Source organism: Howardella ureilytica (genome assembly GCF_054657495.1).
The window spans coordinates 1-57,671 of record NZ_BAAHYP010000007.1 but is presented as its reverse complement, the minus strand read 5'-3'; the positions used below and the strand labels follow the sequence as shown (position 1 = coordinate 57,671).

The following is a 57,671-nucleotide window of genomic DNA, read 5'->3' as shown; positions in this document are numbered from 1 at the left end:
TTGAAGAAATAATGATGTTGCATGGCAAGCTGTATAAAATCCCAATAAAAGAATGTCGAAAAAGAAGTGAGGAATTGCTTGAAGAATTTGATTTATTCAAACATAGGAAAAAAATTGTAAGACAGCTTTCAGGCGGAATGAAGAGAAAATTAATGCTATGTCGTGCAATAATGACAAAACCGAAACTTCTCTTGCTTGATGAACCGACAGTTGGCATGGATCCCATTGCAAGACAGCAATTATGGGATCATCTTCGAAGGCTCAACAAGAACGGTACCGCTATTCTTCTTACTACACATTATATAGAAGAGGCTCATGCAATATGCGGAAGAGTTGCAATGATGAAAGAAGGAAAAATAATCACATGTGATTCACCATTAAATTTAATAAATAAAGTTGGAAGATATACTGTTGAAGATAGAACCTTGGATAAAATCGAATTAAAGCATTTTCATAATAGAGAAGAAGCAGTTACATATGTAAAAAAAATATCAGGGGATTATTTTTTAAGAGAAACAAATTTAGAAGATGTATATATAGAAGTTATGAAAAGAAATGAAGGTGTCTAATGGGGATAATAACTGCCGTTTGGGAAAAAATGACGGAAATGCGACATGAGTGGATAAAAGTTACACTCTCTGCAATCATAAGCCCTTTGTTGTATATGATTGCTTTTGGTTGGGGACTGGGTATGAATATAAAAATAGACGGTATTTCATATATGCAGTTTATTGTTCCGGGTATTATATCCCTTACTACAATGAATGTAGGATTTAGCTCCACATCCACTTATTTGAATATGCAAAAAATGTTTGAACACTCATTAGATCAGGTATTGGTCTCTCCAACTCCCATATGGCAATATGTCTTAGGACAAACCATAGGCGGTGGATTGAGAGGAGTTTATTCTGCTGCAATTATTATTGTAATAAGCATTATATTTAAAGTTGGACTTGTTATAAATCCTCTCATCTTTATTATCATGATGTTAAATTCTATGATATTTGCAGCTTTTGGAATAATAGCAGCAATGCTATCTAAGACACATCAAGATGTTGCACGATTTTCAACATTTGTAATATTGCCTATGACATTTTTATGTAATACATTTTTTTCCCTTGATAAGCTTCCTATAGGGGTTGAATATATTATTCGCTTTTTGCCAATAACTCATGCAAGTCAGTCGTTGCGTGCTATAGCATATGGAAGCTTTAACATAGGCATAAATATTATAGTAATGCTCATATATCTTTTTATTATGTATCTTATTGCTTGTAGATGTGTATATAAGGTTAGAAACATATAGCAATTAATAATGTTTTGAATGAGGATATACAACATTAATAACAATTGTAAATAAAATATCCATTTGTTTTACATGATGGTGAAAAGCAATAATGCATATTACAGTTAATAAGTCGTAAGATTTATAATTAGCGCAAATAGAAAACAAATACACTTGTTTCATCTGTTTGTGCTGAAAAACTAAATATGGGTTATACATTTTCTTTGAAAATGTATAACATAAAGCAAAAACACAAGGTCACAAGGGTATTTTCAGCACGTATCCTTGTGATTTTTGTGTTTGAGGTTTGAGAGGTTTGTAATTTTCATGCTAAATGTCACAAGGCGTTTAGCAGGTTTTTTATTTGGGAGTAAAAATGGCAATTCTAAAAAAGCAGCCAATACCGAATGTAGCAATAATTGATTGCGAATATTTACAAAATAACAAATTATCATTACCGGCAAAGGCGGTTCTAACCATGGCTTTAGGGTTGGAAAGGCCGAATTTGAATAACGGTTATTTTTCAACGGCTACAAGTTGGAATTCACATACAAATAATACTAATGCCGGACAGACCGCAGAAGACGGAGTGTGGTTTGGCGGCGGTAATCCGGATGACAACAAATGTAAAAATTAATCTAACTAAAAATAATTAAATATTTCTTGAAAAATTCTCTGCAAGAGAAGCAGATATCTCCTAAAACAACTTAGAAATATTCTATTTCTTGACTTTTACAGTCTCATTTTATACCATAAAAATAATTATGCTATTTTAGGGATTTTATGCCCTGTTATATAGTAAATATCGCACCTCAGAGTGAAAGGAAGTATTGTTATGACATATGAAAAAGTCTCTTCCGATATGAATTTTCTGGAGAGAGAAAACGTTATAGAACAATTTTGGAAAGACAACAATATTGTTGAGAAATCCTTAAAGCAGAGAGAAGGATGTCCCGTATATACATTTTATGACGGCCCTCCGACTGCTAACGGAAAGCCGCACGTAGGGCATGTTTTGACACGTGTTATCAAGGATATGATTCCGAGATACAGAACCATGAAGGGGTATTATGTTCCGAGAAAGGCCGGATGGGATACACACGGTCTTCCGGTAGAACTTGAAATAGAGAAAAAGATAGGAATAAACGGTAAGGAGCAGATTGAGAATTACGGCATCGAACCGTTTGTTAAGCAGTGTAAGGAAAGTGTATGGCAGTATAAGTCCATGTGGGAAGAATTCTCATCTAAAGTAGGATTCTGGGTAGACATGAAACATCCGTACATTACTTATGAAAATAATTTTATCGAATCCGAGTGGTGGGCTTTAAAAGAGATTTTCAACAGAGGTCTTTTGTACAAGGGATTTAAGATTGTACCGTATTGCCCTCGTTGCGGAACGCCTCTTTCATCACATGAGGTCGCTCAGGGATATAAGACGGTAAAAGAAAAATCCGCAATAGTTAAGTTTAAGAAAAAAGATGAAGATGTTTTCTTCCTTGTATGGACAACAACGCCTTGGACATTACCTTCCAATACGGCTCTCTGTGTTAATCCGGACGAAACATACGTAAAGGTAAAGGCTGCGGACGGATATACATATATTTTAGCCGAAGCTTTGGCTCCTAAGGTGCTTTCCGGATTATTTAAAAAAGCCAATCCGGATTCGGAAGAAAACGGTGCGGATTACGAAGTTCTTGAAAAATATAAGGGTTCCGACCTTGAAAATCAGGAATATGACGCTTTATACGCCTGCTCCAAAAAAGAAGCGGAAAATCAGAAGAAAAAGAGCCATTTTGTTGTATCTGACAACTATGTAACGATGTCTGACGGTACAGGTATCGTTCATATTGCTCCCGCATTCGGTGAGGATGATTCAAGACTCGGAAGAAAGTATGATCTTCCTTATCTTCAGTTTGTTGACGGTGCAGGTAACATGACAGAGGAAACGGATTTTGCCGGAATATTTATTAAGAAGGCAGACCCTCTTATATTGGATGAACTGAAATCAAGAAATCAACTTTTTTCGGCGCCTAAGTTGGAGCATGAATATCCTTTCTGCTGGAGGTGTGATACTCCTCTTATTTATTATGCAAGAGAATCATGGTTTATTAAGATGTCCAAGGTAAAGGATAATCTTATTAAGAATAATGAGACCATTAACTGGATTCCGGAAACAATAGGAAAGGGAAGATTCGGCGCATGGCTTGAAAATGTTCAGGATTGGGCAATATCAAGAGACAGATATTGGGGTACTCCGCTTAATGTATGGAAATGTGATGATTGCGGCGAATTGGAGGCAATCGGAAGCATAGAAGAACTCAAAGAAAAGGGCGATAATGTACCTGATGACATAGAACTTCACAAACCTTACATAGATAAGATAACGGTTAAATGTCCTCACTGCGGAAAGACAATGCACAGGACTCCGGAGGTTATTGACTGTTGGTTTGACTCAGGTTCAATGCCTTTTGCACAGCATCATTATCCATTTGAAAACAAAGAGGTATTTAACGAGCAGTTCCCGGCACAGTTTATCTCTGAAGCCGTTGACCAGACAAGAGGATGGTTCTATTCTCTTCTTGCGATTTCAACTTTACTGTTTGACAAAGCACCTTATGAAAACGTTATTGTTCTCGGACATGTTCTCGATAAAGACGGCAATAAGATGAGTAAGTCAAAGGGAAATGCGGTTGATCCTATGGAAGCTCTTAATAAGCACGGAGCTGACGCTATCAGATGGTATTTCTATGAAAATTCACAGCCATGGCTTCCTAACAGATTCTATGATGATGCGGTTACGGAAGGTCAGCGTAAGTTCATAGGAACTCTTTGGAATACATATGCGTTCTTCGTTTTATATGCAAATATCGACGAATTTGACGCTTCAAAATATTCTCTTGATAAAGACTCTCTGACTATTATGGATAAGTGGATTCTGTCCAGACTTGAAACTCTTATAAAAGAAGTCGACGATCATTTGGAAAATTACAGAATTACGGAAGCCGCAAGAGCCATGGAAGACTTTACGGATGAACTTTCCAATTGGTATGTAAGACGATGCAGAGAGAGATTCTGGGCGAAAGGTATGGAGCAGGATAAGATTAATGCATATATGACTCTTTATACCGTACTTACAAGATTTATCAAATTAGCGGCTCCTATGGTTCCGTTTGTAACTGAGACAATTTATCAGAATCTTGTAAGAAGCATTGACAAAGATGCTCCCGAAAGTATTCATTTTTGCGATTATCCCGTATCAAGAGAAGAATTTATCGATAGGGATATTGAGGAAAATATGAATATTGTACTCAATACCGTTGTCATCGGAAGAGCCTGCAGAAATGCATCGGGAATTAAGACGAGACAGCCTCTCGGAAAGATGTACGTTTCAAGCGATAAGAAGCTTGATGAATTCTATGCCGAAATCATAAAAGATGAATTAAATGTTAAAGAAGTTGTATGGCAGACGGACGTATCCGAATATACAATGTACAGCTTTAAGCCTCAGCTTAAAACTCTCGGACCTAAGTTCGGAAAATTAATAGGCGGAATTAAGAAAGCTCTTGAAACGGTTGACAGTGCAAAGGCAACCGAAGAGCTTAAAACACATAATTCCGTTACGGTAAATGTAAATGGCGAAGACATTACCATTGATGCCGAAGATTTGCTTATAACCATGATACATAAAGAAGGTTTTGCTGCCGAATCCGGAAACGGTATAACCGTCGTATTCGATACGCAATTAACGGAAGATCTTCTTGAAGAGGGATATATAAGAGAAATCGTAAGCAAGATTCAAACCATGAGAAAGGATGCCGGCTTTGAAGTAATGGACAGAATCAACGTTTATGCATACGGAGATTCTGATTTCGAAGTCCTTGCAAAATATGCGAAAAAAGTTGCCGACACCGTTCTCGCTGATGAAATAATTATTAATGACGGCGGAACAAGAGAAGATATCTTTACAAAGGATTGGAAAATTGACGATGAAGATATAACTCTCGGAGTAAAAAAGGTATGAATGACGACTATAGATATCTTATGCAATTAGGGCAGAGTTTCCCTGATATTTTAAGTGCAGCGGAAGAGGTTATTAACCTTGAAGCGATACTTAACCTTCCAAAGGGTACGGAACACTATCTATCGGATATACACGGTGAACATGAAGCGTTTTTTCATGTTGTAAAAAATGCTTCCGGTACCATACGCAGAAAGATAGACGACGCTTTGTCGGATACGGTATCGATTAAAGATAAGCGCGAATTGGCTACAATTATTTATTATCCAAAGGAAAAGCTCGCAAGATTAAAGTCTGCGGGCTTACTGGATGAAGATATGTTGAGAGTCACGCTTAACAGACTGATAAAAGTATGTAAGCTTATTTGCTCAAAATATACAAGATCCAAGGTGAGAAAGTCTTTGCCGAAATCATATGCTTATATTATAGAAGAGCTTATGACGGAAGGACCGGAAATGAAGAATAAGAGCGAATACTTTGATGCGATTATAACTTCCATCATAGAGCTTGGAAGCGCTGAAGATTTTATTATACAGATATCCGATCTTATACGCAGAATGGCCATAGACAGACTGCACATTATAGGTGATATATTTGACAGAGGTCCCGGACCGCATTTTATTATGGATTTCCTTTGTGACTATCATTCATTTGATGTTCAGTGGGGAAATCATGATGTTGTTTGGATGGGTGCGGCATTGGGGCATATTCAGTGCATTACCAATATAATCCGTAATTCATTGAGATATGACGGTTTGGATATATTGGAAGACGGTTACGGAATTAACATGGAGCCTCTCGAAAAATTTGCGGAGAATGTATATGCCGACGATCCGTGTATATGTTATAAGGTGAAGGATAAGGACATTACACAGGACAGACATATGCAGCTTACTCTTAAGATGCATAAAGCAATCAGCATTATACAATGGAAAACGGAAGGCGAATTAATAAGCAGAAGACCTGAATACAATATGGACGACAGACGTCTCCTGCATTTAATCGATTACGAAAAAGGCACCATAAAATTAGACGGGAAAGAATATGAATTAAAGGATAAACTGTATCCGACAATAGATCCCAATGATCCGTACAAGCTGACAGCCGAAGAAGAGGAGCTTGTAAAATATCTGTCTTTATCATTTTCACAGTGCGAAAAGTTAAATAAACACGCCGAACTTCTTGTTCAAAAGGGAAGTTTATATCTTATATATAACAATATGATCATGTTTCACGGCTGTATTCCGATGACTGAAGACGGAAAATTCAGAGATGTAAATGTCTACGGCAGGAAATGCAGCGGCAGGGAACTTATGGATGAATTGGATTCATATGTAAGGAAGGCATTTTTGTCCGACAATGAGGAAGAGAGAGAAAAGGGAGCAGACATTTTATGGTATTTATGGAACGCTCCGGATTCTCCGATATTCGGTAAAAGCCGAATGGCGACCCTGGAGAGATATCTTATCGCCGAAAAGGAGACATGGACTGAAGTTAAGGACCCTTATTATTCGCTGATAAAAAATGACAGTGTTTTGGACGGTGAGAATATATCCGTTTCGGAAAAGGCCGTTAATGCTGTTTTTGAGGAGTTCGGGCTTGACGGAGAGACTGCCAAAATAATAAACGGACATGTTCCCGTAAAGCATAAAAACGGTGAAAGTCCGATTAAAGCAAAGGGAAAAGTGGTTGTAATAGACGGAGGCTTTGCACAAACATATCATAAAGATACCGGTATTGCGGGGTATACATATATTTATAATTCACACGGCATGATATTGGTTGCTCATAAACCGTTTACAACCACGGAAGAAGCCATTGAAAACTGCTATGACATAGCATCGGAACTCGTCGCGGATGAAAATGCAAAAAGAAGGATATATATTGCCGACACGGATACCGGAGCAAAATTAAAAAGCAGAATCGAAGATTTAAAGAAACTTATTGAGTGTTATAAAAACGGTACTATTAAAGAAACTCGAAAGGATTAATTATGAAAACCGAAGAAATAAAGAGTTTAATAAGAGATATTTATGATTTTCCAAAAGAAGGAATTATTTTCAGGGATATAACAACACTGTTGAAAGACGCAGACGGACTTAAAATGGCTGTGGATGCAATTACGGATGCGGTTAAGGATCTTGATTTTGATTATGTTGTTGCTCCGGAGGCGAGAGGTTTTATATTCGGCGTACCTGTCAGCTATAATCTTGGCAAGGGATTCATTCCTATTAGAAAAAAAGGCAAGCTTCCATGTGAAACCATCGCTAAGGAATACGGACTGGAATACGGCAATTCAATAATTGAAATCCACAAAGATGCCGTTAAGCCGGGGGATAAAGTAATTATTGTCGATGATCTTATGGCAACGGGAGGAACAACCAAAGCCATGGCCGATTTATTGGAAGAAATCGGAGCGGATGTCGTAAAGATAGTATGTTTACTTGAACTTGAAGACTTAAACGGCAAAGAGGCAGTAAAAGATTATAACTACGAAGGAATCGTTAAGTATTAATTAACCTGTATAATTCTATAAGCAAAGACAAGGTGAGAAATTGACTATATGGATAATTTTAGCGGCTCTTGCGGTACTTATTATATTTGCAGCCGTTAATTCCGGAAAAAACAGACATACGGATGAATTAGACAATTTAAAAAATAATTGGGGTAAACTCGGAGATAAACAATATCCGTCGGATGATTTTGAAAATATATCTCATTATTATAAATTGTGTGAGAATGACGGTTACAGCGTGGATGACATAACCTGGAACGATTTGGAAATGGATGAAATTTTCCGGGCGCTGGACAACTGCTCATCTTCAATAGGAAGGGAATATCTGTATAAGTCTTTAAGAAAACCTAATTTGGACATAAATAAAATAAAGGACATCGATGCGGCTGCTGCATATATGTCATCACACGGTGATGAGCGTGTAAGCCTGCAGATGTCTCTTTCAAAGTTGGGCTTTGTGCATAAGGTTTCGTTTTCGGATTATGTAAATGTAATAAATGAATTAAATCCGCTCAAAAACAGCATTTCGTATTTGTTTAATGCTCTCAATGCTGCATCCGTTCTTATTATGATATTTATAAACGCTCAGTTCGGAGTGTTGGCATTAATAGCATCTCTGCTTGCAAGTACGGCTTATTATTTTAAAAAGAAGCCGGAAGCGGGAAGTTATTTTACGGCTTTGAGCCAGATATCGAGAATGGTAAGAACCGGAAAAGATATTGATAAGAAAAAGAAATCCTATTCGAATATGCCTAAAGTACTGACCGACGTTTTAAATAATATAAAGAAAGATACGGACATTATTTATCCTTCAATAAGAAACGACTGGCTTTTACCGGACACGGGTGCTAATTCATCAATCGTCGAAGTTATAATGAATTATATCAGAATGTTTACACATGTTGATTTAATACATTACAACAGAGCGATAAGGCAAATAAAAGGTAAGAGTAAAAACGTAATTTCTCTTATGGATAATCTGGGATATATTGAACTTGCCATATGTACCGCATCATTCAGAGAAGCGATTAAAAAGTACTCATATCCGGACTTACATGAAGATGAGAAGCTCGGCATAAATGTTGAAGGAATATACCATCCTCTCATTAAGGATGCGGTTCCTAACGATATAAAAAATGCCAAAAATGTACTTATAACAGGTTCGAATGCATCCGGAAAATCAACATTTCTTAAATCGATAGCATTGAATATGATACTCAGCCAATCTATTGCAACCTCTGTTTCGGATAAGTATTCCGCACCCGTGTATAAACTTTATTCATCCATGTCTTTAAGAGATGACTATAAGACAAAGGGAAGTTACTACATGGTGGAAATAAGGGCTTTAAAGAGGATTATTGATGCGGCTGAAAACAGTGATGTTCCGGTGCTTGTAATTGTAGATGAGGTTTTAAGAGGTACAAATACAATCGAAAGAATAGCGGCCGGATCTTCGATTTTACAATATCTTCAAAGCGAAAATACAAATACATTTGCCGCTACTCATGATATTGAGATAACGGAGATTTTAAATGATTCATATTCTGATTATCATTTCAGAGAATCTTTTAATGAAGAAGGCGACATTGTGTTTACGTATAAATTGCAGGAGGGAGCGGCTACCACAAGAAATGCCATTGCGCTCCTTGAGACTCTCGGATTTGATGATAAGATTACGGATAAAGCCAATAAAAGAGCAAAAGAATTTATGGATACAGGAATATGGAGATAAAGGAGGATATAATGGGGAAAGAATTAAAGTGGCAAAGTGTTAACGAACTCAGAGAGAAATTTTTGTCTTTTTTTGAATCGAAAGGTCATTTAAGACTAAAGAGTTTTTCTCTTGTACCGCACAATGACAACAGTTTATTGCTGATAAATTCAGGTATGGCGCCGCTTAAACCGTATTTTACGGGTCAGGAGGTTCCGCCGAGAAAAAGAGTAACAACATGTCAGAAGTGCATCAGAACAGGCGACATTGAAAATGTGGGTAAAACCGCAAGACACGGTACTTTCTTTGAGATGCTCGGTAACTTCTCGTTCGGAGATTACTTCAAAACGGAAGCAATTCACTGGTCATGGGAGTTCCTTACGGAGGTTGTCGGTCTTGATCCGGAGAGACTGTATCCGTCTGTATATTTGGAAGACGATGAGGCGTTTGATATATGGAACAAAGAAATCGGTATTCCCGCAGACAGAATATACAGGTTCGGCAAAGAAGATAATTTCTGGGAGCACGGAAAAGGACCTTGCGGTCCGTGTTCGGAAATATATTACGACAGAGGAGAAAAGTACGGTACCGGCCCGGAAGATGTAATGGGCGGAGAAGGAGACCGTTACATGGAAATCTGGAACAACGTATTTACTCAGTTTGAAAGTGACGGTGCGGGAAATTATACTGAACTTTCACAGAAAAACATTGATACCGGTATGGGTCTTGAAAGACTTGCGGTAGTTGTTCAGGATGTGGATTCCATATTTGATGTCGATACATTGGAACATCTCAGAAACGAAATATGTAAACTTGCAGGTATTGCGTACAAGGAAAATGCCGTTTCCGACATATCCATCAGAGTTATAACAGACCATATACGTTCTGTTACAATGATGGTCAGCGACGGAATTCTTCCTTCAAATGAAGGAAGAGGATATGTATTAAGAAGATTGCTCAGAAGAGCGGCGCGTCACGGAAGACTCCTTAAAATAGACGGTCTGTTCCTTTCGGATTTGGCTCAGGTTGTAATTGACGATTCTCATGATGCATATCCGCAGCTGGAGGAAAAGAAGGACTTCATACTTTCCGTAATTGAGAGAGAGGAAGTAAACTTCAATGATACGATTGACAGAGGTCTGGCAATCTTAGATGAAATGATTGAAGATATCAAATCAGAAGGCGGAAAAGAGCTTTCAGGCGAAAATGCATTTAAGCTGTACGATACATACGGATTCCCTATTGATCTTACATTTGAAATTCTTGAAGAAAACGGAATAACCGTAGATATGGACGGCTTCAAAGCGGAAATGGAGAACCAGAGACAGACGGCCAGAAATGCAAGAAGCGAAAGCAACTACATGGGAGCGGAAGAAACCATATTCGACAACATGGATCCTGCCATTTGTTCTGAATTTGACGGATACGGCACTTTGGAAGAAAAAGGCAAGGTGCTCTGTATAACGAAAAGAGAGTTAACCGATAAAGACAATTATAAAGACACCGAAGTGGTTCAGGCTCTTACCGAAGGAGAACACGGCACTGTCATAGTAGACAAGACTCCTTTTTACGGAACCATGGGCGGACAGGAAGGCGATATCGGTATCATAAGTACTCCTGAAGGCGAATTCAAAGTTACGTCAACAATTCACATTAAGGGCGGACGAATAGGACATATAGGCTTTATTACATCCGGAATGATTAAAGAAGGCGATACCGTAGATCTTAAGGTTGACGCCGATAACAGAGCGAACACATGCAAGAATCACTCCGCCACACATCTCCTTCAGGCAGCGCTTAAAAAAGTTCTCGGAAGTCATGTTGAACAGAAGGGCTCCTTTGTCGACGGAGACAGACTCAGGTTTGACTTCTCACACTTCAAGGCTCTTACAGAGGATGAAATAAAGGAAACGGAGCGTATTGTAAACAAAGCCATTTCAGACAATATTCCTGTAGAAACAAAGATAATGTCTCTTGAAGATGCAAAGAAAACTGGAGCCATGGCGCTTTTCGGTGAGAAATACGGCGACGAAGTAAGAGTTGTGGCAATGGGAGACGCTTCCATTGAACTTTGCGGCGGTACTCACGTTAAGAATACCGGCAATATCTCTAACTTTAAAATTATTTCGGAGACCGGTATTGCGGCAGGCGTAAGAAGAATAGAGGCAATTACGGGAGAAGCGTTAAAGAATTATTATGATGCATTGGAAGCTGAAATAAAGGCTGCCGCTGCAATTGTCAAATCAGAACCTTCACTGCTTGTCAATAAGTTGAATACTCTTATGGAAGATATGAAGAAGCTTCGCTCGGAAAATGAAAGTATTAAGGCAAAACTTGCGGCCAATGCCGTTAATTCAGCCGAAAGAGAAGAAGAAGTTATAGGTGATTTCAAATTTGTAATTCAAAAACTTGACGGAATCGCACCGGGAGAACTAAGAGACTTAGGCGATAAACTTAAAAATGAAACGGGTTCCGGCGTGGTGCTTCTTGTCAGCACCGTTGACGGAAACGTAAATCTTCTTGTAATGGCAAGCGATGACGCCGTAAAAGCAGGCGCTCATGCCGGCAACATTGTAAAATCAATTGCGGGAGCTGTCGGCGGAAAGGGCGGCGGTCGCCCTAACATGGCTCAGGCAGGCGGTAAAGATCCGAGCGGGACAGATTCCTGTATTGAACTTGCAAAGACAATTGTCAGAGAACAGTTAGGTTAAATATTTATATATTCGGTTTTATTTACTTATAATTTTATGCAATGTTCCATGGATATTTGCGGTAAATAATTCTTGACTAAACATATGAATATGCTATAATGGACAAATGCATATTGCTAGTACACTAAGATTTTCTTAGAAAGAAGGGTGGGTTGAGAATGTCAAACGTAATCGTTAAGGAAGGCGAGTCTCTTGATAGCGCTCTTCGTAGATTCAAGAGAAATTGCGCTAAGGCAGGTATCCAGCAGGAGATCCGTAAGCGTGAGCATTATGAAAAGCCTAGCGTTCGTCGTAAAATGAAATCTGAAGCGGCTAGAAAACGTAAGTACAACTAATACCTATAAACTGTCATCTGCTGTGCAGATGGCAGTTTTTTATATTTTTATGTATAATACTCACAATGTGTATGTTTAATTTACATATCTGACATTTAAAATGAAGAAGAAATTATAACATTAAATAATAATTTAAAATTAAACAAAATAAGGAGAGCAAAAATTTAATTTATGGGAATGATAGAAGCAAGCCTGGATATTCCCGTCGAAACGGCGGAAATCGTATTCGGACCCCTTGACAGATATATCAAAAAAATAGAAAAGACACTTCAGGTTACCGTATTGCAAAGGGACTCATCGGTTAAGATAATGGGTAATAACGATACCGTATCAAGAGCGGTACATGTAATAAAAGCTTTGAGCTCTCTTGCTTTCAATAAAGGCGAACTTACGGAGCAGGACGTTGATTACTGCTTAAGTCTATCGGAAGACAACAATGAAGAGCAGATAGTTGAAATCGATAAGGACACGGTAGCGAGAACTTTCCTGGGAAAGCCTATAAAACCAAAAACACTCGGTCAAAAACAGTACATAGACATGATTCGTGAGAAGATGATTGTGTTTGGAATCGGTCCCGCGGGAACGGGAAAAACATACCTTGCAATGGCCATGGCAGTCAATGCGTTTAAAAAGAACGAGGTTGAAAGAATAATTCTTACGCGACCTGCAATTGAAGCGGGAGAAAAGCTCGGCTTTCTGCCGGGAGATTTACAATCAAAGGTAGATCCCTATTTAAGACCGCTTTATGATGCCCTGTTTGAAATCATGGGAGCCGAAAGCTTCAACATAAACCTTGAAAGGGGGCTTATCGAGGTAGCTCCTTTGGCATACATGAGAGGAAGGACTCTTGACAATGCGTTTATAATTTTGGATGAAGCACAGAATACAACTCCGTCACAGATGAAAATGTTTTTAACAAGAATAGGCTTCGGCTCCAAAGTTATTGTTACGGGAGACGGATCTCAAAAGGATTTGCCTCCGAACATAAAATCCGGTCTCGATGAGGCGGTTAAAATTCTTAAGGACATTCCTGAAATAGGTTTTAACAGATTTTCCACAAGAGATGTTGTAAGGCATCCTCTTGTACAGAGAATCGTAAAAGCATATGAAGAGCATGAAAGAAGGGAAGCAAGAAAAGAGGAGAAAAAATGAGCGTTATAATATCATATGAAACCGACGAAAAACTTGACATTGATTATGAAGAGATAATCACAAATGTTGTAAACGGTGCCATAGAGTTTATTAATCTTCCGTATAAAGCGGAAGTAAGCGTTGAGCTATCCGACAATGAAGCTGTAAGAGGCGTAAACAACGAATTCAGAGGGATAGACAGCGAAACAGATGTTTTATCATTTCCCGCTCTGGAGTACCATAAACCGGGAGATTTTGAGAGCTTAAAAGACGAACTGGAAAAAGGATATGCATTATATTTCAATCAGGACACGGATGAGCTCGTTCTCGGAGATATGATGATTTCGGTTGAAAAGGTCAAAGAGCAGGCGGAAGAATACGGCCATTCTGAAACAAGGGAATTAGCGTTTTTGGTTGCACACAGTATGTTCCATTTGTTCGGATATGACCATATGTCACTGCCGGAAGCCGAAGAGATGGAAGAATTACAAAAGAATTTACTTGAGAAACTTGGATATACGCGGGACAAATGATGACGGTTGATGTTGCAATAATAGGCGGCGGCGCGGCAGGCCTTGCGGCGAGCATAGAGTCCGGGAAAAGAGGCCTTAACACATTGGTTATTGAGCGCAACAATGAACCGGGCAAAAAAATATTGCAGACGGGTAACGGAAGATGCAATATTTCACATGTCGATATAAAAAGCAGTGATTACAGCAGGTATAATAACGCACGCCACAGAGAAAAATTTGTTGAAAAATTATTTAAAAATGTAAATCAGAAGGAAATTGTCGATTTTTTTGAAAATATCGGCATATATATGATTCCCGAAACAGGTAAAACTGGACAGGATGTATATCTGTATCCGGAATCGTTTACGGCGCTTTCCGTTCGCAACGCTTTGGTAAATGCAAGCTCGGAAGCCGGCTGCATACATACAACGGGCACATTTGTGAAGAATCTGTATAAAAAAAACGGATTGTTTTATATAGAGTGTGAACATAATAATGAAAAACAGGTTTACAAATCAAGAAACGTTATATTGTCTCCCGGCGGGAAAGCCGCTCCCAAGAGCGGAACAGACGGAAACTTTTATGATATTTGCAAAAAGTTTAATCACGGTATAAGTAAGTTATATCCGTCTCTTGTCGGATTGAATACCGATGATGAACATATGGAACTTCTTGGCGGATGCAGAAATTATTCGGAGATTTCCCTTTTGTGTAAAGGTAAAAAAGTTGCCGAAGAAATCGGGGAAGTTCAATTTACAAAAAACGGATTATCCGGAATACCGGTATTCCAGTTAAGTGCGTACGGAGCAGAACTTCTAAACAACAACAGACCGGGAGACGTCAAAATAATCACCGACTTTTTACCGCATCATACAAAGGATGAATTATATTCAATAGTCGAAAAATGGTATAAAATATTCGGAAGCAGGAAATTGAAAGATTTTTTCGGCGGTATATTACATTCCAAAATTGTATTATTTACGGCCAGAAAGTTATCCATGGCTGCGGATAAGTCGGTTTCCAAAGTTGACAAAAACAGATTGTTTAATTTTATCGATTGTGTGAAATCATATGAATTTAATATAACAGGAAGTGCCGGATTTGAAATTGCTCAGGTTACTTCCGGAGGAGTGGAACTGTCCGAAATTAATCCTGAAACATGTGAATCGAAAATTGTTGAAAATTTGTACTTTGCAGGTGAAATCATGGACGTTGACGGTCCGTGCGGAGGGTACAATCTGCACTTTGCATGGAGCAGCGGCATTGCCGCCGGAAGAAGTGTGCATTAAAACAGAAACGGCAAGAGGAAGTTATGATAGTTATAAATCAAATAAAGGCAGAAGTTGACAGAGAAAATTTTAATGATGCACGCAGAACGGATGCGATAATTAAAAAGGACATAGCAAAAAAACTGAAACTTAAATCCGTTTCCGATGTTCCCGGGTATAAAATAATAAAAAAATCTCTCGATGCAAGAAAAAAACCGAAACTTTTCTATATATACAGTGTACTGGTCGATATTAAAATGCCTTCAAAGGCCGACAGAAAATTCGTTTCTGAATATAACGAAGAAAAGTATGCATTTCCGTATTCCGCCGGAAACGGCAGCGCTTCGTATCGCCCCGTTATTGTAGGATTCGGACCAGGCGGAATGTTTTCGGCATTATTACTTGCAAGAGCCGGATTTAAACCTATCGTATTGGAGAGAGGAAGAGATGCGGATTCAAGAAGCAGAGATGTGGAGTGTTATTGGAACGGCGGTGAATTGAAATATAATTCCAATGTCCAGTTCGGAGAGGGAGGCGCAGGCACATTTTCCGACGGTAAACTTTATACCGGAATAGGAAAGGCCGGCGGGAGAGTTGACTTTGTATTGGAATCATTTGTGAAAGCAGGTGCCTGTGAAGATATTTTATATGAGTCCAAACCTCATATAGGCACGGATATATTGTGTGATGTGGTTAAGAATATAAGAAAAGAAATCATAAGCCTCGGAGGAGAGGTGAGATTTAATTCTTTATTTGATTCCGTAAAAACGGAAAACGGAGAAATTACAGGATGCTCATATACCGATACGACGAACGGTAAGAAAGTATATATCGAAACCGGGGCAATTATACTTGCCATAGGTCATTCCGCAAGAGATACATTCAGGCTTCTCAGAGAAAGCAATGTCAAAATGGAGGCAAAGGGATTTGCCGTAGGGATGCGCGTGATTCACAGGCAGAGTATTATTGACAGATTTACATACGGTGAAAGTAACATTGACGGACTTTTTCCGGCGTCGGATTATAAGCTGACCGCCCATACGGGAAACGGAAGAGGGGTGTATTCGTTTTGTATGTGCCCGGGAGGATATGTTGTTGATTCTTCATCCGAAAAGGGCAGAATATGCGTAAACGGAATGAGCTATTCCGACAGAAACTCCGGATATGCCAATTCCGCAATAATAGTTAATTGCAATCCGGACGATTTCGGAGATGATTTATTTTCGGGAATGTATTTTCAGGAAGAACTGGAACATAAAGCATTTGCCGCAGGACAAGGAAAAATTCCCGTTCAGAGTTACGGAGATTACAAAGCCGGAAAGATAGGCTGCGAAACAGATCACCGGGCGGCAATAAAGGGACAATATGCAAGCGCGGATTTAAGAAGTGTGTTTCCGGAATTTGTAAATGAATCAATAACGGAAGCATTCGATATCTTTAATAACAGGATAGAAGGTTTTAACAGTGAAGATACTGTATGCGCCGGAGTTGAGAGCAGGACATCAAGTCCGGTAAGAATACTCAGGGATGAGCGAGGTCATTCCAGCATTAAAGGACTTTTTCCGTGCGGAGAGGGCGCCGGCTATGCCGGAGGAATAACGAGTGCAGCCGTTGACGGAATAAAGTGTGCGGAAAATGTTGCCGTTTTCTTATCCGAAAAGTGTTAATTATCAAAAATTCATTAATGGATGTGGGAGTACAAGTATGTCGTATACAGCATTATATAGAAAGTGGAGACCGGAGACATTTTCGGAAGTTAAAGGACAGGATCCGATCGTTAAAACGTTAAAAAACCAGGTAGCCTCATCTCATACGGCTCACGCATACCTTTTCAACGGCACCAGGGGAACCGGTAAAACCAGCGTGGCAAAGATCATGGCCATGGCCGTTAACTGTGAGAATCCGACGGACGGAGAACCGTGCCTTAAATGCAGTACATGTCTTTCAATCGCAAAAGGCTCAAATCTTAATATAAGGGAAATTGATGCCGCATCCAATAACGGCGTCGATAATATCAGGGAAATAAAAGAAGATGTTATTTACAAACCCACAAGCGGAAGATATAAGGTATACATTATTGATGAGGCGCATATGCTCTCTTCGGCAGCTTTTAACGCTCTTTTAAAGACACTGGAGGAGCCGCCTGAATATGTAATATTTATTCTTGCCACTACGGAGATAAGTTCAATTCCCATAACAATCAGTTCCAGATGTCAGAGATATGATTTTAAGAGAATAAGCGTTGAAACCATATCCGATCAGCTGACGGAACTGGCTGAAAAAGAGAATATTCTTATTGAAGAAAAAGCAGTAAGATATATTGCAAGAAGCGCCGACGGAGCAATGCGAGACGCCTTGTCGCTGCTTGACAGATGTGTTTCGTTTTCGGTGGGAGAAGAGATAACCTACGAAAACGTTCTTGATATACTCGGGGCGGTTGATACGGATACATTTTCTGAGATGTATAACTGTTTAAAAGACGGAAACGTTTTAGCGTCATTGGAAGTTTTAAAAAATGCTCTGGACGACGGAGTAGTAATTAACAGATTTATAAACGACCTGATAGATTATTTAAGAAATGTTCTTCTTATAAACTGTTCGATGGATGAAAACGGAGATGTTCCGGAAGAACTGATGCCTGACATTTCCGACGCCAATCTGGACAGGCTAAGAGAAGATGCTTCCGCTTCCGAAGCGGATACGGTTATGTATTTCATAAAAGAACTGTCCGAATTATCCGAGAAAATAAAAAAATCAAATCACAAGAAAACATTGACGGAAGTTGCCGTAATTAAATTGTGTACAGATAAATATTTTCGGGGAGGAGATTCCGGAGGCAATAATGAGATTATAAAAATGCAGTCTGAGGCGATTACGACCCTTGAGCAGGAAATGCAGCGATTGAAAACACAGATGGAGAATCTGTCCAAAGTCGGAGCAGCTGATTATATGAGTATACGGAGCAACAGCGCAGAACACGGAAATGAAACAAAACGCGAGGAAATAAGCCCGACTGTAAAGAGAGACTTGGACAGTCTTTCAAAAGGAGAAATTACCATGGCACAGGCATGGGACTCCATAATGACCGTATACTTCGAAACATATAAGCAAAGTATACCCGCACATTACAGAAAATCAGGAAAGTTCGTATCATACTCGGACGATAGACATGAAATTACATATGTGATAAAATCCAAAGTATATTTTGACAAACTTAAAAGTTTAGATGAAAATACGGGTAAAACCTATTTAGAGCTTTTAAGAGAGACAATAAGCGAACTTACGGGTATGGAAAATATTACAATTGAGTTATCCGAGGAACGAAATTCCAATAAGTTTAATAATTATACAGACATAAGCGAATTGGTCAAAGCTGATATAGAAATTGATGACAGAGAGGAAAACGTATAAATGGCTAAAAGAGGTTTTGGTGGAATGGGCGGCGGAATGCCCGGAAATATGAGCAATCTTATGAAGCAGGCTCAAAAAATGCAAAAGCAGATGGAAGAGCAGCAGGAGCAGCTTCAGTCAATGGAGTTTGAGGCAAGCGCAGGCGGCGGAGCCGTAACGGTTGCCGTAAGCGGAAAGAAACTTGTAACAAAGGTTATTATCGACCCGGACTGTGTTGATCCGGATGATGTTGAAATGCTCCAGGATTTGATTCTTGCCGCTACAAACGAGGCTCTTAATAAGGCTGAAACAGAGGCTCAGAATAAAATGGCGGGAATTACCGGCGGTTTGGGAGGCTTCATGTAATATGGAGATTTACAGTCGATACATAAAGAGACTGACAAGCGAGCTTATGAGCTTGCCAGGTGTTGGAGCAAAAAATGCCCAGCGCCTGGCTTTTTATATACTTAATCAGCCTAAGGAAAATGTTCAGTCTCTTGTAAATGCAATTACAGAAGCAAGGGATAATATTCACTATTGCAAGGAATGTATGTGTCTGACAGACGAGGAGGTATGTCCCGTATGTGCGGATACGACAAGAGATCATAACACAATTATGGTGGTTGAACAGACGAGAGATATGGCGGCTTATGAAAAAACGGGAAAGTACAACGGGGTATATCACGTTTTACACGGGGCCATTGCTCCGCTTCAGGGCATTACGGAAGAAGATATAAAACTGAAAGAATTAATTACAAGAATAACGGAAGAACCGGTTAAGGAAATAATTATTGCCACAAATTCAAGTCTTGAGGGTGAAACCACCGCTATGTATATAAGCAAAATATTAAAAAATACAGGTATTAAAGTAACAAGGATAGCCAGCGGAGTTCCGGTGGGCGGAGATTTGGAATATACCGATGAAGTAACTTTGCTTAGAGCTTTGGAAGGCAGAACAGAGCTGTAATTTGTTTTATAAACATTTAATTATATTTAAATATCATATATTTTACATAGCATTTTTACTATGTTAAACTAAAAAGCGTTTAATTAACAAAAGTAAAAAAAGTATTATAAATGCTTTTACATAGATTCATTTTAGAGGGGCAATTTCAGTGGATAAATACGAGATAGGGTTGAGAATCCAAGAAATAAGAAGTGCATACGAAAAAAAAGATTTTAAAAAGGCCGCTGAGCTGGCAAAGGATATTGATTGGAGCAAAATCAAAGAGTGGATTCCGCTTGCCATGATGGTTGACGTGCAGGAACAGGTCGGAGATCTGGAAGAAGCAAGAGATATGGCCATACTTGCATATAACCGCAATTTGGGCGGAAGAAAATTACTTTACAGATTGACTGAGATTTTCATCAAGCTCGGTGACTTTGATCATGCCGATGAGTTGTTTAAGGAATACTCAAAGGTGGCAAGACATAATTCAAGTAAATATATTTTAGAGTATCACTTACTTAGAGCCAAAAAAGCTCCGAATGAAGAACAGATTAAGGTACTTGAGAAGTTCAGAGAAAAGGAAATCGACGAACATTATATGTATAAGCTTGCCGGTCTTTACGCAAAAAACGGAGATGAAGACAAGGCGATTAAAATTTGCGACGAAATAAGCCTTTGGTTTGTAGGAGGAGATTATGTTGAGGGAGCCGTTAAATTAAAAAAGAGATTAGGCGGTAAACTCAATGACTCACAGCAGAAAGTATACGATGCGGCAAAAGTAAGAGAAGAAGATCTTGAAAGAACAAGAGAAATGACCTTTGCCGAGCAATTAAAGCTTGCAAGAAGCGAGGCCGACTCTGCAGCAAATAACGAAAAAGAAGAGCATAAACTGGGAGACGGACTTCTCGACAGTGCAAAACCTAACGCAGACAAAGATGATGCGGAAAGGTTTGCAGAGGCCCTCAAAGCACAGGCGGAGCAGGAAGAAAGCTTTGATGCGGAAAAGGAATACGGTTCGGAAGCGGTGTTTGACCTTACTCCGAAAAAGAAATCCGGAAATATTTTTTCGGCATTATTTAAGGGAATGCGTAATCGTAACGACGGTAAGGTTACGGAAGATGATTTAAAAGATAAGGATCTTGTAGACAGCTCTTACTTTAAGGACGATGACAAGAAGATAGAAAAAATCGTTGAAGAGAAGGTTACAAAAAGTAATATTGACAACGTGGAGGAAGAGTCATCTGATGTTATCGTTGACGAATATATTCCGGAATTTGAGGCAGAGCAGACAAAGAAATTAATAAACAATGATCTGGAAGAAGAAAAAGAAGAGCCGGATGTATTCGGTGACGAAGAAGAATTGCCGGAAGCAGAAGAGTTTGTTTTCGAAGAAAACGACAATACGACGGATAAAGTATCCGACAAAGATGTTATTGTCGATGACATCCCTTCAGATGACGTACATTCCGAATCTTTGATTTCTGGAACCGATGATTCAAAACAGATTTCAAAAGATGTTTCAGAAGAGGCTTCCGAAGAGATTATCAGCGAACCTGAAAGCGATAATACAGATATACGGGACAGCTCGGATGTTGAAGAAAATGATGATAATACTGAAGTGAATTCCGAAATAAATACGGATGATTCGGATAATGACGATAAAAATAATACGAAATTTTCCGAATCTCTCAAAAGCATTATTGACGGTGCAAAAGAACGTCTTCATAGGGGATATTCTGAGATATTAAACACCGAAAGTCTTGTTTCCGTACCGGAGATTCATGAAAAACTCGGAATACATGAGAGCATAAGCGCCGATGTCAATAAAATCATGTCGGAAGAAGAAAACAGGCAAAAACTTAAGGCGGAGAATAATGCCGTATCCGATGAAGATGAACAGATTGAAGGTCAGATGAATCTTTCGGATTGGATTGAGGCGGAAAGAGAGAGAAAATACGCAGATCGTCATACTAAAGAATTCTCGATTTCAGAACTTGAAAGAGCATTGGACGAGATTGAAGACAAGAGCAAAGCATATGATAAGTTAATGGAAGAACAGAAACGTTTGGCGAAAGAAGCCGGCGAACCGTTTAACGAGTCGGTTGCAAAGAGAAATGTTGAGTATACTCTGTCTGTCAAATCTTCAAGGACGGATTTGGATATAAGAACAGGCAAGGCTCAGGCAAGAAATGAAGATGAAATTAATGATATATATTTTGCCAAGCAGGAACCTGAAGCTGAAATCGACGATTCGCTTTCCGCAAACAATATCATTGCCGATATAGTTAAAATGGGAATAGACGCTCCTGAGGATAAGCTTAAAGTATTTGCCATAGCATTTGCGGACATCAATCCGGAGAGTATTAATATACAGATTGATAAAGCTCCTAAGAAAGTTATTAATTCGGCAAACATACTTTATGATTATTTCATGGGTAAAGAAATCACGGATGATCCTGCGGAAGTTTCCGCTGCAAGTATTGCACCTGCGGAAGAATCCGATATTAACCGTATTATTGCCGGCGCGGAGCAAAATGTTAATAACATCGGAACGGTTGCAGAACCTGATGTAAGCAATACCGGTGCCGTTGAAGAACCGGACGTAAATAATACAGAAGCTGTTGAAGAATCTGCCGTTAATAAGGTTGAGACAGTTTCGGAGCCTGACGTTAATATTGAGAACGGCATTGAATCGAATGATAATATTGAATCGGATGCTGAATTGAATGTTTCGGAAATCAACGAAGATAAATTGTCTGATAAAACTTCGGATTCGGAAACGCCTGCCGCGGATAATAATGAAGAAGCAAAGGACAATTACGAATATACAAGTATCCCTGCGGAATTACTCAACGGCAGCACATTTAAAGCATTAGATGTCGATAAAATAATAAATTCCGTGTCGCCTAAATTAAAGGCGGAAGATACGACAGAGTTACCTGTTGAAGATACGGCCGCTGCTGTTTCTGATGCCGAGGCGCCAAAAGAAAACGAGCAGATTGACATTGAAGCGGAAGACAGCATGCCTGAAGTTCATAAACCGGATTTTATCAATGATAACGACAATGTTGTTAACACCGTTACCGAGGGAACAGACGGCACTGAAAATATTTCAGAAAATATTTCGGAAAATGAGCCTGAGAGTACAGAAGCTTCTCAAACAGATAAGACCGTAGGCGAAACCGCACATGAACCTGTGACGGAAAATACTCCTCCAAACGGAAGAATAGGCGAGACGGTTGTTATTCCGAGAGAAGCCATCGCCGAGGCCATGAAAAACAATTCTTCAAAAGATGTTCCTTATCAAAATGTTGTTGTTACGGATGCCACAAGAAAGAAAATAATGAATCTCTTTGAGGCATATACGGAACTTCCGGGCGTTTCAGAGGAATTGCACGAATTTATAAAGGATCTTCCGAATGAACTTTCAAAAAAGGATTCTTCATCGGGAAATATAATAATAACGGGCAACAACATGTCGGATAAAACAGCATTTGCAAAGCTTATTGCAAGAGCTATTGACATGATTGATCCGAATGCAAGAAGAAAAGTCGTTAAAACTACAGGAGACACTCTTAATAAATACGGTTTCGCAAGCAGCGCCGAAAAGTTGAGGGGAAAAATTCTTATTATAGAAGATGCGGCAAGTATCCTTCCAGCGGTTGCCGACGAGTTACTCCAGAGTCTGAAACAGGATACGGACAGATTGTTTGTTATTCTTGAAGATTCGGATGCCGAAATGGAAGTTCTCCTTAAATTTAATCCGGAGATGGAAAATACGTTCAACCACAGAATTATCCTCAGACAATATTCCGTAAACGAGCTTGTTGACATATTCAGGGAAATAGCAAAGAGAGACGGATATACCGTAAATGACGACGGTCTGTTGGTATTATATTTGTTATTGGACAAGCTCCGTTCAAAGAATAATAATGTATCATTGGATGATATTAATGAGTTGGTAGAGCGCTCCATAACCCACGCCAAAAAGAGAAGTTCAAAGGGCGGCGGATTCTTCGGAAGAAGAAAGAAAAATGTGGTTTCAAATGAACTCACGGATGAAGATATAAAGATTTGACAGTATTCCGGGTTATTTCAAAGGAATATTAATTATCTATATTAATTTATTTAATACAGTTATGAGAAAGCCGTAAGCAACATGTTGCTTACGGCTTTCGGTTTACTCTGAATATACTTTTATACATAATTCAGAAGTAATTTATTTGCAATTTGATTATTTAGAATATATGATAAAGTGATGTGAATATATTACGAAAATCAGGGATATGTGAACTGAATACAACTTTAAGTTTCGGAGGGAAATATGAGTAACATAGATGAATTATCAATTAATGCAATTCGTTTTTTATCGGCAGATGCAATTCAGAAGGCTAATTCCGGTCATCCGGGACTTCCGCTGGGATGTGCTGCCATTGGATATGAACTGTTTGCAAATGATATGAAACATAATCCAAAAAATCCTGAGTGGGCGGGAAGGGACAGATTCGTTCTCTCAGGCGGACACGGATCCATGCTTTTGTATTCGCTTCTTCACTTAACGGGTTACGGTCTTACAATAGAAGATATTAAGAATTTCAGACAAATGGGTTCAAAGACTCCGGGACATCCCGAGTACGGTTATACGGTAGGCGTGGAAGCCACTACAGGCCCTCTCGGACAGGGTATGGGAATGGCAGTCGGAATGGCAATGGCGGAAAAGCATATGGCGTCCGTATTTAACAGACCGGGATATCCTGTTGTGGACAATTATACATATGTGCTCGGAGGAGACGGCTGTATGATGGAAGGAGTTTCATCGGAGGCATTTTCGCTTGCGGGTACACTTGGACTTGATAAGCTTATTGTTCTTTACGATTCCAATAACATATGTATTGAAGGAAGCACGGACAATGTATTCTCCGAGAATGTCAACAAGAGAATGGAAGCTTTCGGATTCCAGACAATTACCGTAACAGACGGCAACAATATAGAAATGATCGGAAAAGCCATCGAAATGGCAAAGGCTGATAAAAAGAGACCTTCGTTTATCAATATTACAACAACAATAGGATACGGATGTCCAAATGTGGCAGGTACGGCTGATTGCCACGGTTCTCCGCTTGGAGCCGATAACATAGCTCAGATGAGAAAGGACTTAAATTGGCCTCTTGAAGAAGCATTTGCGGTTCCGGATGAGGTTTACGCAAATTATGAAGAAAAAATGCTCAAGGGTGCAGAGAGCGAAGCGGAGTGGAATGCTTTATTTGAAAGATATGCCGAAGAATATCCGGAATTAAAGAAAAAATGGGACGAATATCATAACGGATATGATCTTAAAGACCTGTTTTCAGGCGAAGATTTTAATGCAAATGCAGAAAAATCAGAGGCAACGAGAAGTTCATCAGGCGTAATTCTCAATAAAATCAAAGAACACATGCCTAATCTTATCGGAGGATCTGCAGATCTTGCTCCTTCAAACAAAACATATATGAAGGGTGCAGGCGACTTCGGTCATGACAATTACGGCGGATGCAATCTTCACTTCGGTGTAAGAGAACAGGCTATGGGCGCCATCGTTAACGGTATTGCGCTTTACGGAGGACTCAGAGTTTTTGCTTCTACATTTTTTGTGTTCAGCGACTACCTTAAGCCTATGGTAAGAGTTGCCGCTCTCATGAAGCTTCCGATCACATATATTTTTACACATGACAGCATTGGCGTTGGAGAGGACGGACCTACTCACGAGCCTATTGAACAGCTGGCCCAGTTCAGAGCAATGCCGGGTGTAAGTGTAATCAGACCTTGTGACAGAAGAGAAACCGCCGCTGCATGGAAGTATGCCGCAGAAAGCAGAAACGAGCCTGTTATACTCGTGCTTTCAAGACAGAATTTGGTACAACAGGATAATTCATCTGCGGATATAAGTAAGGGTGCATACATTTTACAGGATTCAAAGAACGAAATTCCTGAGCTTATCCTTATGTCAAGCGGTTCGGAAGTTGAAATAACAGTTGACGCTGCCGAAAAATTAAGAGCCGAAGGCGTTGACGTAAGAGTTGTAAGTGTTCCTTCAATGGATTTGTTTGATTGTCAGAGTGATGAATATAAAGAAAGCATACTTCCGGACGCATGCAGAAAAAGAGTTTCGGTTGAAGCACTTTCAAGTTTCGGATGGGCAAAGTATACGGGGCTTGACGGCGCAAACGTGGCAATTGACACATTCGGAGAATCAGCTCCAGCAGGCCTGCTTTTTGAGCATTTCGGATTTACATCCGAAAATATCGTAAACACATGTAAGGGCATTTTATAATAAAAATGTTTGATATTAATGAAGAATTAAAAAAGCTTCCCGAGAAACCCGGAATATATATTATGCACGGCGAAAATGACGAGATAATATATGTGGGAAAGGCCAAGATACTTAAGAGAAGGGTAAAGCAATATTTTCAAAACAGTAAAAAGCATTCTCAAAAAATCGAGTATATGGTTACGCATATAACAAGATTTGAATATATAGTAACCGATACTGAGTTAGAAGCGCTTGTTTTGGAATCTAATCTTATCAAAGAGCATAGGCCTAAGTATAATACCATGCTTACGGATGATAAGACATATCCTTTTATAAAGGTAACGGTTAAAGAAAAGTATCCGAGAGTGTTGTTCTCAAGAGATTCAAAGCATGATTCCAACAAATACTTCGGGCCTTTCACTTCGGCATATGCCGTAAAGGAGACGATAGATTTACTTTGCAGGCTGTATAAGATAAGAACGTGCAACAGAAGACTTCCTCAGGATATCGATAAAGAAAGACCGTGTTTGGACTATCACATAGGGAAGTGTTCCGCTCCGTGTGCAAGCGGTATGATAAGTGAAGAAGATTACAGAGCGCAAATAGACGAAGTAATAAAATTCCTTAAAGGTAATTATAAACCGGTGCTGGATTCCCTTACCGAAAAAATGAAATCGCAGGCCGAGGCAATGGAGTATGAAGAAGCTGCAAAGACGAGAGATCTGTTGGATCTCGTCAAACAGATTACTCAAAAACAAAAGATAACCGGTGACAATAACGAAGACAGAGATGTAATTGCATATGCACTTAAAAACGGCGAGTGCGTTGTATCTGTATTTTTCATAAGGTCCGGAAAGCTCCTCGGCAGAGATCATTTCAGAATGGATGTGGCGGACGGAGATGAAGGAAATGTAATATTGTCGCAGTTTTTGAAGCAGTATTACGGAGGAACTCCTTATATTCCGGACATAATATCACTTGAGTCCGACATTGATGACAAAGCGGTAATTGAGGAATGGCTGTCCGAAATAAGAAAGAAGAAAGTCGTAATAATTACGCCTAAAAAGGGATTTCATGAAAAGCTTGTTACCATGGCTAAGGAAAACGCTTTTTTAATTCTTGAAAAAGATGCCGAAAGGATAAAGAAAGAAGAAGCCAAAACAACGGGAGCAATGAAGGAAATAGCCGATATTCTCGGACTGAATAAAATATCAAGAGCGGAGGCTTATGATATTTCCAACACCAACGGTATAGAATCTGTCGGATCCATGGTTGTGTTTGAAGACGGAAGACCAAAGAAAAATGATTATCGACGCTTTAAAATCAAAACAGTAAAGGGACCGGATGATTATGCAAGTATGAGAGAAGTACTTACAAGAAGATTCAGCAGAGCCGTTACTGAACAAAAATCAGGGGATAATAAAACAAGTTTTTCAAAGCTTCCGGACATTATTTTAATGGACGGCGGAAGAGGGCAGGTAAATATCGCACTGAAAGTTCTTAAAGAATTAAATCTTAATATTCCCGTTGCGGGAATGGTAAAGGACGATACTCACAGTACGAGAGGTCTTTACTATAACAATGTTGAAATGCCCATAAGCACAAGGTCGGAAGGTTTCAAACTTATTACGAGAATACAGGATGAAGCACACAGATTTGCAATAGAATATCATAAGAAACTTCGCTCCAAAGCTCAGGTGAATTCTGTTTTGGATGAAATAAAGGGAGTAGGTCCCGCAAGGCGAAAGGCGCTTATGAAATATTTTATGGATATTGATAAGATAAGAAATGCAGATGAGGATGAACTTTTAAAAGTTGACGGAATTACCGTCGCGGTGGCAAAGGAAATATATAATTATTTTCATTAGGATATTGATTATGTGACATATATGTCAGTCCGGAAAGGGGAAATATGAGCGACCATAATAAAGATTCAATAACTCTCAATAAGAACAAAAGATGGTGGAGTAAATTCGGAAAATGGATAATCACCGCAATATGCGTGGGAGGCGGAGTCACAGCTATTGTTCTGGCTTCGGTTTTTGCGGGAGGTGGTTCCGGAAGTGCTTCCGATACCGCTGACGGAAATGTAAACGAAACAGAAGAAACAACAACCGCACCTGAAAAGAAAGAGGGGCAGATATATAAGCTGTCCGGAAATGTTACAAAAGAAGATTTCGTAACACAGGCATTTTACCATGATGCGGCATTTATCGGTGACGATTTGTTCGACTACTTATCCGGATACAGTTTCATCGACAAATCAAGAGTATTTGCGGCTGAAAACGCAAGAACAGAAAACGGAGCCGCAAGTATAGAAAAGGTAAAATCTTTAAATCCTAAAAAAGTATTTATAATGTACGGAAGAAACGATCTTAACTTCGGAAACGGCAGAAATGCAGAAAGCATATCGAATGCCGTAACAGAGCTGGTCGGAAAAGTAAAGGAAGCATTACCGGAATCCGAGATATATGTTGTTTCCGTCTTGCCTATTACATATGACCTTGAAAGATCAAACGGCACACATCATACACAGAAAAATGTTGATGAACTTAACAGTGCGCTTTCAACAAAGGTTACCGCGGCAGGTGCCAACTTTATAGATATTACTGCGCCGTTTAAAAACGACAAAGGTTATTTAAATGATGACTATACGGCTGACGGATACACAATCCGAAGAGCTTATTTTCCGTTTTTGTTAAACGGTATATCCAAAACCGTAACGGGACAGTAAAAATAAATATAAAAAGTAAACTCAAAACATACATTAAAACAAATATTAAACGCAAAAACGCTCAGACTTTTAAGTCTGAGCGTTTTTATACGGATATATTATTTAAGACCGCAGGCAAAAATATATTATACCAAGTCGGCAATTGTATAGATAAGATTTTTTGTATCCTGCCATCCGAGGCACGGATCCGTAATGGACTGTCCGTAAACGCCGTTACCGATTTTCTGACATCCGCCTACGATATAGCTTTCTATCATAAGTCCCTTTACAATGGATCTGATGTCTTTTGAAATCTGTCTGTTATGCAGAATTTCTTTTGCGATTCTGACCTGTTCCATATACTGCTTGTTAGAATTACTGTGGTTTGTGTCAATAATAACGGCATGATTTGCAAGATTGCGTTCATTGTACATATTGAACAGATTCATAATATCTTCATAGTGATAATTAGGAATGTTCTGACCGTGTTTATTGGTAGCGCCTCTTAAAATTGTATGGGAAAGAGGGTTACCGGTTGTTTTTATCTCACTGTTTCTGTATATAAATTCCTGTTCCGACTGAGATGCCGTAACGGAGTTGAGCATAACGCTTAAATCGCCGCTTGTCGGATTCTTCATGCCCACTGGGATGTCAAATGCACTGGCAACAAGTCTGTGCTGCTGATTTTCAACGGATCTTGCTCCTACGGCCACATATGAGACGATATCATCAAGGTATGCGGCATTTTCAGGATAAAGCATTTCGTCTGCAGTCATGAATCCAGTCTGTTTTGCAACATTAAGATGAAGATTTCTTATTGAAATGAGACCTGCCAAAAGGTCTGATGTTTTTTCAGGATCCGGCTGATGCAGCATTCCTTTGTACCCGATACCCGTTGTACGCGGTTTATTGGTATATATTCTAGGAATAATAATAAGCTTATCGGCAACCTTCTCCTGAACCTTTTTTAATCTTTGAACATAGTCAAGGACAGCCTCTTCATTGTCTGCGGAACACGGACCGACCACTAATAAAAACTTATCCGAATCTCCGGTGAAAACTTTGGCAACTTCCTTGTCAAATGCAGCTTTTTCTTCGGCAAAACCGTCCGGAACGGGATACATGGATTTAATTTCCGTCGGATCGGGGATTCGTTTAACTAAGTTGAAGCTCATATTTTATCCTCCTTATTAATATATTAAACAAACATATAAATCTTTATTTAATACAAAGATTTATATGTTGTTGTGTTATCTATAAACCATTTTATCAAATATGCTGTATATTCAAATAAATGATGTTTCATATATTAACACACCGAAAATATAAAATAAACCGAATTAATAATCAAAATATATAAAATAAAGTTATTAAAACATATAGGACGCACATATAACCTTCTTATTGTAATATTCGGTATTTAATATTATTAAATTTTAAATCTTTGTGTTATACTCTTTGAATTACTGTTCCGAATGCTATATTATTAAAAAAAATATTTATTATGATCTTTATCAGAACGGAGTAATAATAAAACCATGACCAATGTTGAATTTTTTATAGACAATGACAATAAGATATACAGTTTCAAAGTATCGGGTCATGTGGATTTTGCGCTAGACGGAGATGACGCACTTTGTGCGGCTGTTTCCACATTGGTTTCGCATACCATAGGACAGGTACATGAATTTACGGATGATCCGTGTGAAAATATAGTGGATGAAGAAAAGCCGATGGTCATTTTTAAACTTACGGGAGATGATATATCGGATTTGAGTTACATTTTTATGGAGAGCCTGGCGTCATCTATTGATGATTTGGCCATGATGCATCCGGATTATATTAAAGTTAGTTATACAGAGAGTTGATTATGTTTGCAGACAGAACGAGAATTTATATTCAATCAGGAAAAGGCGGAGACGGTCATGTCTCATTCAGAAGAGAATTATATGTGCCAAACGGAGGACCGGACGGCGGAAACGGCGGAAACGGCGGAGATGTCATTTTTGAAGTAGACAAAGGCATTAATACGTTAGGTGATTTCAGATTTAACAGAAAATATAAAGCCGCTAACGGAGAAGAGGGCGGAAAAAGACGCTGCACGGGAAAAAACGGTGAAGATATTATTCTTAAAGTACCGGAGGGAACGGTTATTTATGATGACGAATCCGGCAAAGTAATTGCCGACATGTCAGGTGACAATAACAGGATAACTCTTCTTAAGGGCGGAAGAGGCGGAAAAGGAAACATGAATTATGCCACTTCAACAATGCAGGCGCCTCAATATGCGCAGCCGGGAGGAGAAGCTAAGGGACTGTGGATAAGAATGGAACTTAAGCTCATAGCCGATGTCGGACTGGTGGGATTCCCTAATGCAGGTAAATCCACATTTTTATCATCAGTTACAAGGGCAAAGCCTAAGATAGCAAACTATCCTTTTACAACTCTTGATCCGAATCTGGGAGTTGTTGATGTGGAAGGAGCAAAAGGTTTTGTAATTGCGGATATTCCGGGTCTTATAGAAGGCGCGGCGTCCGGAGCCGGGCTGGGTTTTGAATTCCTTCGCCACATAGAGAGGACAAGACTGCTTATTCACATTGTTGACATAGCGGGAATCGACGGAAGAGATCCTGTTGATGACATAGAGAAGATTAATAAAGAATTATATAACTATGACAGTTCAATATTGGACAAACCACAGGTTATAGCGGCCAATAAAATTGATTGCCTTACGGAAGACGAACTAAACGAAAGAATTTCCGATATTAAGAAGAAGTACGGTCAGGATATGAAGATTTATCCGATTTCCGCCGTTACCGGTCAGGGAGTTAAGGAATTATTATATGAAGTAAACGGCATACTTGAAAAAATGCCTAAGGAAGAATTTAAATTTACTCCCGAAATTGATCTGGATTCTAAATTCAGCGGCGGTGAAGATGAGCCGTTCTATGTTGAAAAAATTGATGAATCTACATACAGCGTATCCGGTCCGAGGGTAGAAAGAATGTTAGGTTATACAAATTTGGATTCGACAAAGGGATTCCTGTTTTTCCAGAAGTTTATGGAACAAAACGGAATTATTAAGGAGCTTAAGAAACTCGGACTTTCCGAGGGAGATACAGTCAGAGTAAGCGACTATCTTGATTTTGAATACTTTGAAGGAGATGGAGAAGAGTTGTTATGACAAGTAAAGAGAGAGCATATTTAATTAAGTTATCAAGCAATTTAAGTCCCGTATTCCAACTTGGAAAAGAAGGATTTACACCGGAGATGACAAAAGCTTTATTGGAAGTATTGGAAGCAAGAGAACTTATTAAGATTAATATACTTAAGAATTCACCGGAAGATCCGAAAGAAGTTGCGAGACTTATAGCCGAGAGAACGTCATCGGAACTTGTTCAGGTGATAGGAAGAAAGGCCGTACTTTATAAGCCTAATAAGGATCCTAAAAAGAGAAAGATAGAATTAAATGTCTGATGATACGATGATAACAAAGAGAAGAAGAGTAGGCTGGATAGATGTTGCCCGGGGAATATGTATGTTATCGATAATCGCCGGGCATTTCGGCGTGAATTGGATTAATAACATAGTTTTTCTGTTTCACTTTCCTGTGTTTTTTATTTTGAGCGGTTATCTTTTTAAGGATGTTCCCCTTAATGCCAAAAATGTCGCAAAGAAATTTAAAAGTTTTATGCTCCCGTATTTTATTACGTGTTTTGCAATAATAATTATAGACATAATCGTCATGCTCATTCACGGAGATGATTCAATCTCATCTATAACCGGAAAAATTGCGGATGATTTTACAAGAAGCATATGGGCGTCGGGTACGTCAACCGAGTTCGGAGATATGGACTTGGGAGGAAGAATAGGCGTCATATGGCTTCTTCCCGCTTTATTTTTCGCGGTTTTATTTTTTGCAATTATAAAACGATTGATAAGGAATACATATTTACAGGGCGCAGTAACCGTCGGAACGGCACTGGCTGCATATCTTACGGCAAAGCAGATTTGGCTTCCGTTCAGTATACAATCGGCAATGTTTGCATTGCCGTTTATGTATGCAGGATACATAGCAAAACAAAAGCCGGCTATATTCGGTAAGGTCAATAAGTTTGCGTTATTTATTGTTTCCGTAATAATTTCCGCATTTGGATATTTCTATCTGAAATCATCATTTTATGTTGTCGGAGCGAACACGAAGGACATATTTTTGGGCTTCGTATGTGCATTTGCCGCAAGCTATGCGGTAATTTACGTATCAAAGAAAATAGGAAGTTTTGCGCCGCTTGAGTGGATAGGCAGAAACAGCCTTATATTTATGTGCGTACACCTTATTCAACTTGAAACACAGCAATGGTTATTTACAGATATCATAAAAGGCGTAGGACTTCCGGATAACGGGTATTCGAGAATCCTTTTATCATATATATCCATACCGCTTATAGTATGGCTTGTTAACATAATAAAGAATCTTATTATACGATACCGAAGCATTGGGAAAATATCCCGTAATACGTCCGTCAGCGGTAAGAAGAGAGACATATCCATTGATGTTTTAAGAGCCTTTTTGATCATATTTATGATAATAGGTCATTATCGTCTTATAGATCCTGAATTCAGAATGTACATATACAGCTTCCACATGCCTGCATTTATTTTTATTTCGGGATTTTTCTTTAAGGATAATTCAAATAATTCACTCGGAATGCAAATTCTTAAGTCGGCGAAGAATCTGCTTATACCTTACGCAATATGTTCGGCGTTTAAAGTTTTATTCATGGGATATGAAATTGAGGATTTCCTTGTTGCTTCACCTCTATACGGAAATCTTTCAAATGAGTTTAAACCAATAGGAATAGAATATTTCTTTATAATGCTTTTTGTTGTAAGAGTATTATTCCTGATAATAAGTACAATATTTAAAAATGAGATCTACAGAGGCATTGCAGCGCTTTGTATATCCGTTATGGGATACGGAATAAGTTCCTCATCCGTATGGCTTCCATGGTATGTTGACATAGCAATGTTTGCGACAGTATTTTACTATATAGGTTTTATATTCAAAAAATACAATATATTGAAATTACTTAATGAAAATAAAATATTTTACTTTCCGTTGGCTTTTGTATGGTTGTATATGATTTTTAAAGGAAGCTTCGAATTGGCAATAAGAAATTATAATATATACGGATTGGGTGTTGTCGGAGCGGTTTCAGGTATTGTTATTGTATATTATATTGCTTCTTATGTTGCGAATAATTACGGCATTGTTTCGGTAAATATATTAAAGACAATCGGGAAATATACATTGTATATTCTTATTGTCCATAATCTGTTTGCGTCTTATATGAGAGAATTCCTGTATCCTTCTCTTAATACGGATACATTTTATTTTCTGATTTTCCATACCGTTGTGCAGGTTGCCGTCGGAGTCGGAGTCGGAATAATCTTTGATAAATTTATACTCAAACCGTTCAGAAACAATAAGAACAGATATAAAGCGGCATATTGATATCCGATAAAGTTTTATTTAGTATACGGGAGATGAAATGTATAAGAAAATAGGTGTCTTGGGAGGAACATTTAATCCCATTCATTTAGGTCATATTGAACTGGCAAGGGCTGCATATGAAACATATAAACCGGATACGGTACTTCTTATGCCTACAGCACGTACATACTATAAAAAAGAAGATGATTTATTGGATGTATCGGTCAGAGCCGAGATGATTGACCTGTGTATAAAAGATTATAACAGGGATTTATGCGGCGGGATGTTTGATAAGAACAGCAGCAGAGATTTTATGCAGATATCAATGTTAGATGCCGAAAGAAAAGGAATAACGTATACCGCAGACACAATAAGAGAATTAAAATTATTGTATGCCGGAGCTGAAATATATTTTATTATAGGTTCGGATTCTCTGATGTATCTTGAAAAATGGAGAAACGCGGATTATATACTTTCAAATGCAATATTTCTTGTGGGGCAGCGGGAAAATGATGACATTAGAACGATAAGCGACCATATTCGTATGCTGAAAAAAGAATTCAATGCGGATATAAGGTTAATGCCAATAACGGGATTTCCCATAAGCTCAACAAAAATCAGAAATGATATATGTGATAAAAAAAGCATATCGCCGGGAATATTGTCAAAAAGCGTATATGAATTTATATTAGACAATAATCTGTATGTTTCTCAAGATCATCGTTAATAATTACATAAACAAAATGGATTTTTATGTAATTAAAGGGTGATTTTTGTATAAAATTAAAAACACTTAAAAAGTTTTAAAAAAGTTCTTGCATTTATATTGCTTGTGATATATAGTAAATAGGCAGTCGCGTAGAGCATATAGATGCAGGAACATAAGGCTTGTTGGTCAAGGGGTTAAGACGTCGCCCTCTCACGGCGAAAACAGGGGTTCGATTCCCCTACAAGCTACTTAAAGTAAATAATCATGAAAGGAGTAAACCAATAAGCCGGTTTACTCCTTTTGCGTTATACGGCAAAGGAGGTAATATGAGCAAAGTATCTTTATACGAAGAGAAAGCAGAAGAATATGCAGAGCCGCTTGCGGAAGAGATGGGGTTTGAACTCATCGATGTAGAATTTGTAAAAGAAGGAAGAGAAGACTATTTAAGAATATATATCGACAAACCGGAAGGAGTTACCATTACGGATTGCGAAACATTCAGCCGTGCAATGAATGAAATCCTGGACAGGGAAGAATTTATTGATATACCGTATATTTTTGAGGTGAGTTCACCGGGACTTACAAGACCTTTAAAAAAAGAGAAGGATTATGAGCGTTCAATAGGAAAGCTCGTAGATATAAGCCTTTACAAGGCAGTTGATAAAATGAAAAATCTTACCGGTATACTGAAATCATATACCGAAAAAGAACTTGTCATAGAAGATGAAATATCTTCTGAAGAATTAACACTTGAAAGAAACAATATCGCAGGAATAAGACTTGCATATGTTGAAAAGAAATAAACAATGCTTATTACATTTACATTAAGGAGATAATGATGGCAAAGGCACAGAGCGGCAAGGATAAAAAAAGCAAGGAGCAGGTATTACTTGAGGCGGTTGACGATCTCAATACATCAAGCGGAATCGACAAAGATGTGATGTTTGATACTATTGAAAAGGCTCTTCTTGAAGAATACAAGTCACAATACGGAACCGATACCGACTGTATTATTAAAGTTGACAGAATTACGGGCGAATTCCATATCTATGCTAAAAGAGTTGTTATACCTGATGATGAAATATACGAATATGCCGATGACGACAGATTGGAAACAATTTCCACAATGCTTTTGTCAGAAGCTCGTGAATACGTTCCGGATGCTCAAGTAGGAGATGAAATTACAATAGAGCTTCCTACCGACAAATTTACAAGAACTGCATCTAAAAACGCAAAAAATGCAATAGTTCAAAAGATAAGAGAAGAACAAAAGAATGCATTATATAATGAATTCAAAAGTCAGGAAGGAACTCTTATTACCGGAACCGTTCAGAGAATAGACGAGAGAGGAAACGTTCTTCTTGATATCGGTAAATCACAGACAAACTTAAGAAGAAGCGACCAGGTAAAGGGCGAAGAATATACCGTGGGAAGCAGAATCCGCGTTGTGGTTGTAAGTGTGGACAACAAGGGTAAAGGCGGAATATATATAAAGGTTTCAAGAAGCACTCCGGAATTTGTCAAAGCGCTTTTCAGAGAAGAAGTAACGGAAATACAGGACGGCACCGTTGTTATTAAGAACATAGCAAGAGAAGCCGGTTCAAGAACCAAAATGGCTGTTTGTTCAACAAATGAGGATGTTGACGCCGTAGGCTCATGTGTGGGAAAAAACGGTGAAAGAGTTAAGAGAATAGTTTCGGAATTATGTGACGAGCAGATTGACGTAATAGAATGGAGCGACAATTCCGTAAGGCTTATAAAGAATGCTTTAAGTCCGGCAAGAGTATTGGAAATCGAAGTCGATGAAGATGAAAGGAAAGCCAGAGTTATTGTTTCGGACGATCAGCTTTCACTTGCAATCGGTAAAGCGGGTCAGAATGTAAGACTTGCGGCTAAGCTTACAAATTACGGCATAGACATTAAGAGTGAATCACAGATTAATAACGAAGCTGAATTTGACACAGAGGAAGAGCTTGAAAATACAGATTACGAATCTGATGCAAATGAAGAATAATTAATAAACATTGCGGAGTTTTCCATGACAGAGAAGAAAATAAAACAAAGAATATGCATAAGCTGTTCCGAAAAAAAGGATAAGGCTGATTTATTCAGAGTGGTGAAGACACCGGACGGAGAACTGGTTATAGACGATACGGGGAAAGTAAACGGTCATGGCGCCTACATTTGCAGGAACAGTCAGTGTATAAAAAATGCATTGGAAAAAAAGCGATTTGACAGAGCCTTTAAGATGCATGTTAATATCCCGGATGAAATTAAAGACAGACTTCTCAACATGGAGTAAAGAGCTGTTTATACGGAAGAGGTGATACGAATGAAGGCGGACGGTCTACCGAAAAAAGTAAAAACCGTCAAGTCAATACTTGGAATATGCGCAAAAGCCGGAAGGCTTTCAAGCGGTGAGGATACGTGTATAAGAGATATACAATCCGGTAAAGCATATGCAATATTGCTTGCAAATGATGTTTCGGAAAATACTGATAAATTATTTACCAACAAATGTGAATATTACGGCGTTCCGTTAATTAAAGTAAAAGAAAATAAAGAAGAACTCGGTGCAATAATAGGTAAATCATACAGATCGGCAGTGTCTGTGCTTGATTCGGGTTTTGCCAAAGCAATTATGGATATTCAAGGTGAACAGGGAGGGATTAGATGAGAGTACATGAAATCGCAAAGGAATTAAACATCCCGTCAAAGGAAATATGTGCATACTTAAGTACAGAGAGCAAGAATTTTACTAATTTCAGCGGTCTTACCGATGATGAAGTAAAAAGAGTGCGCAGTAAATTTGGATCAGCCTCCAAATCACAGACAAATGAGAACAATGAAAATGTAAAAAAGGATAATAAAAAAACTGATTTCAACAACAGTAAGCAGAGAAATAATAAGACAGAAATGAATATATCCGAAGACAGAGAAAAAAAATACAGAAATAACGCCGATAACAAACACAGAGAAAAGGTATCGGGCACAGATCGTTCAAATAACACTGACGGTAAAAATGTATCGGGAGAAAAGAAGAACGGTTACAATCACAATAATAAAAAATTCGGAACAAGACCCGATAACAGAAACAAACCGGAAAACAGAAACGGCGAAGGCAGGGACAGAGACGGTCAGAGAGATAACAGAAATAACGGTGATTTCAGAAGAAACAGCGGAGATAAAAAATTCGGAGACAGAAATCAAAACGGTAAGTTTGACTCCAACAGAAACGGAATCGGAAAGAATAACGACAGAAAGCCGGCTCCTTCAGATGATTTAGTTTCAAAAAACGGAAAAAATGTTTCAAGAAAACATAACAACAATAATACAAAATTCTCCAAAGATAAGGAAAAAAACAAAGGAAAGAACAGAGAAAACGATATTGCCGCATTGGATATTAAACCTAAGAAGGAGAAAAAGGAAGAAGTTATTAAGACAATAGTGCTTCCTGACGTGGTTACGGTTAAAGAGCTTGCGGAAAAGTTGAAGCTTCAGCCGGCGGCACTCATTAAAAAATTATTCTTACAGGGCAAGGTCGTTACCATCAATGATGAACTTGATTATGATTCAGCGGAAGAAATAGCCGTTGAATATAACGTTTTATGTGAACATGAAGTTAAGGTGGACGTAATTGCCGAACTTTTAAAAGAAAATGATGAAGATGATGAAAGCAAGCTTACTCCGCGTCCTCCTGTAGTAGCCGTAATGGGACATGTTGACCACGGTAAGACATCACTTCTTGATGCAATTAAGAATTCACATGTTACGGATAAGGAAGCCGGAGGTATCACTCAGAAAATCGGTGCATATCAGGTTAAAACTCAGGGCGGAGATCTTATTACATTCCTTGATACACCGGGACATGAAGCGTTTACGGCAATGAGAATGAGAGGTGCGGAAGCCACTGATATAGCAATTCTTGTTGTAGCGGCGGATGACGGCGTAATGCCTCAGACTGTTGAAGCCATAAACCACGCAAAAGCGGCAGGTGTTGAAATAATTGTTGCCGTTAATAAGATTGATAAGCCTACTGCAAATATTGAAAGAGTAAAGCAGGAACTTATGGAGTATGAACTTATTCCTGAGGAATGGGGCGGCACAACCATTTTCTGTCCTGTTTCGGCACGTACGGGAGAGGGAATTGACGACCTTCTTGAAATGATTATGCTTACGGCAGATGTTTTAGAGCTTAAAGCCAACAAAAAGAGAATGGCAAGAGGTATTGTTATTGAGGCTGAGCTTGACAAGGGCAGAGGAGTTGTTGCTTCAATTCTTGTACAAAAGGGTACTCTTCATGTGGGAGATTCCGTTGCAGCCGGCTCAAGTCACGGCAAAATCAGAGCTATGATTAATGACAAGGATAAGAGCGTTAAGGAGGCGGGACCGTCTGTTCCTGTTGAGATTCTCGGTCTTAACGAAGTCCCTAACGCAGGTGAAATTATCATGGCGTTCGGAAATGAAAAAGAAGCAAGAAACTTTGCCGATACATTTATTTCCGAAGAGAAGAAGAAAATGGTTGATGAATCTAAGCACAGAGTAACTCTTGATGATTTATTCGATCAGATAAAGGCCGGAACGGTTAAAGAACTCAATCTTATTATCAAGGCTGATGTACAGGGCTCCGTAGAGGCCATTAAGACAAGTCTTGAAAAGCTGTCAAATGAAGAAGTTGCTGTTAAGATAATACACAGCGGTGTCGGAAACATAAGTGAATCGGATGTTATTCTTGCTTCCGCATCCAATGCAATCATTATCGGATTCGGTGTTAAGCTTGACAATCAGGCTAAGGCTACGGCAGATAACGAAGACGTGGATATCAGATTCTACAGCGTAATCTATCATGCCATTAACGACATTGAAGCGGCCCTTCACGGTATGCTTGAGCCTATTTTCGAAAAACAGGAAATAGGAAGAGCCGAAATCAGACAGATATTCAAAGCTTCGGGAGTCGGTAATATTGCAGGCTCAATCGTTACGGAAGGAAAGCTTAAGGCAAAGGCACTTTGTACAATCCTTCGTGACGGAAAGGTTATTTATGACGGAAAAATAGCTTCGCTTAAGAGATTTAAAGATGAAGTTAAAGAAGTTAAGGGCGGATATGAGTGCGGTCTTGTATTTGAGGAATTCGGAGATATACAAGAGGGCGACATTGTGGTAGCTTCTGAAATGGTTGAGATACCAAGATAATAAAATTTGTGATACAATAACATCAATTAAAAAGGCTTTATCTAAACAGATAAAGCCTTTTTTGAGTAATCAAACTAATATGAATATGCTATTCTGACAGGTGAATAAATGAGAAAAAACAGTATAAAGAATATAAGAATAAACAATGAAGTCCGTAAGGAACTCAGCAATATAATCAGCAATGAGGTAAAAGATCCGAGAATAAGCGGTCTTACAAGTGTTACGGACGTATATGTTGCGCCTGATTTAAAGACATGTAAAGCGTATATAAGCGTTTTGGGCGATAATAACGCTTTAAATGAAACAATTGACGGTTTAAACAGCGCGAAGGCATTTATCAGAACAAGAATTGCAAAAACGATTAACTTAAGAAATACGCCGGAGATTGAATTTATACCCGATGACTCAATTGAATACGGTGTAAGAATGTCTAAGCTTATTGACGATGTAAAAAAGGAATCTGAATCAGTAAATGATGAATCCGAAAAAGACGAATAATATATTTCGTTTCGGATTAGAAAGGTTACCATGATAAAAATCGATAATATTATTAATGAACATAACGTTAAAAGTGTCGGAATAACCGGTCATATTAATCCTGACGGTGATTGCATCGGATCGGTTTTGGCATTGTATAATTATATATCTTATAACTATCCTGATATAAGGGTTGTGCCGTATTTGACCGGTAAACCGGGAGAATTTTCATATTTAAACGGATTTGACAGTATAATAACCGAAGACGACGGAAGCAGTCCGGATATGTTTGTTGTGCTGGACTGTTCCGTAAAGGAGAGAATTAAGCCCTTTGTCAGACTGTTTGACGGCGCATCCGTGACGGTAAATATCGATCATCATATACCTACGGGAGAGCCGTTTGCGACTTACAGCCATATAGACGACACTGCACCGTCCGTATGTGAAGTTCTCTACGGAGCTTTGGATAACGCAAAGTTCAATAAAGAAACGGCTGAATGTCTGTATACCGGATTGGTCACGGATACCGGCGTTTTCAAGTATGCAGCAACAAGACAAAAAACAATGGAAATTGCCGGAGAGCTTATAAATTACGGATTTGATTTCAGTGAAATTATAGACGGCGTGTTCTATGAAAGAACATTTACTCAGACCAAAGCGCTTGCAAAGGCCATAGAGAATACGCAGCTTCTCTTTAACGGATCTGCGGCATATTCATATGTAAGCGTCGAAGACATGGAATCCGCAGGCGTAAAGGCATCGGATTTGGGAGGCATAGTAGAACAACTCAGATTAATAAAGGGAGTTGAAGTTGCCGTATTTATTTATCCCGTACAGGACGGAATGAATAAAGTAAGCATGAGGTCAAAAAAATATGCGGATGTAAGTAAATATGCCATAAGTAAGGGCGGCGGCGGACATATGCGTGCAGCCGGATTTTCAACATTTGACGGCATTAATAAGATTAAACAGGACATAGAGGCATATTTGGAAAAAGAGTTATCGTAAAGTAAAAGAGGTACAATGTGACGGACGGAATAATACCGATATATAAAGAAAAGGGATTTACTTCATTTGATGTATGTGCCAAAGTAAGAGGTATTATTCATCAGAAAAAAGTAGGACATACGGGGACTTTAGATCCGATGGCGGAAGGCGTGCTTCCCATATGTGTAGGTTCATCCACGAAATTAAGCGAGTATATTGCGGGAAGCAAAAAAGAATATATTGCAGAATTTATACTGGGATTTGCCACCGATACGCTTGATGTAACGGGAACGGTAACCGACAAAGATGTTAACCTGCTTTGCGGGGGATATAATAAATCCGACATGAAATCACCGGAATTGTCGGAAAAAGTATTATCCGAATTCAGGGGTGACATAGAGCAGATTCCTCCCATGTATTCCGCAATAAGACAAAACGGGAAGCATCTCTATGAACTTGCACGGGAGGGAAAGACGGTAGAAAGAAAGCCGAGAACCATAAAAATATATGATATCGAATTGTTGGGAAAAGAATTGATTTCAATGTATGATGCGGAAAATATATCGGAAAATGTTCGCGAGACAATCGGAAACGTAATAGTTGAAAAATATTGTATAAGAGTTGAATGCTCAAAAGGAACTTATATAAGAACACTTATTGACGATTTGGGACGGGCTTTAGGTTCATATGCCTGTATGAGCAAGCTGACAAGGACATTTACCGGCAATATCGATATATCCGAGACAATAAAGCTTTCGGAATTGGAAAAAATTTTTAAGGACGGAAACATTGATTCCGTATTAATAAAACCGGAAGTTCCGTTTTCGGATTTGGGAAAAGTAATTATAGAAGAAGAGTATTCAAAATTACTCTACAACGGCAACAAGATTGCCGAGTATATGATAAAAGAAAGTGATTTTGATTCTTTTGAGAATATAAGTACGGCAAGGGTGTATGATTCTTGCGGAAAATTCATGGGAATATACGAAAGAAAGGATGATGTTCTCAGAATAAAAGTATTTTTGTATGACGGCAGCAGGGTGTGATATGTTAGTAGTAGACAGTTTATCGGAATTTAAGAAAATTTGCGTTGAACCGACGGCGTTGACTCTCGGGAAGTTTGACGGTTTTCATATAGAGCATTGCAGACTTGTGGACAAAACGGTTGAGCTTGCAAAGCAAAACAATTTAAAAAGTGTTGTAATCACATTTATCGATATGCCGAGCTCTTTATCAAAAACAACAAAATACCTCATGACAAAAGAAGAAAAACGAATGTTTTTAAAGGACAGGGGAGTCGATATTCTTATAGAATGTCATTTTACGGACGAGCTCATGCATTTGTCGCCTGAAGATTTTGTAAAGGGTATTTTGACTGAGTCCCTTCATATGAAATATATTTGCATAGGAGAAAATTTTACTTTCGGATATAAGGGAATAGGCGATATTGGATTGCTTACGGAACTCTCAAAAAAATATAATTACGGCGTACATATAGAGCCGACATATATTTTAAAAGGCAACGTACTCAGTTCCACATCCATAAGAGAAAATTTGAAATCAGGGAATATGAAGACGGTAAGGGAAATGCTGGGGCATGACTATTCATTGTTCGGCAGGGTTGCAAAAGGCAACAGACTCGGACATAAAATCGGAATTCCCACACTCAATCTTTATCCTGCGGCTTATAAGGCGCTTCCTCCTTTCGGCGTTTATGCCACAAGAGTACACATAGGAAACAATATATACGATGCGGTAACCAATATCGGAATTCGACCGACGGTGGAGAATATGGGTGATGTTAACATCGGAGCCGTAAGCGTTGAGAGTAATATTTTGGATGAGTCATTTGACAGAGAACTTTACGGCACGGATATTAAAGTAGATGTAATCGAAATGATACGACCTGAAGAGAAGTTTGACTCTTTGGAAGAATTAAAGGACGCAATAGCGAATGACATAATAAGAGCAAAAGAAATATTGGACGAGTAGTTTTCACTCGAAAACAGCATTACGAAATATTTTTGTCAAAATATATCAGAAAAAAACGGAGGTAATATTGAAAAAGGGGCGATGAATTATTTAAAGAAAATGTTGACGAAAGAAAGGTCTACATTAAAGGCGAGTTTACATGACAGTATATTTGGATTTATAGGAGGCTTTTCCGCTGTATTTATTCTGCTGATATTGTCGCATATAAGTTCCTCGCCGTGGATTGCCGCACCGTTCGGCGCAAGTTGCGTGCTTGCCTTTGCCGCGCCGGCGGCACCTCTGTCACAGCCGAGAAATATAATAGGAGGACATGTTCTTACAACTACGATAGGAATATTGTTTAGAACACTGTTCGGTAATTCAGTTATTGTAACGGCTTTGTGTGTGGGGACCGCCATAGGAATAATGGTTTTGACAAAAACAACGCATCCTCCGGCTGGGGCGGATCCGTTGGTTGTAATGTTAAATCCGACACCTTTGGGATGGTCATACATATTTATGCCCATACTTGTCGGCTCGGTTGTAATTGTAATTTTAGCTCTTATAATCAACAATTTATCGCACAGAAGGTCATATCCTAAATTTTGGTTCTGAAAATAAGATGATAAATCTTATTACTGTATAAACACAATATAAATAAAAAGACATAACGACTGTCACTGCATACTGATCTCAGATTTTATTATTAAATAATATTAATATACGCTATTGAAATATATATATTTATATGATAAACTCGTGAAGTTGTTTATAACCGATATTCAGCATTAGGATTTATCCACCTGTGCTTAATATCAGGTGTTACAAGAATAAATGGAGGATTATTATGATTTCAGCAGAAAAGAAACAGGCTATTATTAACGAATATGCAAGAAAACCGGGAGATACAGGTTCACCTGAAGTACAGGTTGCCATTCTTACGGCAAGAATTAAGGAGCTTACAGAGCATCTTAAGGTTAATAAGAAGGACTATCATTCAACAAGAGGTCTTTTAAAGATGGTTGGTAAGAGAAGAGGTCTTCTTGATTACCTTAAGAAGAAAGATCTTGAAGTATATCGTGAGCTTATTGCTAAGCTTGGTATTCGTAAGTAATTATAGATAGAGACTGAAGGTTAAGCTTATTATACCTTTTAACACATATCGTATATTATTAAGCTTCCATATTGTAAGATATGGAAGCTTTTTATTTATCGGGAGAGAATTATGTCAGGACATTCAAAGTTTTCCAATATTAAAGCCAAAAAAGAGAAGAACGATTCAGCAAAGGGAAAGATATTTACAAGAATAGGAAAAGAGATACTTATCGCGGTTAAAGAAGGCGGTCCGGATGTAAATAACAATTCCAAGCTTCGTCAGGTTGTTGCAAAGGCTAAGGCAAACAATATGCCAAACGATAACATAGAAAGAAGTATCAAAAAAGCTGCTTCATCATCTGAAGCGGATTTAGAGAGTATTGTATATGAAGGATACGGACCAAACGGTACCGCAATAATAGTTGAAGCTCTTACTGATAACAGAAACAGAGCTGCGTCAAACATCAGATTCGCATTTACAAAAGGCCACGGCAATATCGGTACTCCGGGATGCGTATCATTTATGTTCGATACAAAAGGTCAGCTTATAATAGATAAAGAAGAGTGTGATGTCGATACGGATACGCTTATGATGGCTGCTTTGGATGCGGGCGCCCTTGACTTTATCGAAGAAGAGGACTCATATGAAGTATTAACAGACCCAAATGATTTTGATACCGTAAGAGAAGCGCTTGAAGCAGAGGGAATTACATTTGCTTCCGCTGAGATAACAAGAATACCTCAAACCTACGTTACACTTACGGATGAAACGGATATTAAAAACATGAACAAGCTCCTCGAGATGCTTGATGAAGACGATGATGTTCAGAATGTATATCATAATTGGGAAGAATAATTTTTAAATATAATACATAAATTAAAAGCTCGAATCTGAGTGAGATATCATACATTTACCGGTTGCTCGGTAAATATGTTATATTTCACAGAGATTTGAGCTTTTTATATTCTCTTTTATATTTCGGAAGAATGTTATACGTACAATTTAATTAAAAACCGTCAAAAATCACACTTTATATTCCTCCTTTTTAATACTCATAAATTATGTTAATATTAAATACATACAATTTCTTGAAAATGTGGATTAATTTATGAATAAAAATAAACTGATAATACAGACAAAGCTTGCAATGTATGAAAAAAAAACAGGAAAAGATGCGGAGCAGCTTTCAAAAATCAAGAAAAGCTCATATGTTTTTCAAGGCATTTTGTGGACTGTTATTTCAACAACGATAGCTTATATTTTATGCAGAATTATATATACCATTTTATTCGGTGATATAGCAGACAGCCTTATTAATTTTATGAATAACCCGTTGTTATTATTCCGTAAATTTTATGACATTACGATATATACAATAATGGAAGGGGTTTTTATACTTATCGCATTTGCGATTTATTCCAAGAGATATTATCTGAAAGTTTCAGAGCTCAGGACATATCTGAACAGAAGAAATTACATAGAATCAATGAACAGCGAGGAGACGACCGGTCAATGAATTTTTTATTACAGATACGAGAGCAATTTCTAAAATATTATGAAAAGCATGATTCTATAATAAGATTCCTGTTCAGATTCACGGTTTTGCTGTTATCTCTGTCCGTTGTTACATATATGATAGGCTTTGTATCCGTATTATGTATGCCGATAGTGATAGTGGGCATCTCATTTGCAGGAGCATTCGGGAAAAATTATGTGCAGCTGCTGATAATCGGAGCTGTGGTTATCATTCATATGTTTGCGATATCCACCGAACTCGGTGTAGTAATTTTGTTCATATTTATAACAAGTTATCTTATATTGTTCCGGTTTGCCCCAAAAGCTTTAAATATCCTTCTTCTTACGGTTCTTTGCTTTGCATTAAAGGTACCGTATATACTGCCTATTGTTGTTGCTTTATATGCTCCGATTTCCTGCGTTTTTGCCGTTAACATAGGTATATTGATATATTACATAATGGAAAGCGTGAGCAAATTTGAGTTAAGTCTCACAAGAGATATTATGGGAAACGGTACCAATGCTCTGTTTGCCGTAAGAGATATTATTACCGATAAAGACATGCTTATTATTATGGCATCATTTACCGTAATAATAATAGTAGTCGGAATGCTTAGAAATTCAAGTGTAAATTATGCATGGAAAATAGCCACGGTTGTGGGTACGGTTATTCAATTATTCTTAATAGTAATATTGAATTTTATTTGGGAAGTGGAAACGCCTATTGTTATGTTTATCATAGAAACGGGAATTGCGTTATTGATTGGCTTAATGAGCAGTGTCTTTGCATTTAATGCTTCCTATCTTAAGACCGAAAAAGTGGTATTTGAAGATGATGATTATTATTATTATTACGTAAAAGCAGTACCTAAGATTAAGGTATCCGTTGACAATATAAAAGTAACACATATTAATGCTAAAAAGACAAAAGACAAAGATAAGAAGAAGGAGCAATAATTGTGTTTTCCGTATTAACTACATTTTTTGATAATTACATATCAAGAATATACATACCGTCTGTTTCCGTTGTGGATATTATAGAAATAGGCATTATGTCGTTTTTGATATACAGAATTATAATATGGCTCAGAAGTACAAAAGCCTGGTCCATGCTTAAGGGTGTTGCCGTAATTATCATATTTATATTTATAGCTTACATATTAAATATGAGGACCATATGGTGGATTGTTAAGCGTTCCATAGATGTGGGTCTTATTGCGTTTGTAATATTACTTCAGCCTGAAATAAGAAGAGCTCTTGAAAAGCTTGGACTCAGATTCTTTAAAACAGGCGGGTTGTTTAAAAACAGTGATTCATATGAACGATTCAGTCAACAGTCAATATTTGAAATTGTAAATGCCACATATGATATGGCCGCCGTAAAGACCGGGGCGTTAATGGTTATAAGTCAGGAAATTTCGCTCGATGAGTATATTAAGACCGGAATACAGATTGACGGCAAGATATCGAGTGAACTGCTTATCAATACATTTGAAAAGGATACTCCTCTTCATGACGGCGCCGTAATAATTGAGGGAGACAGAATAGTGTGCGCTACGGCATATTTGCCTTTGTCGCAAAATCAAAATGTCAGTAAAGAACTGGGAACGAGGCACAGGGCGGCCCTCGGAATGAGTGAAGAAACGGATGCTTTCGTAATAGTCGTATCCGAAGAAACGGGAAAGGTTGCAGTCTCCTGCGGCGGAATGATTAAGAGAAATGTGGAAAGAGAAAATCTCTATCATATGCTTGAATATTTAAGATGCAATTCAGGAAGTGTTAACCCGATAATCTACAACAATAAAATAGAAAGAGATATAAAAACCGAAGTGTGATAAATATGAAGAAAAATATATTTAATAATATGTGGCTTAAAATCATTTCTGTTGTAGTCGCAGTTATCGTATGGATAACACTTGCCAATACATATGACGGCGAAGTCAGCGTTACATTAAATAATGTATCGGTTCAATTAACCAACATAAACAGCGTCACGGATAAAGGATATTCATACGAGATACTCAACGGAGGAAAGATATCGGTAAACATAACCGGGCCAAAGAGCAAGGTATCCAACATTAAATCTAACGATATAGTTGCGACGGCAGACTTAAATAACCTGAATATGTTTACAAACAGCGTTGACATAGATGTAAGCATTGTAAAAGACGGTGAAAAAGTCAAAGATATCATAGTAACGCCAAACACCTCATCTGTAATAATGGGAATAGGCAATAAAGAAATAAAGACATTTCCTTTGGAATTTGATGCCGACAGTTTGAAGGCAACAGATCATGTTCTTACAGACTTTAAGCTGCCCTTTGACAGCATTACCGTTTCCGGCAAAGCTGATGTAATAAGCAGGGTATCTGCAGTAAAAGCTGTTTTTCCTGAAGGATTTGACGTAAAAAACACTAAGAAAATATCCGAAAACATGACAATATCGGCATATGATGCAGACGGTGATGTCATAAACGATCCGTCAATTATACTTTCAAGAAATACCGTTAAAATCGAAGGTAATATTCAAAAGGTAAAAACAGTACCGTTAACATACGGCACAACGGGAAGTGTACAAAGCGGATATGTTGTAAACAGTATTACGCCTTCACAGAAAGAAGTAACGATTCAGGGAAATGATGATGTGATAGACGGAATAACAAAAATTGAAATTCCGGAAAATGCAATTAATCTGACTGACGTTTCAAGTGATAAAACATTCAAAATCTGGCTCCCGGATTATGTACCGGAAGGCGTTTCAATAAAGAGTGATAATTTTGTCAATATAGATGTGGATGTTGCGAAACAGAATTAGAATAATAACAGATTATGGAAAGAGCGTTGTAACAGGTATCGGTTGCAACGCTTTTTATTTTGGGAGGGAAAAACACACTTGTTTGTGTTTGAGAGATTTGAAATAATAAAAACTAAGGAATACGGTCATTTCTTTCTTCGCCACGGCAGCAATCACGATACGGACAGTAACGGTAAATAACACGCAGATACAAATTTAAAAAAGAGATAATTATGAGAATATCATATCCCGTTATATTTAAAACAGGATAAATTCCCACTTTAATAACAATATTAAAAATGAAATCATTGAATTAATGCAAGGTTCCGATACTCTTATCCGGGGTTCGGATAAAGTCACATATAAAGACGTACAGTCAATTAAATTTGACAGTAGTATATTGAAAAAAGAACAACCAGAAGTATATAATAAATACAGTAAAATAGTATCGTATAAACGTTTTATAGTTTCTTAAAAAAATGGGAGAAGTAAATAATGATTTTTTTAATAGGTTTATTATTATTTCCGTTAATGATTTTAAAGGATTTATTAAAAAGGAATAAGTGAAAATCAACCCGGTATTAGCCCGTGGCTAATAAGGCAGTATTTAAGGAATTATGGTGTAATCCCGACAAAAGGAGGGGGTTACACCTTTTCCTTTATTTAAGCGGATTTCTCCGCTTTTTTCTGTTTTATTCTTTCCATTGTATCAATAATCTGCTGCTCGGTCGGAATGTCAAACAATCCGACCGCTGTAAAGTAAATATCCACTTTAACATTGTTGTGAGAATGTTTCTTTTCGTTCTTGTGAATTTCTATACGTTCAATAAGTTTGTTTACGAGAGAACGGTATGAGAACAGATACATTTTTAGAAATGATTAAAGCTATGGATTGTGAAGTAATTGTTAGGAGCACACTCAAAGATAAATCCGAATGGAAAGCTACAAACGAAGAAATACTTAATTAAGATGGTGAATACGGTATACTTATTCAGGTGAAAAACGGCAAAAGAATTTATACGAATAACGATCTTGTTCTTCCTAAAGCGTTTAACAAATTAGGAAAGATTGATTAAATAAAAGCAGCCCGATTAATAGGGGCTGCTTTTTTGTTTTTATGGGGAAAAATGGGGAAATTTTTACGTTATATTGTGCCGCAACACGGTAATTTTAAAATAATAAAAACGGCGAAATACGGCATAAACACTGCGTTTGTGCCATATTCCGCCGCAAGGCTGTATGTAATAAATGTGTATGATGGGAATCGAACCCACGCTATCCGCTCCGGAGGCGAACGCTCTATCCATTAAGCTACATACACATACAAAATATTCACCGATAAGTGACATTTCGTATTGTAACACATTTTTATAATAGAATTAAAGAACTTCATTTAAAATGTTATAATATTTAATACATATTTTAATACAGAGGTTTCATATGCGAATAAATAAATTACTTAGTTTCATGGGGTTTTGCTCAAGAAGAGCAGCGGATAAATTAATTGAAGAAGGGCGTGTAACCGTTGACGGAAGAGTGGCGGGAATGGGTGAACAGGTCGATGAAGGCGCAGATGTATGTGTTGACGGTAAACCTATTATAAAAGAAGAAGAGAAAATACTGATAGCATTTAACAAGCCTGTCGGAATCGTCTGCACGGCTACAGATAAGCAGGGCAAAGACAACATTGTCGACTACATTAATTACGGTAAAAGAATTTATCCAATAGGAAGGCTTGATAAGGCTTCAGAGGGTCTTATATTGCTCACCAATAACGGTGAAATCATGAACAGAATGCTTAAGGCTTCGTATTCCCATGAAAAGGAATATGTGGTGGATGTAAATAAAGATATTACGGCTGAGTTTCTGAAAGGTATGATGGACGGAGTATACATAAGAGAGTTGGATAAAACAACGGCTAAGTGTCAATGCGAGCCGATTTATGATAAGTCCGACAGAGATAAAAAACCGGATTGGGACGGTAAAATATTAAAAAGTACAAGAAGGTTCAGAATTGTACTCGTCCAGGGAATGAACAGACAGGTAAGAAGAATGTGCGAAGCGTTCGGATACAGTGTTAAGAGGTTAAAAAGAGTACGAATAATGAATATTAAACTCGGACATTTACATGTCGGTAAATACAGAAATCTTAGTGACAGAGAATATAAGACATTATTAAAAGAGCTTGGTATGAATTATTAAAATCAAAACAACATATTTTGGAAACCGCCGCAGAAAAATTTACGGAAGACGCGTAAAAATGCATCTGTAACGCAAATTAAAATTAAGAGGAATATAAAGTGGAAACAAAGGAACAGGATAAAAAATCTTCAATGGAAAATATAAAACGAATGCAGGAACTTATTCCGATACTGGATGATGCCGCCAAAGCATATTATGTTGACGGAATAGAGAAAATATCTAACTTTGAATACGATTCACTGTATGATGAATTGGAAGAACTGGAGAAAAAGACGGGTATTGTTCTGTCAGGCTCTCCGACAAGAAAAGTCGGTTATGAAGTCATGAGCGAATTGCCTAAAGAGCGGCACGCATCTCCGATGCTAAGTCTCGGAAAAACAAAGAGTATAGATGAACTTGAGAACTTTGTGGGAGATAAAAAAGCGCTCCTTTCATGGAAAATGGACGGACTGACCATTGTGCTTACATATAATAACGGAGAACTCATTAAGGCAGTTACAAGGGGAAACGGAGAAGTCGGAGAAATAATAACACAAAATGCAAGGGTATTTAAAAATATTCCTCTGTCCATTGAATATAAAGGTGAGCTTATCGTTCGTGGGGAAGCCGTTATAAAATATTCGGATTTCAATAAAATAAACGAATCAATACCTGATATGCAGGCAAGATATAAAAATCCGAGGAATCTGTGTTCGGGTTCCGTTCGTGCACTTAATTCTGAAGTAACGGCAGGCAGAAATGTATATTTTTATGCTTTTGCACTTGTAAGCGCAGATATAGATAATCACAATTCCAGGGATTATGAATTTACATGGCTTAAGCAACAGGGATTTACGGTGGTTGATTATCACCTTGTCGACAGGATGAACATAGACAGCTATGTAAAACAAATGGAATCGGAAGTTAAAACCAATGAATTTCCGTCAGACGGTCTGGTACTGCTGTTTGATGATATTGAATACGGCAATTCGCTGGGATCAACGGCCAAGTTTCCGAGAAATGCCATAGCCTTTAAGTGGAAAGATGAAATTGCAACCACACACTTAAGAGAAATAGAATGGTCGGCGTCAAGAACCGGCCTGATAAATCCTATTGCCATTTTTGATGAGGTGGAATTGGAAGGAACAACCGTGGAGAGATCAAGTCTTCATAACGTAAGCTATATTAAATCACTTAAACTCGGTATAGGTGATGAAATAGAAGTATATAAGGCAAATATGATTATTCCGCAAATAGCAAAAAACATTACAAAGTCCGGAAAGTTCGAAATACCGTCCGAATGCCCGGTTTGCGGAGAGAGTACGCGAATAGATGATACTAACGGAGTGGAAGTTCTTATTTGTCCAAATATGAAATGTCCTGCCAAGCACATAAAGAGCTTTGTGCATTTTGCGGGAAGAGACGCCATGAATATAGACGGATTCTCCGAGGCGACCGCCGAAAAATTCATACAGGAAAGATTTATAAAACATTTTCACGACATTTATCATTTGGATGATCACAGAGAAAAAATAGTCTCAATGGCGGGCTTTGGAGAAAAATCATACAACAATTTAATTGAATCCGTCGAAAACAGCAGAACCACTGAGCTGTATCATCTTATATACGGACTGGGAATTGCCGGAATAGGTGTCTCTAACGCTAAGGCTTTGTGTAAAATTATTGACGATCCGACTGATGTGCTTAATCTTACGGAAGAAGAACTTTTAAACATTGACGGATTCGGCAAAGTCCTTGCGGATTCATTTACGGGATACTTTGCAGATGAAGATAATCGCAATGAATATATTAAGCTGGTGAATGAATTAAATATTGTTAAACCTGAAAAGAACGTATCCGACATACTTGCGGGAAAGACATTTGTCATAACAGGTTCTCTTAACACATATGAAAACAGAAATGCATTAAAGGAACATATAGAATCTCTCGGAGGAAAGGTAAGCGGAAGTGTATCCGGAAATACAAGTTATGTGATTAATAATGATATTAATTCTTTAACCGGAAAGAATAAAAAAGCAAAGGAATTGGGGATACCGATTATCAGCGAAGAAGATTTCAGGGAGATGGTACTATGAATCCCGACAGTCACAAGGTCATATATAAAAATGAATACGACAGAATGACGGAAGAATACAATGCGGAATACTTTGCATGGGCGGAGGATCTATACGACAGCAGAATAATAGTATACGGTGATAAGGGTAAAAATCTGAAAAAATCGGAGAATATTTGCTCATGCGGAATTATTGCGGAGGATTTCCACAGCAAAAGCTGCGTTAAGTGCATAATGGCACTTGTGGATACGGAAACCGGAGACATATATATAAGCGACACTTCATTTAACATAAATTGGAAAATAATCAGACGCAGTATTGAATACGGAATGGCGCTTTATACCGAAGAAGGAGGAGAACTTAACATAGAGAACGCCAAAGAGCTGGTTGACTTGTCAAGGCTTAATAAAAAGGGATATAAAGCGTCAATAGTTCACGGACGAATAAAGCTTTTAAGAAATGATTTGAGCGGGGAAGCGGAATATGAAGACAATCCGTGCAACAGACTTAAAAAAAATCTTCTGGAGGATAGTAACTTAAACTTTTTCTATTCAATATTGAGCATATATGTGCATGACAGACAGTGTGAAGAAATAAAAGATATCGATGCGGATGTTTTTTCAGCTTCTAAAGTCATTCCGGATGGGATGGTTATGTGTCCCAAGTGCAAAAGAAATATTCTTTTAAGGCAGGCGTGCAGCGGCGATGAAAAACAGATGTCAATGGTTTTAAGTATATGCAGAAGGCACAATATAAATATTGATTTATTGGAAAAATGTATATTGCACAAAGGCTTGAAAATCATTGCATATACACCGTTTGAGACGGCAATATTGTGCGGCGGTGACAAATGGCTGATAAAGGTGAACGGCAGAAAAACGGAAGTCTTATACGGTAAAGATGATGTGTCGGATGAAGGTCAAAAACATACGGTATTTGAAACAAATAATCAAAAAGAAATGTCTTTAAACGAAATAATAGAAAACATTGCCGACAGATATGTAAATTAACGGATACGGCATAACGGAAATAACCGGATTGCCGCGGCGGATATCAATGACTGATATGTCGGAAAACAATGTATTGCATACGGAAAATAAAAAAGAGCCGTAATTTCTTACAGCTCTTAATCCGCACAATGCGGGCACCCGTAGGGCGCAATTACGGTTAAACCTTATTTGAACTCGACTTGTAATTTCATATATCATTATAAATTAAATAAATAATAAAAGTCAATAAAAATTGTTTTTAAAGGGATTATGATATGGAAAAGAAGGGATATTATTTGGGGCTGGACATGGGAACCAACTCCGTAGGTTGGGCGGTTACGGACAAATCATATAACATAATAAGAGCAAAGGGTAAGGATCTTTGGGGAATTCGCGAATTTGAAGAAGCGAAAACCGCAGAAAGCAGAAGAATAAAAAGAATTGCAAGACGCCGCCGCCAAAGAGAATTGGTAAGGAGAGGCCATTTAAAAGAATACTTTGCCGATGCGATAGAGGAAATCGATCCGAACTTTTACGCCCGTTTGGACAACAGTAAATATTGGGAAGAAGACAAAGAATACGGTCATAATGTATTGTTTAACGACGAAAATTATACCGATAAAAATTATTATGAAAAATATCCGACGATATTTCATCTGAGATCCGAATTAATACATAATCCGAAACCGCATGATGTCAGGCTTGTGTATCTTGCAATATTAAATATATTCAAACACAGAGGACACTTCTTAAGCAATGCGTCTTCGGCAGAAGGTGATTTAGAAATCAAAGAATTATATTTTGATTTTAAAAATAAAATCATGGCGGAAACCGGCATTGAATTCTCGAATTTCGATACGGACGAGTTTGAAAAAATCATTATAAGCACAGATTGTTCCCGTATGGAGAAACATAAAAAACTCTGTGAAATAATGTACATAAAAAAAGGAGATGAAGAATATAAAATAAAAAATGAGCTCGTTAAGCTTATTTGCGGATTAAAAACCGATGCGAAAAACATTTTCCCGGAAATTGCGGAAGAACTCGAAGATGAAAAAGAGAAGATAGAGATAGATTTTCAGGATGCTGAGTTTGACGAACAGGCAGATGCTTTAATTGAAAAAATCGGAGAGGAAAAATATGAAATAATCGCAGCGGGCAAGGCGATTTACGATGCTGCATTGTTGAAAAAGATTCGAAGAGATAAAGATTATCTGTCGGATGCCCGTGTAGCCGATTATGAAAAACACAAAGCCGATTTGACATTATTAAAATCCGTTATAAGGAATATGTGCGGTGAAGACGCATACAACAAAATGTTCAGAAGCTGTGATAAGGGTACATATTCTGCATATGTAAAGTCAGAGAACAGCGGAGAAAAGGTAAGGAGGGTACATGTCAAAAAGGATAAAAAAAAGGATGAGAGAAGATGTTTGTACGACACGATAGAAGCATTGCTTAAACCGTTGGAAGAAACCGAAGAAATTAAAAAAATAAAATCAGAAATGGATAACGAAACATTTCTTCCGAAACAGCTTACGGCATCTAACGGAGTAATACCGAATCAAATTCATGAAAAGGAATTAAAAGCAATATTAAAAAATGCAGAGGGATATCTTCCGTTTTTGAAAGAAAAGGATGAAAGCGGGCTTACCGTAAGCGAGCGGATAATTAAGCTGTTTACATTTCATATTCCGTACTACATCGGACCGTTAAGCGAAAAAAGTGCAGAAAACAACGGTAACGGATGGGTTGTAAGAAAGGCTTCCGGGGAAGTTCTTCCGTGGAATTTAGAAGAAAAGGTAGACATTCATAAGACGGCGGAGATATTTATAGATCGCTTGATACGTAAATGTACGTACATAGAAGGTGAAAAGGTAGTTCCGAAGGAATCTCTGATATATGAGAAATTTACGTTATTAAATATTCTTAACAACATAAAGATAAACGGAGTAAAGATTGACGTAGATCTGAAGCAGGACATATATAAAAACTTATATGAAAAAGGCGAAAAGGTAACTTACAATTCTATTGCAAATTATCTGGTATGTCTGGGAAAGATAAAAGATGAGAAGGAAATTGCGGGAATAGACGGCTATGAAGATACTAAATTTCCTTCTTTCGGCACATACGGTAAGTTCAGTGCCATATTCGGCGAGAAGTTTCGTGAAGAAAAATACCAAAAAATAACAGAGCAGATTGTTGAATTAATGACCATATACGGTGATTCCAAAAAACTTGTAAAAGAAAGATTAAAAAAGGATTACGGTGACATACTTACCGAACAGGAGATGAAAAGAATACTCGGACTTAAATTTAAAGATTGGGGAAGAGTGTCAAGAAGTTTTATCGAGCTGCCGGGATATGAAAAATATACAAATGAAAGCATAAGTCTGATAGGGGCATTGTGGACCACTCAGTACAACTTAATGGAACTTATAAACAGTGACAGGTTTACTTTCAGAGAAGAATTGGAAAAGAAGAAAAAAACATTGAACAAGACTCTTACCGAATTCAAGCCTGAAGATTTGAGTGAATATTACTTCAGTGCTCCCGTCAAGAGAATGATTTGGCAAACAATACTTGTTATCGAAGAAATTATTCATGTTATGGGACATGCTCCTGACAGAATATTTGTCGAAGTTACAAGGTCAGGAGCCGAGAAATCAGCGGATAAAGACAAGAACAGAACAACTTCCAGAAAGAAAAAATTTCTTGATTTATACAAAAACATTAAAGATGAATCCAAAAACTGGAAAGATGTTATTGAAAAAGCGGACGAAAGCGGAATTATACGTTCAAAGAAAATGTATTTATACCTTACTCAAACGGGTAGATGTATGTATACGGGTGAAGAAATTCCTTTGAACGAACTATTTGACGACAATAAATATGATATTGATCATATTTATCCGCAGCACTTTGTAACGGACAACAATCTTGATAACAACATGGTTCTCGTAAAAAAAGAGGAAAATGCTCATAAAAGCGACGGTCTTATAAAGAAATCCGTTCAAAGCAATCCTAAAATAAAAGAATTATGGAAAAGGTTGTTAGACGCCAATCTTATAAATAATATAAAGTATAATCGCTTAAAGAGAAGCGAGCCGCTTACTGACGAAGATAAAGCAGGATTTATTGACAGGCAGCTGGTAGAAACAAGTCAGGCGACTAAATCGGTTCTGGAATTATTAAAGCAGCTGCTCAGCGGTGAAAAAACAGAGTTTGTATATTCTAAGGCATGCAATGTAATTGATTTCAGACAACAATTTGACATCCCGAAATCAAGACTTGTAAACGATTTTCATCATGCTCATGACGCATATTTGAATGTAGTCGTTCTGAAAGTTCAAGCTTTTGTTT

Annotated in this window: 47 protein-coding genes and 2 tRNA genes (1 of these 49 running past the window's edge); 46 read left to right on the top strand and 3 right to left on the bottom strand. The window is 38.0% G+C overall.

Going from position 1 to position 57,671, the window contains the following annotated elements:
- The 20 genes from ACYQ1N_RS04690 to ACYQ1N_RS04595 form a co-directional block, all read left to right on the top strand.
- Positions 1–569, top strand: the 3' portion of a protein-coding gene (locus tag ACYQ1N_RS04690) for an ABC transporter ATP-binding protein (RefSeq protein WP_459833349.1). It extends 301 nt beyond the left edge of the window; the window shows 569 of its 870 coding nt (coding positions 302–870); the start codon falls outside the window, past its left edge; the stop codon is at positions 567–569.
- Positions 569–1,306: an ABC transporter permease gene (locus tag ACYQ1N_RS04685; protein ID WP_459833346.1), complete on the top strand. Its 738-nt coding sequence runs from the start codon at positions 569–571 to the stop codon at positions 1,304–1,306. The genes ACYQ1N_RS04690 and ACYQ1N_RS04685 overlap by 1 nt, the downstream gene beginning before the upstream one ends.
- Before the next feature lie 355 nt (positions 1,307–1,661).
- Positions 1,662–1,922, top strand: coding sequence for a hypothetical protein (locus ACYQ1N_RS04680; protein WP_459833343.1), 261 nt, complete (start codon positions 1,662–1,664; stop codon positions 1,920–1,922).
- Positions 1,923–2,120: 198 nt separating this feature from the next.
- Positions 2,121–5,306, top strand: a complete 3,186-nt coding sequence (gene ileS, locus ACYQ1N_RS04675; RefSeq protein ID WP_459833341.1) for an isoleucine--tRNA ligase — start codon at positions 2,121–2,123, stop codon at positions 5,304–5,306.
- The gene (locus ACYQ1N_RS04670; RefSeq protein WP_459833339.1) at positions 5,303–7,294 is read left to right on the top strand and encodes a fructose-1,6-bisphosphatase; all 1,992 of its coding nucleotides are present in this window, start codon (positions 5,303–5,305) and stop codon (positions 7,292–7,294) included. The genes ileS and ACYQ1N_RS04670 overlap by 4 nt, the downstream gene beginning before the upstream one ends.
- A gap of 2 nt (positions 7,295–7,296) precedes the next feature.
- Positions 7,297–7,818 (top strand): adenine phosphoribosyltransferase, encoded by a 522-nt coding sequence (locus tag ACYQ1N_RS04665; protein ID WP_459833336.1) that lies wholly within the window; start codon positions 7,297–7,299, stop codon positions 7,816–7,818.
- 40 nt (positions 7,819–7,858) lie between these two features.
- On the top strand, positions 7,859–9,550 hold the full coding sequence (locus ACYQ1N_RS04660; RefSeq protein WP_459833334.1) for a MutS-related protein: 1,692 nt from the start codon (positions 7,859–7,861) through the stop codon (positions 9,548–9,550).
- Between the two features lie 11 nt (positions 9,551–9,561).
- The gene (gene alaS, locus ACYQ1N_RS04655) at positions 9,562–12,240 is read left to right on the top strand and encodes an alanine--tRNA ligase (RefSeq protein ID WP_459833332.1); all 2,679 of its coding nucleotides are present in this window, start codon (positions 9,562–9,564) and stop codon (positions 12,238–12,240) included.
- Between the two features lie 158 nt (positions 12,241–12,398).
- Positions 12,399–12,575: a 30S ribosomal protein S21 gene (rpsU, locus tag ACYQ1N_RS04650; protein WP_177956715.1), complete on the top strand. Its 177-nt coding sequence runs from the start codon at positions 12,399–12,401 to the stop codon at positions 12,573–12,575.
- Positions 12,576–12,746: 171 nt separating this feature from the next.
- The gene (locus ACYQ1N_RS04645) at positions 12,747–13,727 is read left to right on the top strand and encodes a PhoH family protein (protein WP_459833330.1); all 981 of its coding nucleotides are present in this window, start codon (positions 12,747–12,749) and stop codon (positions 13,725–13,727) included.
- A complete protein-coding gene (gene ybeY, locus ACYQ1N_RS04640) occupies positions 13,724–14,239 on the top strand; it encodes an rRNA maturation RNase YbeY (RefSeq protein WP_459833327.1) in 516 nt (171 codons plus the stop codon). Before ACYQ1N_RS04645 ends, ybeY begins: the two co-directional genes overlap by 4 nt.
- Positions 14,236–15,507, top strand: a complete 1,272-nt coding sequence (locus ACYQ1N_RS04635) for a BaiN/RdsA family NAD(P)/FAD-dependent oxidoreductase (protein WP_459833324.1) — start codon at positions 14,236–14,238, stop codon at positions 15,505–15,507. The genes ybeY and ACYQ1N_RS04635 overlap by 4 nt, the downstream gene beginning before the upstream one ends.
- Before the next feature lie 23 nt (positions 15,508–15,530).
- Positions 15,531–17,153, top strand: coding sequence for an NAD(P)/FAD-dependent oxidoreductase (locus ACYQ1N_RS04630; protein ID WP_459833322.1), 1,623 nt, complete (start codon positions 15,531–15,533; stop codon positions 17,151–17,153).
- Positions 17,154–17,190: 37 nt separating this feature from the next.
- A complete protein-coding gene (gene dnaX / locus ACYQ1N_RS04625; RefSeq protein ID WP_459833319.1) occupies positions 17,191–18,897 on the top strand; it encodes a DNA polymerase III subunit gamma/tau in 1,707 nt (568 codons plus the stop codon).
- Positions 18,898–19,242: a YbaB/EbfC family nucleoid-associated protein gene (locus ACYQ1N_RS04620; protein ID WP_459833317.1), complete on the top strand. Its 345-nt coding sequence runs from the start codon at positions 18,898–18,900 to the stop codon at positions 19,240–19,242.
- A gap of 1 nt (position 19,243) precedes the next feature.
- Positions 19,244–19,843, top strand: coding sequence for a recombination mediator RecR (gene recR / locus ACYQ1N_RS04615; protein ID WP_459833314.1), 600 nt, complete (start codon positions 19,244–19,246; stop codon positions 19,841–19,843).
- Between the two features lie 148 nt (positions 19,844–19,991).
- Positions 19,992–23,903, top strand: a complete 3,912-nt coding sequence (locus ACYQ1N_RS04610; RefSeq protein ID WP_459833311.1) for a tetratricopeptide repeat protein — start codon at positions 19,992–19,994, stop codon at positions 23,901–23,903.
- 246 nt (positions 23,904–24,149) lie between these two features.
- Positions 24,150–26,135 carry a transketolase gene (gene tkt, locus ACYQ1N_RS04605; protein ID WP_459833309.1) on the top strand — a complete coding sequence of 662 codons (1,986 nt, stop codon included), beginning with the start codon at positions 24,150–24,152 and terminating at the stop codon, positions 26,133–26,135.
- Between the two features lie 5 nt (positions 26,136–26,140).
- On the top strand, positions 26,141–27,982 hold the full coding sequence (gene uvrC / locus ACYQ1N_RS04600) for an excinuclease ABC subunit UvrC (protein WP_459833306.1): 1,842 nt from the start codon (positions 26,141–26,143) through the stop codon (positions 27,980–27,982).
- Between the two features lie 44 nt (positions 27,983–28,026).
- Entirely contained in the window at positions 28,027–28,848 is an 822-nt protein-coding gene (locus tag ACYQ1N_RS04595; protein WP_459833304.1) for a GDSL-type esterase/lipase family protein, read from the top strand.
- A gap of 125 nt (positions 28,849–28,973) precedes the next feature.
- Here the strand turns inward: ACYQ1N_RS04595 and ACYQ1N_RS04590 are convergent, their stop codons facing one another.
- Positions 28,974–30,002: a 3-deoxy-7-phosphoheptulonate synthase gene (locus ACYQ1N_RS04590; protein ID WP_459833301.1), complete on the bottom strand. Its 1,029-nt coding sequence runs from the start codon at positions 30,000–30,002 to the stop codon at positions 28,974–28,976.
- A 363-nt stretch (positions 30,003–30,365) separates the two neighbouring features.
- Between ACYQ1N_RS04590 and ACYQ1N_RS04585 the strand changes: the two genes are divergently transcribed.
- The 22 genes from ACYQ1N_RS04585 (at position 30,366) to ACYQ1N_RS04480 (ending at position 49,084) form a co-directional block, all read left to right on the top strand.
- On the top strand, positions 30,366–30,695 hold the full coding sequence (locus ACYQ1N_RS04585; protein ID WP_459833299.1) for a ribosomal-processing cysteine protease Prp: 330 nt from the start codon (positions 30,366–30,368) through the stop codon (positions 30,693–30,695).
- A gap of 2 nt (positions 30,696–30,697) precedes the next feature.
- Positions 30,698–32,011 (top strand): GTPase ObgE, encoded by a 1,314-nt coding sequence (gene obgE, locus ACYQ1N_RS04580; protein WP_459833297.1) that lies wholly within the window; start codon positions 30,698–30,700, stop codon positions 32,009–32,011.
- The gene (locus tag ACYQ1N_RS04575; RefSeq protein ID WP_459833294.1) at positions 32,008–32,304 is read left to right on the top strand and encodes a YhbY family RNA-binding protein; all 297 of its coding nucleotides are present in this window, start codon (positions 32,008–32,010) and stop codon (positions 32,302–32,304) included. The genes obgE and ACYQ1N_RS04575 overlap by 4 nt, the downstream gene beginning before the upstream one ends.
- Positions 32,297–34,342 carry an acyltransferase family protein gene (locus ACYQ1N_RS04570; RefSeq protein ID WP_459833292.1) on the top strand — a complete coding sequence of 682 codons (2,046 nt, stop codon included), beginning with the start codon at positions 32,297–32,299 and terminating at the stop codon, positions 34,340–34,342. Before ACYQ1N_RS04575 ends, ACYQ1N_RS04570 begins: the two co-directional genes overlap by 8 nt.
- 37 nt (positions 34,343–34,379) lie before the next feature.
- A complete protein-coding gene (locus ACYQ1N_RS04565; RefSeq protein ID WP_459833290.1) occupies positions 34,380–35,048 on the top strand; it encodes a nicotinate-nicotinamide nucleotide adenylyltransferase in 669 nt (222 codons plus the stop codon).
- Between the two features lie 158 nt (positions 35,049–35,206).
- Positions 35,207–35,278: transfer RNA gene (locus ACYQ1N_RS04560), tRNA-Glu, on the top strand.
- A 78-nt stretch (positions 35,279–35,356) separates the two neighbouring features.
- Positions 35,357–35,833, top strand: a complete 477-nt coding sequence (gene rimP / locus ACYQ1N_RS04555; RefSeq protein WP_459833287.1) for a ribosome maturation factor RimP — start codon at positions 35,357–35,359, stop codon at positions 35,831–35,833.
- A 35-nt stretch (positions 35,834–35,868) separates the two neighbouring features.
- Positions 35,869–37,044 (top strand): transcription termination factor NusA, encoded by a 1,176-nt coding sequence (nusA, locus tag ACYQ1N_RS04550; RefSeq protein ID WP_459833285.1) that lies wholly within the window; start codon positions 35,869–35,871, stop codon positions 37,042–37,044.
- A gap of 24 nt (positions 37,045–37,068) precedes the next feature.
- Positions 37,069–37,332 carry an RNase P modulator RnpM gene (gene rnpM / locus ACYQ1N_RS04545; RefSeq protein ID WP_459833283.1) on the top strand — a complete coding sequence of 88 codons (264 nt, stop codon included), beginning with the start codon at positions 37,069–37,071 and terminating at the stop codon, positions 37,330–37,332.
- A gap of 30 nt (positions 37,333–37,362) precedes the next feature.
- Positions 37,363–37,707: a L7Ae/L30e/S12e/Gadd45 family ribosomal protein gene (locus ACYQ1N_RS04540; RefSeq protein WP_459833281.1), complete on the top strand. Its 345-nt coding sequence runs from the start codon at positions 37,363–37,365 to the stop codon at positions 37,705–37,707.
- Complete coding sequence (gene infB / locus ACYQ1N_RS04535) at positions 37,704–40,223, top strand: translation initiation factor IF-2 (protein ID WP_459833279.1); 2,520 nt, start codon at positions 37,704–37,706, stop codon at positions 40,221–40,223. Before ACYQ1N_RS04540 ends, infB begins: the two co-directional genes overlap by 4 nt.
- 108 nt (positions 40,224–40,331) lie before the next feature.
- The gene (gene rbfA, locus ACYQ1N_RS04530; RefSeq protein WP_459833277.1) at positions 40,332–40,721 is read left to right on the top strand and encodes a 30S ribosome-binding factor RbfA; all 390 of its coding nucleotides are present in this window, start codon (positions 40,332–40,334) and stop codon (positions 40,719–40,721) included.
- A gap of 30 nt (positions 40,722–40,751) precedes the next feature.
- Positions 40,752–41,708 carry a DHH family phosphoesterase gene (locus ACYQ1N_RS04525; RefSeq protein WP_459833274.1) on the top strand — a complete coding sequence of 319 codons (957 nt, stop codon included), beginning with the start codon at positions 40,752–40,754 and terminating at the stop codon, positions 41,706–41,708.
- Between the two features lie 17 nt (positions 41,709–41,725).
- Complete coding sequence (gene truB, locus ACYQ1N_RS04520; RefSeq protein WP_459833272.1) at positions 41,726–42,733, top strand: tRNA pseudouridine(55) synthase TruB; 1,008 nt, start codon at positions 41,726–41,728, stop codon at positions 42,731–42,733.
- A gap of 1 nt (position 42,734) precedes the next feature.
- Entirely contained in the window at positions 42,735–43,679 is a 945-nt protein-coding gene (locus ACYQ1N_RS04515) for a bifunctional riboflavin kinase/FAD synthetase (RefSeq protein ID WP_459833269.1), read from the top strand.
- Between the two features lie 81 nt (positions 43,680–43,760).
- The gene (locus ACYQ1N_RS04510; RefSeq protein ID WP_459833267.1) at positions 43,761–44,273 is read left to right on the top strand and encodes an HPP family protein; all 513 of its coding nucleotides are present in this window, start codon (positions 43,761–43,763) and stop codon (positions 44,271–44,273) included.
- A 232-nt stretch (positions 44,274–44,505) separates the two neighbouring features.
- Positions 44,506–44,772, top strand: a complete 267-nt coding sequence (gene rpsO / locus ACYQ1N_RS04505; protein ID WP_459833265.1) for a 30S ribosomal protein S15 — start codon at positions 44,506–44,508, stop codon at positions 44,770–44,772.
- 111 nt (positions 44,773–44,883) lie between these two features.
- A complete protein-coding gene (locus ACYQ1N_RS04500) occupies positions 44,884–45,609 on the top strand; it encodes a YebC/PmpR family DNA-binding transcriptional regulator (RefSeq protein ID WP_459833262.1) in 726 nt (241 codons plus the stop codon).
- Between the two features lie 253 nt (positions 45,610–45,862).
- Entirely contained in the window at positions 45,863–46,270 is a 408-nt protein-coding gene (locus ACYQ1N_RS04495) for a hypothetical protein (protein ID WP_459833260.1), read from the top strand.
- Positions 46,267–47,226, top strand: a complete 960-nt coding sequence (locus ACYQ1N_RS04490) for a hypothetical protein (RefSeq protein ID WP_459833256.1) — start codon at positions 46,267–46,269, stop codon at positions 47,224–47,226. Before ACYQ1N_RS04495 ends, ACYQ1N_RS04490 begins: the two co-directional genes overlap by 4 nt.
- Positions 47,227–47,228: 2 nt before the next feature.
- Positions 47,229–48,104: a diadenylate cyclase CdaA gene (gene cdaA / locus ACYQ1N_RS04485; RefSeq protein WP_459833254.1), complete on the top strand. Its 876-nt coding sequence runs from the start codon at positions 47,229–47,231 to the stop codon at positions 48,102–48,104.
- Positions 48,105–48,109: 5 nt separating this feature from the next.
- Positions 48,110–49,084 (top strand): CdaR family protein, encoded by a 975-nt coding sequence (locus ACYQ1N_RS04480; RefSeq protein WP_459833251.1) that lies wholly within the window; start codon positions 48,110–48,112, stop codon positions 49,082–49,084.
- A 642-nt stretch (positions 49,085–49,726) separates the two neighbouring features.
- Here the strand turns inward: ACYQ1N_RS04480 and ACYQ1N_RS04475 are convergent.
- Together ACYQ1N_RS04475 and ACYQ1N_RS04470 are read right to left on the bottom strand one after the other, a co-directional pair.
- On the bottom strand, positions 49,727–49,930 hold the full coding sequence (locus ACYQ1N_RS04475) for a DUF4368 domain-containing protein (RefSeq protein WP_459833248.1): 204 nt from the start codon (positions 49,928–49,930) through the stop codon (positions 49,727–49,729).
- 382 nt (positions 49,931–50,312) lie between these two features.
- Positions 50,313–50,384: transfer RNA gene (locus ACYQ1N_RS04470), tRNA-Arg, on the bottom strand.
- 119 nt (positions 50,385–50,503) lie between these two features.
- Here ACYQ1N_RS04470 and ACYQ1N_RS04465 point away from each other — a divergent pair.
- From ACYQ1N_RS04465 to cas9, 4 genes are all read left to right on the top strand, one after another.
- Positions 50,504–51,265 carry a pseudouridine synthase gene (locus ACYQ1N_RS04465; RefSeq protein WP_459833245.1) on the top strand — a complete coding sequence of 254 codons (762 nt, stop codon included), beginning with the start codon at positions 50,504–50,506 and terminating at the stop codon, positions 51,263–51,265.
- A gap of 131 nt (positions 51,266–51,396) precedes the next feature.
- On the top strand, positions 51,397–53,340 hold the full coding sequence (gene ligA, locus ACYQ1N_RS04460) for an NAD-dependent DNA ligase LigA (protein WP_459833412.1): 1,944 nt from the start codon (positions 51,397–51,399) through the stop codon (positions 53,338–53,340).
- Positions 53,337–54,329, top strand: coding sequence for a hypothetical protein (locus ACYQ1N_RS04455; protein ID WP_459833242.1), 993 nt, complete (start codon positions 53,337–53,339; stop codon positions 54,327–54,329). The genes ligA and ACYQ1N_RS04455 overlap by 4 nt, the downstream gene beginning before the upstream one ends.
- A 254-nt stretch (positions 54,330–54,583) precedes the next feature.
- The coding region (cas9, locus tag ACYQ1N_RS04450) for a type II CRISPR RNA-guided endonuclease Cas9 (protein WP_459833240.1) at positions 54,584–57,671 on the top strand (3,088 nt) is incomplete at its 3' end.

Coding starts and splice junctions, on each gene's coding strand:
- ACYQ1N_RS04590 (WP_459833301.1), bottom strand. CDS start 30,002: ATGAGCTTCAACTTAGTTAAACGAATCCCCGATCCGACGGAAATTAAA.
- alaS (WP_459833332.1), top strand. CDS start 9,562: ATGGGGAAAGAATTAAAGTGGCAAAGTGTTAACGAACTCAGAGAGAAA.
- ACYQ1N_RS04465 (WP_459833245.1), top strand. CDS start 50,504: ATGCGAATAAATAAATTACTTAGTTTCATGGGGTTTTGCTCAAGAAGA.
- ACYQ1N_RS04490 (WP_459833256.1), top strand. CDS start 46,267: ATGAATTTTTTATTACAGATACGAGAGCAATTTCTAAAATATTATGAA.
- ybeY (WP_459833327.1), top strand. CDS start 13,724: ATGAGCGTTATAATATCATATGAAACCGACGAAAAACTTGACATTGAT.
- nusA (WP_459833285.1), top strand. CDS start 35,869: ATGGCAAAGGCACAGAGCGGCAAGGATAAAAAAAGCAAGGAGCAGGTA.
- ACYQ1N_RS04455 (WP_459833242.1), top strand. CDS start 53,337: ATGAATCCCGACAGTCACAAGGTCATATATAAAAATGAATACGACAGA.
- ACYQ1N_RS04565 (WP_459833290.1), top strand. CDS start 34,380: ATGTATAAGAAAATAGGTGTCTTGGGAGGAACATTTAATCCCATTCAT.
- dnaX (WP_459833319.1), top strand. CDS start 17,191: ATGTCGTATACAGCATTATATAGAAAGTGGAGACCGGAGACATTTTCG.
- rpsU (WP_177956715.1), top strand. CDS start 12,399: ATGTCAAACGTAATCGTTAAGGAAGGCGAGTCTCTTGATAGCGCTCTT.
- ACYQ1N_RS04515 (WP_459833269.1), top strand. CDS start 42,735: ATGTTAGTAGTAGACAGTTTATCGGAATTTAAGAAAATTTGCGTTGAA.
- rimP (WP_459833287.1), top strand. CDS start 35,357: ATGAGCAAAGTATCTTTATACGAAGAGAAAGCAGAAGAATATGCAGAG.
- ACYQ1N_RS04510 (WP_459833267.1), top strand. CDS start 43,761: ATGAATTATTTAAAGAAAATGTTGACGAAAGAAAGGTCTACATTAAAG.
- obgE (WP_459833297.1), top strand. CDS start 30,698: ATGTTTGCAGACAGAACGAGAATTTATATTCAATCAGGAAAAGGCGGA.
- ACYQ1N_RS04645 (WP_459833330.1), top strand. CDS start 12,747: ATGGGAATGATAGAAGCAAGCCTGGATATTCCCGTCGAAACGGCGGAA.
- ACYQ1N_RS04500 (WP_459833262.1), top strand. CDS start 44,884: ATGTCAGGACATTCAAAGTTTTCCAATATTAAAGCCAAAAAAGAGAAG.
- ACYQ1N_RS04630 (WP_459833322.1), top strand. CDS start 15,531: ATGATAGTTATAAATCAAATAAAGGCAGAAGTTGACAGAGAAAATTTT.
- rpsO (WP_459833265.1), top strand. CDS start 44,506: ATGATTTCAGCAGAAAAGAAACAGGCTATTATTAACGAATATGCAAGA.
- ACYQ1N_RS04480 (WP_459833251.1), top strand. CDS start 48,110: ATGAAGAAAAATATATTTAATAATATGTGGCTTAAAATCATTTCTGTT.
- ACYQ1N_RS04585 (WP_459833299.1), top strand. CDS start 30,366: ATGACCAATGTTGAATTTTTTATAGACAATGACAATAAGATATACAGT.
- rnpM (WP_459833283.1), top strand. CDS start 37,069: ATGACAGAGAAGAAAATAAAACAAAGAATATGCATAAGCTGTTCCGAA.
- ACYQ1N_RS04665 (WP_459833336.1), top strand. CDS start 7,297: ATGAAAACCGAAGAAATAAAGAGTTTAATAAGAGATATTTATGATTTT.
- ACYQ1N_RS04685 (WP_459833346.1), top strand. CDS start 569: ATGGGGATAATAACTGCCGTTTGGGAAAAAATGACGGAAATGCGACAT.
- ACYQ1N_RS04670 (WP_459833339.1), top strand. CDS start 5,303: ATGAATGACGACTATAGATATCTTATGCAATTAGGGCAGAGTTTCCCT.
- ACYQ1N_RS04620 (WP_459833317.1), top strand. CDS start 18,898: ATGGCTAAAAGAGGTTTTGGTGGAATGGGCGGCGGAATGCCCGGAAAT.
- ACYQ1N_RS04635 (WP_459833324.1), top strand. CDS start 14,236: ATGATGACGGTTGATGTTGCAATAATAGGCGGCGGCGCGGCAGGCCTT.
- ACYQ1N_RS04495 (WP_459833260.1), top strand. CDS start 45,863: ATGAATAAAAATAAACTGATAATACAGACAAAGCTTGCAATGTATGAA.
- rbfA (WP_459833277.1), top strand. CDS start 40,332: ATGAGAAAAAACAGTATAAAGAATATAAGAATAAACAATGAAGTCCGT.
- ACYQ1N_RS04475 (WP_459833248.1), bottom strand. CDS start 49,930: ATGTATCTGTTCTCATACCGTTCTCTCGTAAACAAACTTATTGAACGT.
- ACYQ1N_RS04540 (WP_459833281.1), top strand. CDS start 37,363: ATGAAGGCGGACGGTCTACCGAAAAAAGTAAAAACCGTCAAGTCAATA.
- ACYQ1N_RS04575 (WP_459833294.1), top strand. CDS start 32,008: ATGACAAGTAAAGAGAGAGCATATTTAATTAAGTTATCAAGCAATTTA.
- tkt (WP_459833309.1), top strand. CDS start 24,150: ATGAGTAACATAGATGAATTATCAATTAATGCAATTCGTTTTTTATCG.
- infB (WP_459833279.1), top strand. CDS start 37,704: ATGAGAGTACATGAAATCGCAAAGGAATTAAACATCCCGTCAAAGGAA.
- uvrC (WP_459833306.1), top strand. CDS start 26,141: ATGTTTGATATTAATGAAGAATTAAAAAAGCTTCCCGAGAAACCCGGA.
- ACYQ1N_RS04680 (WP_459833343.1), top strand. CDS start 1,662: ATGGCAATTCTAAAAAAGCAGCCAATACCGAATGTAGCAATAATTGAT.
- ACYQ1N_RS04570 (WP_459833292.1), top strand. CDS start 32,297: ATGTCTGATGATACGATGATAACAAAGAGAAGAAGAGTAGGCTGGATA.
- ACYQ1N_RS04525 (WP_459833274.1), top strand. CDS start 40,752: ATGATAAAAATCGATAATATTATTAATGAACATAACGTTAAAAGTGTC.
- ligA (WP_459833412.1), top strand. CDS start 51,397: ATGGAAAATATAAAACGAATGCAGGAACTTATTCCGATACTGGATGAT.
- ileS (WP_459833341.1), top strand. CDS start 2,121: ATGACATATGAAAAAGTCTCTTCCGATATGAATTTTCTGGAGAGAGAA.
- ACYQ1N_RS04595 (WP_459833304.1), top strand. CDS start 28,027: ATGAGCGACCATAATAAAGATTCAATAACTCTCAATAAGAACAAAAGA.
- recR (WP_459833314.1), top strand. CDS start 19,244: ATGGAGATTTACAGTCGATACATAAAGAGACTGACAAGCGAGCTTATG.